Source organism: Pseudomonas sp. VMV1 (assembly GCF_056790235.1).
In genome coordinates, this window is record NZ_JBXGSE010000004.1 from 167,734 (window position 1) to 224,894 (window position 57,161).

General features: G+C 66.9%; 46 protein-coding genes and 1 pseudogene (2 of these 47 only partly in view). 27 read left to right on the forward strand and 20 right to left on the reverse strand.

The features are described from left to right. From ACUCV0_RS15115 to gshB, 3 genes are all read right to left on the reverse strand, one after another. Positions 1–285: the start of a YqgE/AlgH family protein gene (locus ACUCV0_RS15115; protein ID WP_323149085.1), read on the reverse strand. Its footprint begins 285 nt before the window's first position; only the first 285 of its 570 coding nucleotides appear in the window; the start codon lies at positions 283–285; the stop codon falls past the left edge of the window. Positions 286–340: 55 nt separating this feature from the next. Continuing rightward, a complete protein-coding gene (locus ACUCV0_RS15120; RefSeq protein ID WP_059313553.1) occupies positions 341–1,219 on the reverse strand; it encodes an energy transducer TonB in 879 nt (292 codons plus the stop codon). 103 nt (positions 1,220–1,322) lie between these two features. Then, a complete protein-coding gene (gene gshB / locus ACUCV0_RS15125) occupies positions 1,323–2,273 on the reverse strand; it encodes a glutathione synthase (protein WP_482213037.1) in 951 nt (316 codons plus the stop codon). A 220-nt stretch (positions 2,274–2,493) separates the two neighbouring features. Here gshB and pilG point away from each other — a divergent pair, with 220 nt between their 5' ends. The 8 genes from pilG to ACUCV0_RS15165 all read left to right on the forward strand — a co-directional run bounded on the left by pilG (position 2,494) and on the right by ACUCV0_RS15165 (position 15,571). After that, the gene (gene pilG, locus ACUCV0_RS15130; protein ID WP_007161679.1) at positions 2,494–2,901 is read left to right on the forward strand and encodes a twitching motility response regulator PilG; all 408 of its coding nucleotides are present in this window, start codon (positions 2,494–2,496) and stop codon (positions 2,899–2,901) included. 40 nt (positions 2,902–2,941) lie between these two features. After that, positions 2,942–3,307: a twitching motility response regulator PilH gene (gene pilH / locus ACUCV0_RS15135; RefSeq protein WP_007161680.1), complete on the forward strand. Its 366-nt coding sequence runs from the start codon at positions 2,942–2,944 to the stop codon at positions 3,305–3,307. A 49-nt stretch (positions 3,308–3,356) separates the two neighbouring features. Next, on the forward strand, positions 3,357–3,893 hold the full coding sequence (locus ACUCV0_RS15140; protein WP_059313555.1) for a chemotaxis protein CheW: 537 nt from the start codon (positions 3,357–3,359) through the stop codon (positions 3,891–3,893). A gap of 161 nt (positions 3,894–4,054) precedes the next feature. Continuing rightward, complete coding sequence (locus ACUCV0_RS15145; protein WP_059313556.1) at positions 4,055–6,085, forward strand: methyl-accepting chemotaxis protein; 2,031 nt, start codon at positions 4,055–4,057, stop codon at positions 6,083–6,085. 40 nt (positions 6,086–6,125) lie between these two features. Continuing rightward, complete coding sequence (locus ACUCV0_RS15150) at positions 6,126–6,995, forward strand: CheR family methyltransferase (RefSeq protein WP_059313557.1); 870 nt, start codon at positions 6,126–6,128, stop codon at positions 6,993–6,995. 11 nt (positions 6,996–7,006) lie between these two features. After that, entirely contained in the window at positions 7,007–14,077 is a 7,071-nt protein-coding gene (locus tag ACUCV0_RS15155) for an Hpt domain-containing protein (protein ID WP_482213038.1), read from the forward strand. Further along, complete coding sequence (locus tag ACUCV0_RS15160) at positions 14,070–15,089, forward strand: chemotaxis protein CheB (protein ID WP_059313559.1); 1,020 nt, start codon at positions 14,070–14,072, stop codon at positions 15,087–15,089. Before ACUCV0_RS15155 ends, ACUCV0_RS15160 begins: the two co-directional genes overlap by 8 nt. 11 nt (positions 15,090–15,100) lie before the next feature. Then, positions 15,101–15,571: a chemotaxis protein CheW gene (locus tag ACUCV0_RS15165; RefSeq protein WP_482213039.1), complete on the forward strand. Its 471-nt coding sequence runs from the start codon at positions 15,101–15,103 to the stop codon at positions 15,569–15,571. Here ACUCV0_RS15165 and ACUCV0_RS15170 read toward each other — a convergent pair. From ACUCV0_RS15170 to ACUCV0_RS15180, 3 genes are all read right to left on the reverse strand, one after another. After that, positions 15,568–16,227 carry an HAD-IA family hydrolase gene (locus tag ACUCV0_RS15170; protein WP_271653878.1) on the reverse strand — a complete coding sequence of 220 codons (660 nt, stop codon included), beginning with the start codon at positions 16,225–16,227 and terminating at the stop codon, positions 15,568–15,570. The genes ACUCV0_RS15165 and ACUCV0_RS15170 overlap by 4 nt on opposite strands. 63 nt (positions 16,228–16,290) lie before the next feature. Continuing rightward, positions 16,291–17,019 carry a 16S rRNA (uracil(1498)-N(3))-methyltransferase gene (locus ACUCV0_RS15175; protein ID WP_059313562.1) on the reverse strand — a complete coding sequence of 243 codons (729 nt, stop codon included), beginning with the start codon at positions 17,017–17,019 and terminating at the stop codon, positions 16,291–16,293. Between the two features lie 13 nt (positions 17,020–17,032). Further along, positions 17,033–18,433: an adenosylmethionine--8-amino-7-oxononanoate transaminase gene (locus ACUCV0_RS15180; protein ID WP_059313563.1), complete on the reverse strand. Its 1,401-nt coding sequence runs from the start codon at positions 18,431–18,433 to the stop codon at positions 17,033–17,035. 174 nt (positions 18,434–18,607) lie between these two features. Between ACUCV0_RS15180 and ACUCV0_RS15185 the strand changes: the two genes are divergently transcribed. From ACUCV0_RS15185 to ACUCV0_RS15215, 7 genes are all read left to right on the forward strand, one after another. Continuing rightward, complete coding sequence (locus ACUCV0_RS15185) at positions 18,608–20,185, forward strand: flavin monoamine oxidase family protein (RefSeq protein ID WP_482213040.1); 1,578 nt, start codon at positions 18,608–18,610, stop codon at positions 20,183–20,185. 173 nt (positions 20,186–20,358) lie between these two features. Then, positions 20,359–20,913, forward strand: a complete 555-nt coding sequence (locus ACUCV0_RS15190; RefSeq protein WP_482213041.1) for a cytochrome b — start codon at positions 20,359–20,361, stop codon at positions 20,911–20,913. Positions 20,914–20,947: 34 nt separating this feature from the next. After that, positions 20,948–21,526, forward strand: coding sequence for a YceI family protein (locus ACUCV0_RS15195; RefSeq protein WP_059313566.1), 579 nt, complete (start codon positions 20,948–20,950; stop codon positions 21,524–21,526). Between the two features lie 344 nt (positions 21,527–21,870). Beyond that, a complete protein-coding gene (locus ACUCV0_RS15200; RefSeq protein WP_271653883.1) occupies positions 21,871–23,064 on the forward strand; it encodes an efflux RND transporter periplasmic adaptor subunit in 1,194 nt (397 codons plus the stop codon). Positions 23,065–23,076: 12 nt separating this feature from the next. Beyond that, positions 23,077–26,214 (forward strand): efflux RND transporter permease subunit, encoded by a 3,138-nt coding sequence (locus ACUCV0_RS15205; protein ID WP_482213042.1) that lies wholly within the window; start codon positions 23,077–23,079, stop codon positions 26,212–26,214. Between the two features lies 1 nt (position 26,215). Beyond that, positions 26,216–27,718: an AdeC/AdeK/OprM family multidrug efflux complex outer membrane factor gene (adeC, locus tag ACUCV0_RS15210; RefSeq protein WP_454252422.1), complete on the forward strand. Its 1,503-nt coding sequence runs from the start codon at positions 26,216–26,218 to the stop codon at positions 27,716–27,718. Positions 27,719–27,837: 119 nt separating this feature from the next. Beyond that, positions 27,838–28,425, forward strand: a complete 588-nt coding sequence (locus ACUCV0_RS15215) for a YajG family lipoprotein (RefSeq protein WP_271653885.1) — start codon at positions 27,838–27,840, stop codon at positions 28,423–28,425. 60 nt (positions 28,426–28,485) lie between these two features. Here the strand turns inward: ACUCV0_RS15215 and ACUCV0_RS15220 are convergent, their stop codons facing one another. Beyond that, complete coding sequence (locus ACUCV0_RS15220) at positions 28,486–29,646, reverse strand: 1-acyl-sn-glycerol-3-phosphate acyltransferase (protein WP_482213043.1); 1,161 nt, start codon at positions 29,644–29,646, stop codon at positions 28,486–28,488. Positions 29,647–29,753: 107 nt separating this feature from the next. Between ACUCV0_RS15220 and ACUCV0_RS15225 the strand changes: the two genes are divergently transcribed. The 3 genes from ACUCV0_RS15225 to ACUCV0_RS15235 are packed head-to-tail and all read left to right on the forward strand — an operon-like array spanning position 29,754 to position 30,823. Further along, entirely contained in the window at positions 29,754–29,936 is a 183-nt protein-coding gene (locus ACUCV0_RS15225) for a CPXCG motif-containing cysteine-rich protein (protein ID WP_017639858.1), read from the forward strand. After that, a complete protein-coding gene (locus ACUCV0_RS15230; protein WP_017639857.1) occupies positions 29,936–30,196 on the forward strand; it encodes a putative signal transducing protein in 261 nt (86 codons plus the stop codon). The genes ACUCV0_RS15225 and ACUCV0_RS15230 overlap by 1 nt, the downstream gene beginning before the upstream one ends. Positions 30,197–30,205: 9 nt before the next feature. Beyond that, entirely contained in the window at positions 30,206–30,823 is a 618-nt protein-coding gene (locus ACUCV0_RS15235) for an SOS response-associated peptidase (protein WP_059313572.1), read from the forward strand. Here the strand turns inward: ACUCV0_RS15235 and ACUCV0_RS15240 are convergent, their stop codons facing one another. The 3 genes and pseudogenes from ACUCV0_RS15240 to ACUCV0_RS15250 all read right to left on the reverse strand — a co-directional run. Further along, positions 30,824–32,950: a methyl-accepting chemotaxis protein gene (locus ACUCV0_RS15240; protein WP_482213044.1), complete on the reverse strand. Its 2,127-nt coding sequence runs from the start codon at positions 32,948–32,950 to the stop codon at positions 30,824–30,826. Between the two features lie 175 nt (positions 32,951–33,125). Then, positions 33,126–34,010, reverse strand: coding sequence for a methyl-accepting chemotaxis protein (locus tag ACUCV0_RS15245; protein ID WP_420480503.1), 885 nt, complete (start codon positions 34,008–34,010; stop codon positions 33,126–33,128). After that, positions 33,984–35,255 (reverse strand): annotated as a pseudogene (locus ACUCV0_RS15250) (cache domain-containing protein); the annotation flags it as partial. The gene ACUCV0_RS15245 and the pseudogene ACUCV0_RS15250, both read right to left, overlap by 27 nt. A 141-nt stretch (positions 35,256–35,396) precedes the next feature. Between ACUCV0_RS15250 and ACUCV0_RS15255 the strand changes: the two are divergent. Beyond that, the gene (locus tag ACUCV0_RS15255; protein ID WP_271653890.1) at positions 35,397–36,218 is read left to right on the forward strand and encodes a M48 family metallopeptidase; all 822 of its coding nucleotides are present in this window, start codon (positions 35,397–35,399) and stop codon (positions 36,216–36,218) included. 189 nt (positions 36,219–36,407) lie between these two features. Here the strand turns inward: ACUCV0_RS15255 and ACUCV0_RS15260 are convergent, their stop codons facing one another. Together ACUCV0_RS15260 and ACUCV0_RS15265 are read right to left on the reverse strand one after the other, a co-directional pair. Beyond that, positions 36,408–37,409 (reverse strand): methyltransferase, encoded by a 1,002-nt coding sequence (locus tag ACUCV0_RS15260; protein WP_482213045.1) that lies wholly within the window; start codon positions 37,407–37,409, stop codon positions 36,408–36,410. A gap of 29 nt (positions 37,410–37,438) precedes the next feature. Beyond that, positions 37,439–38,398, reverse strand: a complete 960-nt coding sequence (locus ACUCV0_RS15265) for a 2-hydroxyacid dehydrogenase (RefSeq protein ID WP_482213046.1) — start codon at positions 38,396–38,398, stop codon at positions 37,439–37,441. A 94-nt stretch (positions 38,399–38,492) separates the two neighbouring features. Between ACUCV0_RS15265 and ACUCV0_RS15270 the strand changes: the two genes are divergently transcribed. Further along, complete coding sequence (locus ACUCV0_RS15270; protein WP_482213047.1) at positions 38,493–39,080, forward strand: acyl carrier protein phosphodiesterase; 588 nt, start codon at positions 38,493–38,495, stop codon at positions 39,078–39,080. On the opposite strand, the gene ACUCV0_RS15275 is transcribed toward ACUCV0_RS15270, so the two are convergent. After that, positions 39,023–39,820, reverse strand: coding sequence for a lysophospholipid acyltransferase family protein (locus ACUCV0_RS15275; RefSeq protein WP_482213048.1), 798 nt, complete (start codon positions 39,818–39,820; stop codon positions 39,023–39,025). The genes ACUCV0_RS15270 and ACUCV0_RS15275 overlap by 58 nt on opposite strands. Continuing rightward, positions 39,817–40,545 (reverse strand): GNAT family N-acetyltransferase, encoded by a 729-nt coding sequence (locus ACUCV0_RS15280; protein ID WP_059313580.1) that lies wholly within the window; start codon positions 40,543–40,545, stop codon positions 39,817–39,819. Before ACUCV0_RS15280 ends, ACUCV0_RS15275 begins: the two co-directional genes overlap by 4 nt. 225 nt (positions 40,546–40,770) lie before the next feature. Here ACUCV0_RS15280 and ACUCV0_RS15285 point away from each other — a divergent pair, with 225 nt between their 5' ends. Further along, a complete protein-coding gene (locus ACUCV0_RS15285; RefSeq protein ID WP_017639847.1) occupies positions 40,771–41,256 on the forward strand; it encodes an FKBP-type peptidyl-prolyl cis-trans isomerase in 486 nt (161 codons plus the stop codon). A gap of 508 nt (positions 41,257–41,764) precedes the next feature. Here ACUCV0_RS15285 and cysZ read toward each other — a convergent pair. Further along, positions 41,765–42,517: a sulfate transporter CysZ gene (cysZ, locus tag ACUCV0_RS15290; RefSeq protein ID WP_482213049.1), complete on the reverse strand. Its 753-nt coding sequence runs from the start codon at positions 42,515–42,517 to the stop codon at positions 41,765–41,767. Between the two features lie 298 nt (positions 42,518–42,815). On the opposite strand from cysZ, the gene trxB reads away from it, so the two are divergent. Then, the gene (gene trxB / locus ACUCV0_RS15295) at positions 42,816–43,790 is read left to right on the forward strand and encodes a thioredoxin-disulfide reductase (RefSeq protein ID WP_059313582.1); all 975 of its coding nucleotides are present in this window, start codon (positions 42,816–42,818) and stop codon (positions 43,788–43,790) included. 208 nt (positions 43,791–43,998) lie between these two features. Here trxB and glyA read toward each other — a convergent pair whose 3' ends face one another. Both glyA and ACUCV0_RS15305 read right to left on the reverse strand, forming a co-directional pair. Next, complete coding sequence (glyA, locus tag ACUCV0_RS15300; protein ID WP_017639070.1) at positions 43,999–45,252, reverse strand: serine hydroxymethyltransferase; 1,254 nt, start codon at positions 45,250–45,252, stop codon at positions 43,999–44,001. A 123-nt stretch (positions 45,253–45,375) separates the two neighbouring features. Continuing rightward, positions 45,376–49,563 (reverse strand): sensor domain-containing protein, encoded by a 4,188-nt coding sequence (locus ACUCV0_RS15305; RefSeq protein ID WP_482213050.1) that lies wholly within the window; start codon positions 49,561–49,563, stop codon positions 45,376–45,378. A 211-nt stretch (positions 49,564–49,774) separates the two neighbouring features. Here ACUCV0_RS15305 and ettA point away from each other — a divergent pair, with 211 nt between their 5' ends. The 4 genes from ettA to modC all read left to right on the forward strand — a co-directional run bounded on the left by ettA (position 49,775) and on the right by modC (position 54,075). Further along, on the forward strand, positions 49,775–51,439 hold the full coding sequence (gene ettA / locus ACUCV0_RS15310; protein WP_059313584.1) for an energy-dependent translational throttle protein EttA: 1,665 nt from the start codon (positions 49,775–49,777) through the stop codon (positions 51,437–51,439). A 125-nt stretch (positions 51,440–51,564) separates the two neighbouring features. Next, positions 51,565–52,320: a molybdate ABC transporter substrate-binding protein gene (modA, locus tag ACUCV0_RS15315; RefSeq protein ID WP_482213051.1), complete on the forward strand. Its 756-nt coding sequence runs from the start codon at positions 51,565–51,567 to the stop codon at positions 52,318–52,320. 4 nt (positions 52,321–52,324) lie between these two features. Further along, positions 52,325–53,002, forward strand: coding sequence for a molybdate ABC transporter permease subunit (gene modB / locus ACUCV0_RS15320; protein WP_313647363.1), 678 nt, complete (start codon positions 52,325–52,327; stop codon positions 53,000–53,002). Further along, complete coding sequence (modC, locus tag ACUCV0_RS15325; RefSeq protein WP_482213052.1) at positions 52,999–54,075, forward strand: molybdenum ABC transporter ATP-binding protein; 1,077 nt, start codon at positions 52,999–53,001, stop codon at positions 54,073–54,075. Before modB ends, modC begins: the two co-directional genes overlap by 4 nt. Here the strand turns inward: modC and ACUCV0_RS15330 are convergent. Continuing rightward, positions 54,067–54,993: a LysR family transcriptional regulator gene (locus tag ACUCV0_RS15330; protein WP_482213053.1), complete on the reverse strand. Its 927-nt coding sequence runs from the start codon at positions 54,991–54,993 to the stop codon at positions 54,067–54,069. The genes modC and ACUCV0_RS15330 overlap by 9 nt on opposite strands. 138 nt (positions 54,994–55,131) lie before the next feature. Between ACUCV0_RS15330 and ACUCV0_RS15335 the strand changes: the two genes are divergently transcribed. Then, entirely contained in the window at positions 55,132–56,049 is a 918-nt protein-coding gene (locus ACUCV0_RS15335) for a DMT family transporter (RefSeq protein ID WP_482213054.1), read from the forward strand. On the opposite strand, the gene ACUCV0_RS15340 is transcribed toward ACUCV0_RS15335, so the two are convergent. Both ACUCV0_RS15340 and ACUCV0_RS15345 read right to left on the reverse strand, forming a co-directional pair. Next, the gene (locus ACUCV0_RS15340) at positions 56,015–56,947 is read right to left on the reverse strand and encodes an acetamidase/formamidase family protein (RefSeq protein WP_482213055.1); all 933 of its coding nucleotides are present in this window, start codon (positions 56,945–56,947) and stop codon (positions 56,015–56,017) included. The two genes, ACUCV0_RS15335 and ACUCV0_RS15340, sit on opposite strands and share 35 nt — an antisense overlap. A gap of 26 nt (positions 56,948–56,973) precedes the next feature. Continuing rightward, a protein-coding gene (locus ACUCV0_RS15345) for an APC family permease (RefSeq protein WP_482213056.1) crosses the window boundary here: on the reverse strand, positions 56,974–57,161 show its 3' end. Its footprint extends 1,195 nt past the window's final position; only the last 188 of its 1,383 coding nucleotides appear in the window; the start codon falls outside the window, past its right edge; it ends in the stop codon at positions 56,974–56,976.

Consider the following 57,161-nt stretch of genomic DNA (forward strand, 5'->3'; position numbering starts at 1 on the left):
GGTGGGGCCGGCATCGTGCAGCACGAATCCGCGGTCGTTCTGCACAGGGCCGCCGGAATAGAGGGCGATGCTGGCGTCGTCCGGGGTGGCCGGTATGTCGGGGCGCAGCTGTTCGAGCAGGTCGTCCAGATGCAGGCCGTTGGGGCGGTTGATCACCAGGCCCATGGCGCCATCGGGGCCGTGGTCGACGAGGTAGATCACCGTTTCGGCGAAATTGGGATCGTCCATCTGCGGCATGGCGATCAGGAGTTGGTGCTGTAGGGTGGTGCTGGAGGTCGGCTTCATGACCGGCAAGTTTCCCGGTTGCGCGGTCCGGCTTCAAGTACAACGGCGCGTCGGGCTATTGGCTGGACAGGCGGTCGCCGCGCTCGAAGCGCCAGGTACGGATGATCTCCAGCCGGTCGATGTCGGTCAGATCGCCACTGAAGGGGGCAAAGGGCGCCGCCAGCCGGACGATGCGCAAGGCGGCCTGGTCCAGCACCGGACGCCCCGAGGACTCCAGCACCTGGACCTCGTAGAGCGAGCCGTCCTTGTTGATGGCCACCAGCAGCCGCAGGCTGCCATAGAGCCGGTCGCGCTTGGCCTGCTCGGGGTAGTTGAGGTTGCCGATACGCTCGATCTTGCGCCGCCATTCTTCCTTGTAGCGGGCGCCCTTGTCCTTTTGCGTCGAGGCGGCGTTGATCCGCCAGATTTTCGGGCGCTTGGCGTATTGCTGGCGCTCCTCGGCGAGCTGGGCTTCCAGGCTGGCGAGTTCGGCGGCCTGGCTGTCGGCCTCGGGACTGGGGGCGTCACGCTGTTCCCGCTCGGGCGTCTCGCGACTGGGCTCGGCCTTGGTCGGCCGAGAGGCGCGGGTGGTCACCGCGGCCTTGGGTGCCTGGGCTCGATCCGCCGCGGGCGGGCGGGCAGGCGGTGCGGCCTGGCGGATCTCGCTGTCATGGAAGGGCGCCTGCACCGGGGTACTCGGCGCGGCTGCCTTGTCCAGGGTGCCACTGCCCTGCTGGTTTTCCTGGGCGAGAAAATCGGCTTGCTTGGGCGCCTCGTCGCTCTTGAAGCTGGCCAGCGTCACCTCCAGGGTGCGGCTGATCTGGGTAGGTTCGGGCAGCGAGAAGCCGACGCCGAGGATCAGCACGACATGCAGCAGGGTCGCGATGAGCAGCGTGAAGCCCAGGCGGTCGGCGGGACGGACCTGGGGAGCGGGGGACGGGGCGGTGCTGGGCATTGACTGGGTCGGCAAGGGCAGAGGACGCGCGGCAGGGCTGGCGCCAGTCTGCGGATTGTGTCCGCGGTTGTCCATGCCGCCGCGGGCGGCATGGACGTTCGCCTCAGCTCGCGCGTTTCTGCGCGATGACATCCATGAGGCGTTCGGCGATACGGGTATCGTAGGCCGCATCGATCTCGCGGATGCAGGTCGGGCTGGTGACATTGATCTCGGTGAGGTGCTCGCCGATCACGTCCAGGCCGACGAAGAGCAGGCCGCGCTTGCACAGCTCCGGCCCTACCGTGGTGGCGATCTCGCGATCCCGCGCCGACAGTGGCTGGGCGACGCCGCGGCCGCCGGCAGCCAGGTTGCCGCGGGTTTCGCCCTGCGCCGGAATGCGCGCCAGGCAGTAGTCCACCGGTTCGCCGTCGATCATCAGGATGCGCTTATCACCGTCCTTGATGCCCGGCAGGTAGCGCTGGGCGATGATCTGCTGGGTGCCGTGGGCGGTGAGGGTCTCCAGGATCACCGAGAGATTGGGATCGCCCTCCCGGTGGCGGAACACCGAGCTGCCGCCCATGCCGTCGAGCGGCTTGAGAATGACGTCACCATGGGTACGCGCGAATTCGCGGATGATGTCGGCGCGGCGGCTGACCAGGGTCGGCGGGGCCAGTTCGGGAAACAGGGTGGCGAAGAACTTCTCGTTGCAGTCGCGCAGGCTGGCGGGACGGTTGACCACCAGGGTGCCGCTACGCTCGGCCTGCTCCAGCAGGTAGGTGGCATAGACAAATTCGTTGTCGAAGGGCGGATCCTTGCGCATCAGGATGACGTCCAGGTCGCGCAGGGGCAGATCGACGCCTTCGCCAAAGGCGAACCAGCGTTCCGGATCCTGGAACACGTCCAGCTGTCGACCGCGGCCGCGGGCTTCGCCATCGACCTGGTACAGGTCCTGCATCTCGAAGTAGTGCAGTGTCCAGCCGCGGGCCTTGGCCGCCCACAGCATGGCCATGGAGCTATCCTTTTTATAGGAGATGCGTTCGATGGGATCCATGACGATCCCCAGGCGGATACTCATTGACGCTAGACCTCGGTTTTACGTGGGCAAGGCGTCAGAATAGCCCTTCGATCCCCTCCAGTGCCAATGCTTGCGCGATCGTCGTGGCGGGCGGGCCGGTGGTCCGCCGCAAGGGGATCTGCGTGGTACGTCACGGTATTGTGTGCTACAAAGAGGCGCCGCCAAAGTGCCCGGATCGACATCATTCACGTTTCATCGACGATGAGCTGGTAGCTTGAACATGGAACAGTATTCGGAAGGGCTCAAGGTCATGGTGATCGACGATTCGAAGACGATTCGTCGCACCGCCGAGACCCTGCTCAAGAAGGTTGGCTGCGAGGTCATCACCGCCATCGATGGATTCGATGCGCTTGCCAAGATCGCCGATAGTCATCCCCACATTATTTTCGTGGACATCATGATGCCGCGACTGGATGGCTATCAGACCTGCGCACTGATCAAGAACAACAGCGCGTTCCGCGCGACCCCCGTCATCATGCTGTCCTCCCGTGACGGGCTCTTCGACAAGGCCAAGGGCCGCATCGTCGGCTCTGACCAGTACCTCACCAAACCTTTCAGCAAAGAAGAGCTGATCGGTGCGATCAAGACCCACGTCCCCAGCTTCACTCCGCTCGAACAAGCGTCCTGAGTGTCCTGAGGCGGGCGATTCAATCTAGTAGGAAATTTTCATGGCTCGAATTCTGATCGTCGACGACTCTCCCACCGAGATGTACAAGCTCACCGCCATGCTGGAAAAGCATGGGCATCAGGTGCTCAAGGCCGAGAACGGCGCCGATGGCGTCGCCCTGGCGCGCCAGGAGAAGCCGGATGCGGTCCTGATGGATATCGTCATGCCCGGTCTCAACGGCTTCCAGGCCACCCGACAGCTGACCAAGGATGCCGAGACCAGCCACATTCCAGTGGTCATCGTCACCACCAAGGACCAGGAAACCGACAAGGTCTGGGGCAAGCGTCAAGGCGCCAAGGACTACCTCACCAAGCCCATCGACGAAGACACCCTGCTGCGCACCCTGGCGGGTGTCCTGCAAGGCTGAGGCCTCACGTCCGTTTCTCGCGGCAGCGCCCCAATCGGCAGGGAATCCTATGAGCGACGCCACCACGCCCTACGAACTCTTGCGGCTGATCGATCTGCGCTGCCGCGAACGGGCTGCGGGCCTACCGGCGCAGCAGGAAAACCAGCGGAGCTGGAGCGGCATCGGCTTTCGCCTTGGGGAACTGCGCTTCGTGATTCCCATGGGCGAGGTCAGCGAGATCCTGCCCGAGCCACGCTTCACCGCACTACCCGGCGTCAAGCCATGGCTCAAGGGCGTGGCCAATGTGCGCGGTCGGCTGTTGCCGATTGCCGACCTGGGGCAATTTCTCGGCGTGAAGGTCCAGGCGCTGCGCAAACAGCGGCGCATCCTGATCGTCGACCATGGTGACCTCTTCGTCGGATTGGCGGTTGACGAAGTCCTGGGCATGCAGCATTTCGACATCGAGGCCTATCGCGAGCACGCCGACAGCGTGCCAGCGGGTCTGCACTTCTTTCTGGAAGGCGTCTTCCAACGCGACGTGCCGTGGCTGGTCTGCAGCCCGCGCGCCTTGGTCGAGCATCCCGAATTCAAGGACGTCGCGGCCTGAGCCACTAGGCGCAGCGGCGCGACGTACCGGGTCTGGGTCGGGATGGCAGGAGCTGTCGCCGACGGTTGGGGGTAGGGCGACGAACACCGACTTCAAGCGAAGCGATGCGTCGACCGACAAGGATAGAACTAAAGGAACCAAGGTCCAGGCGGGGGCCGCTGATGAACAAACTCAATACCGGGAAGCTCAACGCGTGGGTCGCGGGCATGTTCGTGGTGCTGATCGTCGCGATCGTGCTGCTGTTCGCCAACTTCGCGTACCTGGGCACCCAGACCAACTACGACAACCAGTACCAGGGCCAGGCCACCGAGCTGCGCATCCTCTCGCAGCAGCTGGCCAAGAGCGCCAGTGAGGCCGCCACCGGCAAGGCCGGGGCCTTCAAGGACCTGCGCCAGGCGCGTGCCGAGTTCGAGCGCCGCCTGAACATCCTGCGCAGTGGTGATCCGCAGACCGGTTTGCCGCCCTCGCCCGCGATCCTCGGTCCGCGGCTGGACACCTTGCAGGCGCAGTGGGACATCCAGCGCAAGCAGGTCGACAGCATGCTCGGCAGCGAACAGACCGTGCTGTCTCTGCACCAGCTGTCCGGCGCCCTGGCCGATACCATTCCCCAGCTGCAGGTCGAGAACGAGGAGATCGTCGATATCCTGATCGAGCGCGGCGCGCCCGCCAGTCAGGTGGTGGTGGCCCAGCGTCAGGCGCTGCTCGCCGAGCGGATCCTCAGTGCCATCAACAAGATCCTCACGGGTGACGAGGCCGCGGTACAGGCCGCCGACAGCTTTGGTCGCGACGCCAGCCTCTATGGACGGGTGCTCAAGGCCATGCGCGAGGGTAACGCTTCCATGGGCATCGCCAAGATCACCGATCCCGAAGCGGTCGGCCGGTTGAACGAAGCCAACAAGCTGTTCGAATTCGTCGCCGGCAACGTCGACGAGATCCTCGCCACCTCGCCCGAACTGTTGCAGGTCCGCTCCGCCGTGGGCCAGATCTACAGTGGTTCTCAGGCGCTGCTCGGTTCCGCTTCGGAGCTCGGCGCCGGTTACGCCGCGCTGGCCCAAAGTCGCAAGATCAACACCGTGGGCAGCTATCTGCTGGTGTTCATCGCCCTCGGCGCCATCCTCTGCATCGGCTACATCCTGGTCCGCGACACCCGCCGCCGGCTGGCCGAGACCGACGAGAAGAACCAACGCAACCAGACCGCCATTCTGCGTCTGCTGGACGAGATCGCCGACCTGGCCGATGGTGACCTGACCGTGCAGGCCACGGTGACCGAGGATTTCACCGGCGCCATCGCCGACTCCATCAACTACTCCATCGACCAGCTGCGCGAACTGGTGGAAACCATCAACCAGACCGCCGTGCAGGTGGCCGCCGCCGCCCAGGAATCCCAGGACACCGCCACCGTGCTGGCCGAGGCCTCGGAACACCAGGCCCAGGAAATCGCCGGGGCTTCCGCGGCCATCAACGAAATGGCCGTGTCCATCGACCAGGTATCCACCAACGCCTCGGAATCCACCGCGGTGGCGGAGCGCTCCGTGGCCATCGCCAACAAGGGCAACCAGGTGGTGCACAACACCATCATCGGCATGGACAACATCCGCGAGCAGATCCAGGACACCGCCAAGCGGATCAAGCGCCTGGGTGAATCCTCCCAGGAGATCGGCGACATCGTCGGCCTGATCAACGACATCGCCGACCAGACCAACATCCTGGCACTGAACGCCGCCATCCAGGCTTCCATGGCCGGTGACGCCGGCCGTGGTTTCGCCGTGGTCGCCGACGAGGTCCAGCGCCTCGCCGAACGCTCGTCCGGCGCCACCAAGCAGATCGAGGCGCTGGTCAAGGCGATCCAGACCGATACCAACGAGGCGGTCATCTCCATGGAGCAGACCACCTCGGAAGTGGTCCGCGGCGCCGCCCTGGCCCAGGACGCCGGGGTGGCCCTGGAAGAGATCGAAAAGGTCTCCCAGAGCCTGGCCGGCCTGATCCAGAACATCTCCAACGCCGCTCGCCAGCAGTCGTCGTCCGCCAGCCATATCTCCAGCACCATGAACGTGATTCAGGAGATCACCTCGCAGACCTCGACCGGTACTACCGCCACCGCGCGCAGCATCGGCGAACTCGCCAAGCTGGCCAGCGAGATGCGGCGTTCGGTATCGGGCTTCAATCTGCCGAACGAACAGCCGTTGAGCTGAGTACAACGGCCATATCGCGGTGTGGCGAGGGGGAGATGGCGTGAGGGAGTCGAGTTGGGCGTTGCGCCGTGCTCCCGAGCTGCCGGATGCGGACTTCGAACGCTGGCGCCAGTTGCTCGAAACGCGCGCCGGAATGGTGCTGGACGAACGCCAGCGCGGTTTTCTGCAGATCCAGCTGGCTGCACGCATGCGCGAGCTGGAGATCGCCGACTACGACGGCTACTACCGTACCGTCTGCGCAGGGGTCAGTGGCCGGATCGAATGGGTCCGACTGCTGGATCGGCTGACCATCCAGGCGACCCGCTTCTTTCGTCATCCACCGTCCTTCGCCCTGCTGGAAGCCTATGTGAATGAGTTCGCCCGGACCGGGGAGGGCAGGAGCCTGACCCTGTGGAGTCTGGGTTGCGCCAGTGGAGAGGAAGCGTTTTCGATGGCCATCAGCACCGCCGAGGTCTTGTCCCGGCAGGAGCAGCCCCTGACGTTCGCGCTGACCGGTACGGATATCAGCAGCGAGGCCCTGCGCCAGGCGCGGCAGGGCACCTATAGTTTGCAGCGGCTGGCCGGGGTGCCGGCCGCCCTGCGCGAGCGCTATTTTCACGCCCGCGAGGACGGCAGCTTCGAGATCTGCTCCCGCTTGGCGGAGCGGCTGTGCTTCGCCCGGCTCAATGTGCTGGAACTGGGCCAGGCCCCCTTGCAGGGACTCAATGTCATTTTTTGTCAGAACTTGCTGATTTATTTCCGCCGCTGGCTGCGTCGAGATCTGCTCAACCAGCTGGTCCAGCGGCTTGCACCGGGTGGTTTGTTGGTCCTGGGTGTCGGTGAGGTGAGCAATTGGAGCCATCCGCAACTGATACCCGTCGATCATCCCGAAGTCCTGGCGTTTACCCGCCAGGTGGAACGCCCGGTATGACAGGAGCCGAAATGATCGATCGACACGACTACGTAGCCCTCGAGTGGGTCAAGGGAGAGATCGCCGAAACCTTGCAGCAGGCCCGCAAGGCGCTCGAGGCGTTCGTCGACAACCCACACGACCGTAGCCGCCTGGGGTTTTGCCGGACCTATGTGCACCAGGTCTATGGCACCTTGCAGATGGTGGAGTTCTACGGTGCCGCGCTGCTTGCCGAAGAGATGGAGCTGCTCCTGCAGGCGCTCCACGAAGAGCGGGTAGGCAGTTCGGACGAGGCACTGGAAGTGCTGATGCAGGCCATCCTGCAGGTCCCGCCCTATCTGGATCGGGTCCTGGAGGCCCGTCGCGATCTGCCGCTGGCCATCCTGCCGTTGCTCAACGACCTGCGTTCGGCCCGTGGCGAAAAGCTGCTGTCGGAAACCAGCCTGTTCTCGCCGGATCTGTCGGCCACGCCGCTGTCGCTGAGCGACGACGAGCTGGCCGACCGCGCCTCGCCGGACTGGCTGCCGCGCCTGCGCAAGCTGCGCCAGGCCCTGCAGGGGGCCCAGGTCGGCCTGTTCCGCGACCGTGACGTCCAGTTGCACCTGGATTACTTGCTGCGCGTTTTCGAGCACCTGGATCAGCTCTGCGCCGGCTCACCCTTTGGCGCCCTCTGGCCGGTGGCGGCCGGGCTGACCGAATTGATGCAGGCCGGCGAGCTGGACAACAGCAGTTCGATCCGCGGGCTGTTGCGACAACTCGATCGGGAGCTGAAGCGGCTCATCAGCGATGGCGTGGCGACCCTCAACCAGCCAGCGCCGGCCGATCTGCTGAAGAACCTGCTGTTCTATCTGGCCAAGGCGCCGGTGCAGAGTCCGCGCATCGCCGCGCTCAAGGCCCGCTATCGCCTCGACGAAGCGCTGCCGGACGCCGAGTTGGTGGGCGTCGAACGTTCGCGCATCGTTGGCCCGGATCGCGAGGCCATGCGTTCGGTGGTGACCGCGCTCTGTGAAGAACTGGTGCAGATCAAGGACAGCCTGGATCTGTTCGTGCGCAGTGATCGCCAGCAGGCCGCCAGCCTGCGCAGCCAGCTGGCGCCGCTCAAGCAGATCGCCGATACCCTGGCGGTGCTGGGCTTCGGTCAGCCGCGCAAGGTGGTGCTGGAACAGCACGAAGCCGTCGCCGAACTGGCCGATGGCGCGCGTGAGGCCAGTGACGCCGCCCTGATGGACATCGCTGGCGCGCTGCTCTACGTCGAGGCGACCCTGGCCGGTATGGTCAGCGGCAACGAGGTGGGCGATGCCGAGGAAAGCCGGCTGCCGACCACCGATATCGACCAGTTGCACCGGGTGGTGGTGCGCGAGGCGCGCAATGGCCTGGAGCAGTCCAAGGATGCCATCATCGAATTCATCGCCTCCCAGTGGAACCATGACCACCTGGAGCCGGTACCCCTGCTGCTGACCCAGGTCCGTGGTGGCCTGGCGATGATTCCGCTGGAGCGGGCCGCCGCCCAGGTGCAGGCGGCCAACGACTACATCGGCCAGCAGCTGCTGGGCAAGCAGGCCGTACCCGACTGGCAGAGTCTGGATACCTTGGCCGACGCCATCACCAGCGTCGAGTACTACCTGGAGCGCCTGGCGGAAGATCCGTCCACGCCCCACGACATGATTCTCGACATCGCCGACGAGAGCCTCATCGCCCTCGGCTATCCGCCCAAGGCGGCTAGCGAAGGCGACGCGGTGGAGGTGCCCTTGGCGCCCAGCGCGGTCGAGCCGCCCTTTGAGTCCATGGACGAGGAGCCGGTGCCTGAGGAGTCGCTGGAGCTCACGGCCTTGCCGGTCGAGGAGCCCGACGACGCAGGGGAAAGTGCCCTGTACGGGACCGAACCCACCGTCGAGGACGAGTCCCCGACCTTCGATCTCCAGGCTGACGCCGAGACGACGGCAGATGCCAGCGATGACGCCTTACCCGCCGCGCTGGAGGCTGCCGACGAAGAACCCGAAGAGCGGCTGGCGGCTAGCGAGCTGGACAGCCGGACGCCCGTGACCACCGATGCGGAGGCGATCGCCGAGGTGCTGGCCGCACCGGTCGACCCCATCAATCCGCCCGCGGCGCAGGTGCCGAAGGCGCTGTTGCCCCCTGCGGACGATGCCGAACCGGTCGAGGAAGAACTGCGCGAGGTCTTTATCGAGGAGGCCGGCGAGGTCCAGGCGGAGCTCGAGCGCTGGTTGCCGACCTGGCTGGCCGATCCCGAGCAGCGCACCGCGCTGAGCGAATTGCGGCGCAATTTCCATACGCTCAAGGGCAGCGGCCGCATGGTCCAGGCGCTGGTCATCGGCGAACTGGCCTGGGCACTGGAGAATCTGCTCAATCGCCGGTTGGATCATAGCGTCGATCACGGTCCCGCCTTGCAGGCGGTGGTCGAGCAGACCTGTGCGCTGCTGCCGGAGCTGGTCGAGGAATACGCCGAAGATCGGCAGCGGCAGCGTGACGACGTCGACTGGCTGGCCCACGCCGCCCACGCCTTTGCACGCAACGAAGCCCTGCCCGAACGTATGCCGGCCCCTGTCGAGACCTTGGTCGAAGCGGAGCTGCCGCCGATGGAGGTCGTCGATCAGGCCCCTTCCTCCGGCGCGGGTGGCGAAGCCGATACCCAGTTGCTGGACATCTTTCGCACCGAGGCCCAGGCCCATCTGGAGACGGTGCGGCGTTTCCTGGAGCAGGCCGACGCGGGCCATCCCCAGCCGGTTTCCGACAATCTCCTGCGCGCCCTGCATACCCTCAAGGGCAGTGCCCATATGGCGGGCAGTTCGCCGCTGGCCGAGTTGGCCTCGGCGCTGGAAAGCCTGGCCAAGGAATACAAGCTCGTCCATGTCCCCTTCGCCGAGCCGGAATGCGCCTTGCTCGCCCAGGGTGCGGAATTGCTGGAACAGCGACTCGCCGAGCTCGACGAAGCGTCACTGGCCGCACCGCTGGCCGGTTCGGCGGCGCTGATCGAGCAATGCGAGACGCTGCTGGAGCAATTGAATCCCCAGTTACCGGTTCCGGAAGCACCCTTGCCGGAGCAGCGCGACGTGCTGCGCCTGGCCGATTTCCTGATGCCGGCGATGGAGCTGCTGCTGGAGGCCGACGAAAGTCTGGGCGCTTGGCGCACCCAGGGCGAGCGGGCGGCCTGCCCGGATCTGCTGGCCGAGCGCCTGAACACCTTCGCCGATGGCGCGGCCCGGGTCGGGCTGATCGATGTGGAGCAACTGGCCGAGGCGCTGCAGGTGGTCTATGCAGCGGTGGCGAGCGGTTCCTTGCCGGCCGACGAGGCCTTCTTCCGTGAGGCCGAAGAGGCGCAGGAAGCCCTGATCAGCATGCTCAACCAGCTGGCCGGCGGTATGCGCGCGACCCCGGCTGAAGAGCGTATCCAGGGCCTGCGTGCGCTGCTGGCGGGCATCCTGGCCGGACTACCCATGGCGGCGAGCACCCTGTTGGCCGAGCCGGAGCCCGAAGCCCTTTTCGATCCGGAAGTGGCCACTCCAGTGGCCCCCGACCTTGCGCTTGACGTCGATCTGCCAGTCGAAGCCGAAGCCGAAGCCGATCCCGAGACACTGAACGAGCCTCAGGAGGCGCTGCCACCTGCAGCGGACGGCTCCAGCGAAGCCCAGCCGGAGCTCGCAAGCGGGGCAGACGAGTCAGCGCCCGTCGATGCGGTCGATCCGGAAATGCAGCTGATCTTCCTCGAAGAGGCCCAGGACCTGCTGGACAGCGCCGATCGGGCGTTGGAGCGCTGGCTGGTCGAGCCTCAGCAGAGCTTCCACCTCGGCACCCTGCAGCGCGATCTGCATACCCTCAAGGGCGGCGCCCATCTTGCCGGGGTCGTGCCCGTCGCGTGCCTGGCCACGGAACTGGACGCCATCTACGAAGGCCTGCTCGACGGTCGTCTCGCTGGCGGTGCCGAACTGGCCGCGCCTCTGCGTGACGCCCATGGCTGCCTGGCCGCGCAACTGGAAGAGCTGGCGGCGGGTGAGCCGATCAGTGAGCATGCCGATCAAGTCGAACGCCTCCAGCGCATCCGCATGGGGCATCTCGATGACCTGGCAGAAACGACCGAAACCGAGTCGGAGCGCCTTCTGGGCGAGCCTGATCTCGCCGCCGAATTGGGCGAGCCGGCAGCGGATGCCACGCCAGACGACGAGTCCCAGGCCGCGGTGTCGATGCCCGAGGCCGTCGCGCCAGGCATGGACGAAGGTCCGGACGCCGAGTTGCTGGCCATCTATATCGAAGAAAGTCGCGACCTGCTCGACAGCATGGCGACCTCGTTACGTACCTGGGAATCCGAGCCGCGCAACAGCCTGGAACTGGAATCCCTGTTGCGCGACCTGCACACCTTGAAGGGTGGGGCTCGCCTGGCTGAGGTGGATGCCATCGGCGATCTCGCCCATGGCCTGGAAGCCTTCTATGAGGGATTGGCGCGAGGGCGAATCAAGCCAGGTGCCGAGCTGGGCGGTCTGCTGCACCGCTGCCACGACCGACTGCACCAGCAACTCGAAACCCTGGCCCAGGGGCAGTCCCCGGCGGCAGCCGAGGACCTTGTCGAGGCCCTGCGTGACTACCGCGGAGAGTCGCAGGCGGCAGGTGAAACCCCGACCGCTCTGGTGACGCCCGCGCCGATCTTCGATGAAGATACCGACGCGGAAATCCTCGAGATCTTCATCGAGGAAGCCCAGGACCTGTTGGCCAGCATGGATGAAGCGCTGGCCCGCTGGCCGGCCGCACCCGAGGCGGCGGTAGACGAATTGCTGCGCTGCCTGCACACCCTCAAGGGCGGCGCGCGCCTGGCCGGTCTCCATGGGCTGGGTGAGCAAGCCCACGCCCTGGAGCAGCAGCTGGCCGAATTGAGGTCGCTGGCGGTAGGACTGGGTGAGGGCGATCGCGAGCGCGTCCATGACCTGGCGACCCAGGGGGTCGACGAGCTGCAAGTCGCGGTGGCCCAGTTGTCGCTGCCCGCGCCGGCTCAACCAACCGCGCCAGAGACACAGGAAGCGGCCGTCCAGACCGAACAGGACATCCAGGGGCTTGAGGACCTCCCGCTGGAGACGGACAGCGCCACCCGTGCGGAATCCGCCAGCACCGGTGCCGAGGGCGAGGTAGAACTGCCGGCGGAAAACGCGGCGGTGGCGCCAGTCATGGTGGCGGACGCGGCGCCTGCGGCAGCCGTTGCCCCGCTGCCTTTCGTCCAGCGCCTGCAGCAGGTCCGCCAGCAGGCGGCGCAGCGGCGTTCCTCCCAGGAGCTGGTGCGGGTGCCGGCCGCGTTGCTGGAACAGCTGGTCAACCTGGCCGGCGAGACCTCGATCTTCCGCGGCCGCGTCGAGCAGCAGGTCAATGACATCGGCACCACCCTGGGTGAGATGGAAGCCACCATCGAGCGGGTGCGCGATCAGCTGCGCCGGCTGGATACCGAGACCCAGGCACAGATCATCAGCCGTCACCATGAGGACGTGGATCGCGCCGGCTACGAAGATTTCGATCCCCTGGAGCTGGACCGCTATTCCCAGCTGCAGCAGCTGTCCCGGGCGCTGTTCGAGTCGGCTTCCGACCTGCTGGACCTGAAGAACACCCTGGGCCAGCGCAACAGAGACGCCGAAACCCTGCTGCTGCAGCAGGCGCGGGTCAACACCGAGCTGCAGGAAAGCCTCATGCAGACGCGCATGGTGCCCTTCGAGCGCATGGTGCCGCGCCTGCACCGGGTGGTCCGCCAGGTCAGCGGCGAGCTGGACAAGCCGGTCGAACTCAGGGTCGACAACGCCGAAGGCGAGCTGGACCGCACGGTGCTGGAGCGGATCATTCCGCCGCTGGAGCACATGCTGCGCAACGCCATCGACCATGGCGTCGAGGACGCCGCCGGGCGCCAGCGCGCCGGCAAGCCGGCCGAGGGCGTCATCAGTCTGGATCTGCGTCGCGAAGGCGGCGACATCATCCTGACCCTGGCGGACGACGGTCGTGGCATCGACCTGGATGCGGTTCGTCGCAAGGCCATCGAACGCGGCCTGATGACGGAAGACGCGGAACTCTCCGAGACGGAAGTGCTGCAGTTCATCCTCGAATCCGGTTTCTCCACGGCGCCGACCGTGACCCAGATTTCCGGGCGCGGCGTGGGCATGGACGTGGTGCACCAGGAGGTGAAGCAGCTCGGCGGCAGCATGGACATCCATAGCGTGCCGGGGGCGGGAACGCGCTTCACCATTCGCCTGCCATTCACCGTGTCGGTGAACCGGGCGCTCATGGTGCACGCCGGCGACGACCTCTACGCCGTGCCACTCAACACCATCGAGGGCATCGTGCGGGTGACCGCGGCCGACCTCGAGCGCTATTACCGCCCGGGGGCAGGGACCTTCGAATACGGCGGCCAGCATTATGACCTGCGCTATCTCGGCCATCTGCTCGGCAATGGCCAGCAGCCCAAGCTGAGCGGCCAGAGCCTGCCGCTACCGGTGGTGCTGGTGCGTGCCGCGGAATACGCCGTGGCCGTGCAGGTGGATGCGGTGGCCGGCTCGCGCGAAATCGTGGTGAAGAGCCTCGGGCCGCAGTTCGCCGGGGTACCCGGCCTGTCCGGCGCCACCCTGCTGGGTGACGGCCGCGTGGTAGTGATTCTCGACCTGCTGGCCATGATCCGTAGTCGGCGCCTGTCCGGTGAAGACCTGCCGCGCCCGAGTCCGACCCCGGCGATCCTGCCGGAGAACGCCCGGCCGCCCCTGGTCATGGTGGTGGACGATTCGATCACCGTGCGCAAGGTCACCAGCCGCCTGCTGGAACGCCATGGCATGGAGGTCTTCACCGCCAAGGACGGGGTGGACGCCATCGCCCAGCTACAGGAGCGCCAGCCGGACATCCTCCTGCTGGACATCGAGATGCCTCGCATGGACGGCTTCGAGGTGGCGACCCTGGTCCGCCACGACGCGAACCTCAAGGATCTGCCCATCGTGATGATCACCTCCCGTACCGGGGAAAAGCACCGCGACCGGGCCCTGAGCCTGGGCGTGAACGAATACCTGGGCAAGCCCTATCAGGAAAGCGAACTCCTGGCCCATATCCATCGGTTGGTCGGGGATCATGACTGAAACACACAATGCCCGCGTCGCCATCCTGGCTGACAGTCCGCTGCAGCGCCATGTGCTGCAGCAGGTGCTGGCCGACAATGGTTATCACGTCGTCCTCAACAGCGATCCGGAGCGCTTCGACGAAGCGACCTGGGCCACGGTCGCGACCGATCTGTGGCTGATCGACCTCAGCCAGACGGAGGAGTCGTCACTGGTGGACGCGCTGCTGGATGGCGCCGAGGTGCCCATCCTGTTCGGCGAAGGCCAGGCGCCCGAGCGCTTCACCGATCCCTTCGCCCAATGGGAAAAGCGCCTGATCGGCAAGCTCAAGCGTCTGATCGGCGATCCGGTGGCCGCGGTCGGCCCGGCGTTGGAGACGCTGCTGCAGGATCAGCCGCGACCCCCGCGCCTGGCCCTGCCCGAGCCCCTGGCCAACTTGCCGCTGCCGGCGGGCGATCCCGCACCTGAGGTCTGGTTGCTGGCGGCGTCCCTGGGTGGTCCGGCGGCGGTGAAGGCCTTTCTCGATGCCCTGCCCGGCGGTCTGCCGGTTGGCTTCCTCTATGCCCAGCACATCGGCGACGGCTTTGCCGCCAACCTGCTGCGCGCGGTGGGCCGCCACAGTCAGTGGCACATCCAGAACGTGCGTCCGGGGGAGCCGGTGCGCTGCGGCGAGGTGGTGGTGGTGCCGACCCAGCAGGAGCTCACCTTCCGCGCCAACAGCGCCCTGGACATCGTCGAGCGTGCCTGGCCCGAGCCCTATACGCCGTCGATCAGCCAGATGATGCTCAACCTGGCGCAACACTTCGGTACGCGCTGCGGCGTCATCGTCTTCAGCGGCATGGGTAACGACGGTACCGCGTCCGCGCCCTATGTACGGCGTCGCGGTGGCACCCTCTGGACGCAATCGGCGAGCACCTGCATCGCCCCGAGCATGCCGGAAAGCCTGCGCGAATCGGGTCTTGCGACCTTTACCGCCGATCCCCGTGGCCTGGCCGAAGCCCTGGTGGCTCGCCTGGCCGAGCAGCGAAGCTAAAGGAATTCCCGATGTCGACCACCACACCCGGCGCCGAACACCTGACCGGTCTGCTGCTGACCCTGGCCGATCGCACCCTGCTGCTGCCCAATGCGGCGGTGGCCGAACTGGTGCCATGCCGCGAGATTCGCCCCTTGCCGGTGCAGCCGGAGTGGTGCCTGGGTCAGGTGGCCTGGCGTGATCTGCGTCTGCCGCTGATCAGCTTCGAGGCATTGTCCAGTGGCAGTGCTGCGCAATTCGATGGCGACCGCCACGCACGGGTAGCCATCCTCAACGCCCTGGGGGGGCGCGACCGGGTACGTTTCCTCGCCCTGCTGATTCGGAGCATTCCGCGCTCCCTGCGCATCACCCCGGAACTGGACGCCGCCAAGGTGCCCCTGGCAGCCCTGGAGTTGGGCGCCGTGGCCTACGAAGGCGGCACGGCGCGTATCCCCGATCTGATCGGGGTGGAAGAGCGGCTGGCCGCTGCTGGCGTGTTCTAGTCCTGCCGGGTAAGGCGCATCCCGCCGTTTTCATCCGGGCTGACAGTGACTCTGCGGTAATCCGCCAGGGTCGGCAGGCCCAGCTCCAGTGGCTCGCGATGGGTGGCGGTGATGGCCACCGCATCGGCGCCGGCCGCCTTGGCGGCGGCGAAGCCGGCATGGGCATCCTCGAACACCAGGCAATCACCGATTTCCACCCCCAGCTTGCGCGCCCCGGCCAGGAAACAGTCGGGCGCCGGTTTGCCCTGGGTGACGTCTTCGGAACAGATCATCACCGGCGGCAGGGCCATGCCCGCGGCGGCGAGCCGGACTTCGGCCAGGCGGCGTGATGCCGAGGTGACCAGGGCCCAGCTGCCGGCTGGCAGGCTGGCAAGAAAGGCCGCGGCACCAGGGATTTCCTGGATGTCGGCGACATCGGCGATCTCCAGTTCGGTGATGGCGCGGGTCTCGGCCTCGATGTCGGCGCCGGCGGGCGCGAAGCGCTTCACCGTCTCCACCGCGCGCACGCCGTGCATGACTGCCAGGACGTCCGCCGGGTCGAGGCCGTGGCCGCGTGCCCAGGTGCTCCAGGCACGTTCGGCGGAGGCCACGCTGGTGAGCAGGGTGCCGTCCATGTCGAACAGGAAGGCGGCGTAGGGGCGAGAGGGCAGGGTCATCCAGGGCTCCAAGAACTATCCGTAGGAAAGGGGGCAGGCCGCCGCAGCGGCCCGTCAGGCCGGTCAGGGGGTTTGGAAATCACCCCAGAGTTGCTGGGCGACGCTCAGGGCCACCACCGGGGCGGTCTCGGTGCGCAGCACCCGCGGGCCCAGGCGCGCCGGCTGGAAACCGGCAGCGCGGGCGGCCGTGACTTCGGCATCGCTCAGGCCGCCTTCGGGGCCGATCAATAGCGCCAGACGGGCGGGGCGGGCATGGCTCTCCAGCGGCTCGGCAACCGGGTGCAAGACCAGCTTGAGATCGGCGTCCAGCCCGGCCTGCCAGTCAGCCAGCAGTTGCGGCGGATGGATCAGGGGCACGCTGGAGCGACCACACTGTTCACAGGCGCTGATGGCCACCTGGCGCCAGTGCTGCAGGCGCTTGTCGGCGCGTTCGTCCTTGAGGCGCACCTCGCAGCGTTCGCTGACCAGCGGGGTGATCTCGGCCACGCCCAGTTCGGTGGCCTTCTGGATCGCCCAGTCCATGCGCTCGCCGCGGGACAGGCCCTGGCCGAGGTGGATCTGCAGGGGCGAATCCGGCTGGCCGGGCAGCGCTTCGGTGAGTTCGACGCTGAGGGTCTTCTTGCCCACCTCGACGACCTGGCCGAGGTACTCCTGGCCGCTGCCGTCGAACAGTTGCACGGCATCCCCCGGCGCCAGGCGCAGCACGCGGCCCAGGTAGTGGGCCTGGGCCTCGGGCAGGTCCAGGCGGCCGAGGGCCAGGGGCAGGTCGAGGTGGCAGCGGGTGAGACGCATGGCGGACTCCAGATCAGCCGGGATCGCGGTGGTTGGGGTGCAGGTCGCTCAGGGCGACACTGACCGAGGTACGGGTGGCGAGGTCGATGCCCTGGGTCGCTACCTCGGCGAGGAAATCGATCTGCTCGGGGGTGATGACATAGGGCGGCAGGAAGTAGACCACGTTGCCCAGCGGCCGTAACAGGGCGCCGCGGAAGAGGGCGTGCTGATAGACCGCAAGGCCGCGTCTTTCCTGCCAGGGGTAGGGCGTGCGGCGGGCCTTGTCGGCGGTCATCTCGATGGCCAGGGCCATGCCGGTCTGGCGCACTTCGCCAACGTGGGGATGATCGACCAGGTGGGCCGTGGCCTCGGCCATGCGCCGCGCCAGCGGCTTGTTGGCTTCGATGACGTCGTCCTGTTCGAAGATGTCCAGGGTCGCCAGGGCGGCGGCGCAGGCCAGCGGATTGCCAGTGTAGCTGTGCGAGTGCAGGAAGGCGCGCAGGGTGTCGTAGTCGTCGTAGAAGGCCTGGTAGACGGCGTCGGTGGTCAGGCAGGCGGCCAGCGGCAGGTAGCCGCCGGTGAGGGCCTTGGACAGGCAGAGGAAGTCCGGACGGATGCCAGCCTGTTCGCAGGCGAACATCGTACCGGTGCGGCCGAAGCCCACGGCGATCTCGTCATGGATCAGGTGCACGCCATAGCGGTCGCAGGCCTCGCGCAAGAGGCGCAGATAGACCGGGTGGTACATGCGCATGCCGGTGGCGCCCTGGATCAGCGGCTCGACGATGACCGCGGCGACACTGGCGTGGTGCTCGGCCAGGGTGCGCTCCATGTGCGCGAACATCTGCCGTGAATGCTCTTCCCAGCCCATGCCCTCGGGACGCAGGTAGCAGTCCGGGCTCGGCACCTTGAGGGTGTCGAGCAACAGGCCCTGGTAGGTCTCGGTGAACAGCGCCACGTCACCCACCGACATGGCTGCCACCGTCTCGCCGTGGTAGCTGTTGGTCAGGGTGACGAAGCGGCGCTTTTCCGGCTGCCCCACGTTGCGCCAGTAGTGATAGCTCATCTTCAGCGCCACCTCGATGCACGAGGAGCCGTTGTCGGCATAGAACACCCGGTCGAGACCGGCCGGGGTCAGGGCGACCAGGCGCTCGGACAGCTCGATCACCGGCTGATGGCTGAAGCCGGCGAGGATGACGTGCTCCAGCTGGTCGACCTGGGCCTTGATGCGTTCGTTGATGCGCGGGTTGGCGTGGCCGAAGACGTTGACCCACCAGGAGCTGACGGCATCCAGGTAGCGGTTGCCGTCGAAGTCCTCCAGCCAGACACCTTCGCCGCGGCGGATCGGGATCACCGGCAGCTGCTCGTGATCCTTCATCTGGGTGCAGGGGTGCCAGAGCACCTCCAGGTCACGGCGCATCCAGTCGTGATTGGTCATTGGCGGTCTCCTGGCGGCGGGCCCGGCGATAAAAAGGGGGCGCAAGCCTAAGCCAGGGCGCGCGACGGGAGCAAGGCGCGGGCCGATTGCCGGTCGTGGCGGCAGCTAGTGGCCCCGTGGCCGCTGGCGTATGCTGCGCCACCGCTGTTCCCCGGTCCCAGGAGTCTAGAAAAGATGTCGTCGCGTTGGACAGGTTTTACCGTCTGCTTGGCAGCCGGCGTATTCGCTACCAGCCTGAGCGCAGGCGCCGCCGAGAAGGCGCATAAGGAGACGCACAAGGCGCCGGAAAAGGCCGCCGCTGCGCCCGTCGCGCCCAGTGGTCCCTCGGTGATCGTGGTCGGCGCCGGCATGGCCGGGCTGGCCTCGGCCTATGAACTGCAGCAGGCGGGTTGGAACGTGACCCTGCTGGAAGCCGGCCCGCGGGTTGGTGGCCGCTCCGGTCTCGCCTCCAGCGAGTGGATCGGCGACACCAAGGCCCAGCCGCTGCTCAACCACTACCTGGATACCTTCAAGCTCAAGACCGTGGACGCGCCGTCCTTCGTGCGCACCCCGGGCTACCTGATCGAAGGCCAGTACTATTCCCAGGACGACCTGGCGCAGAAGATGCCGGCCGTGGCCGATGCCCTGAAGCGCGTCGACAAGTCCCTGGACGATCTGGCCGCCGCCATCAGCGATCCGCTGCAGCCGACCGCCACCCCGACCCTGCACGCCCTCGACCAGATCAACGCCGCCACCTGGCTGGACAAGCAGAACCTGCCGCCAGTGGCGCGCCAGCTGATCAACCAGCGCATCCGCGTCCGCTACGACGAGCCCTCGCGTCTGTCGCTGCTCTATCTGGCCCAGCAGACCCGCGTCTATCGCGGCGTCGACGACAAGGACCTCCGCGCCTCCCGTCTGCCCGGTGGCAGCGAGGTGCTGGCCCAGGCCTTCGTCAAGCAGATCAAGACGATCAAGACTGACAATAAGGTCTCCAGCATCGTCCAGGACAAGGACGGCGTCGTGGTCAAGGCCGGTACCACCGGCTACAAGGCCGACTATGTGGTGATGGCGGTGCCGCTGCGCGCCCTTGGCCAGGTGCAGATGACGCCGGCGCTGGATGCTACCCAGCAGGCGGCGATCAAGGGCACCACCTATGGCTGGCGCGACCAGATCCTGCTTAAGTTCAAGACCCCGGTGTGGGACAGCAAGTCGCGCATGAGCGGCGAAATCTACAGCGACCAGGGCCTGGGCATGCTGTGGGTGGAGCCGGACGTGAAGGGCGGCGCCAATGTGCTGGTCAACCTGGCCGGTGACAGCGCACGCCTGGTGCAGGCCTTTGGCGACAAGCAGATGGTCGACCAGGTGCTGATCCGCTTCCATGCCTTCTATCCCAAGGCGCGCGGGGCCTTCTCCGGCTACGAAGTCCGTCGCTACAGCCGCGATCCGGGCCTGGGCGGCGCCTATCTGGCCTATGGTCCGGGCCAGATCACTCGCTACTGGCGGCTGTGGGAAAAGCCGGCCGGCCGGGTGATCTTCGCTGGCGAGCACACCGACCCGCTGCATCCGGGCACCCTGGAAGGCGCCCTGGCCAGCGGTCAGCGCGCCGCCGGCCAGGTCCGCGACCTCAAGGCCGGCAAGGCCGTGGTGCCGGTCGTGGCCAGTGCCAAGACCGCCGCCCAACCGGCCGCCGCGCCCAAGGCCGGCGACGCCGCGCCGGCCAAGGCCAGTGGCGAGCACGGCTTCTTCTGGAAGCTGTTCCACTGGTCGTTCTGATCGCGACCTGAGCCCGGACGCTGCCGCTGCGCAGCGTCTGGGCCGGACCGGACGAGGCGCTCGCGCGCCCTCCGATCCATCGAATCCTTCGATATTGATTCGACACTTTTTCCGCTTTCCATCGATACGTTTGCGGCTAGGCTTAGGCAAAGCTTTTTCAGGAGAGAAAAGCGATGCACTGGCGCAACGACGGCCTTCGCTACGGTCTGGTAAGTCTGGTTCTGCATTGGGTCATGGCCCTGGCGATCATCGCCATGTTCGCCTCCGGTCTGTGGATGCGGACCCTGGACTACTACGACACCTGGTACCACACCGCCCCCGAGCTGCATAAGAGCGCCGGCATCCTCTTGCTGATCGCCCTGGTGCTGCGCCTGCTCTGGCGCCTGGTCAGCCCGCCGCCGCCGGTGGAAGGCAGCCCCCTGGTGCGCCGCGCCGCGGGTGCCGGGCACTTCCTGCTCTATGGACTGATGCTCACCGTGATGGTGGCCGGCTACCTGATTTCCACCGCCGATGGCGTGGCCATCGATGTCTTTGGCTGGTTCAAGGTCCCGGCGACTCTGAGTGGTCTGCCGGAGCAGGCCGACACCGCTGGCAAGATCCATCTCTGGTTCGCCTGGACGCTGATCGTCCTGGCCGGCCTGCACGTGGTGGCCGCCCTCAAGCACCACTTCGTCGACCGCGACGGCACCCTGGTCCGCATGCTCGGCCGGGTCCATACCCCGCACTGATCGCCTTTCCCACCACCACATGGAGCTCCATCCAATGCTGAAGAAAACCGTTGCCGCCCTGGCCCTGGGTACCGCTCTGCTGGGCGCTGGCCAGGCCATGGCCGCCGATTACAAGATCGACAAGCAGGGCCAGCACGCCTTCATCCAGTTCCGTATCCAGCACCTGGGCTACAGCTGGCTGTACGGCACCTTCAAGGACTTCGACGGCAACTTCAGCTTCGATGCCAAGGATCCCTCCGCCGACAAGGTCAAGGTGACCATCAACACCGACAGCGTCGACACCAACCACGCCGAGCGTGACAAGCACCTGCGCAGCGCCGACTTCCTCAACGTCGCCGCCCATCCCCAGGCCAGCTTCGAATCCACCAAGGTCACCCCCACCGGCGACGGCACCGCCGACGTCACCGGCAACCTGACCCTGAACGGCGTGACCAAGCCGGTCACCATCAAGGCCCACTTCATGGGCGAGGGCAAGGACCCGTGGGGTGGCTACCGCGCCGGCTTCGAGGGCACCACCACCCTCAAGCTCAAGGATTTCAACATCCAGAAGGACCTTGGTCCCAAGTCCCAGGAAGTGGAATTCATGCTGTCCTTCGAAGGCGTGCGCCAGTAACGGGACGCCCTCAGGTTGTAACCAAAAATGCCGGATTCGTCCGGCATTTTTGTGGCTGGTCGTTTTTGGCGATGGAGTGGACGCCAGGGAAATTTCCCGGCAGAACTCGGCTCCTGCCTCATGGTCTGCTACCGAGGTCGTCGCACGGGCCCGGTTTTGTCAGCATGGCCTTTTTCACGAGCGTCGGAGCATCCGGCGAGATACCCGAGCATGGCACTTGGGTTATTTACAAACAGTCGTGAACGTAAGTATATTTGTCTGATAATAATTCCTATGCTCGAGCCGGTGCGGATCCACAAGGCGCGCTGCGCATGCTCATTTCCCAGCTTTCAAGGACTTTTGATATGCAGATCAAGCCGGCGCATGCCTTTTTCGCTCCCGCCCTGCTGGCCGTAGCCTTGGCCCTGGGTGCCTGCGGCAAGCAGGACAACAAGGACCAGCAGCAACAGCAGCAGAAGCCCGCGGAAGTCGGGGTGGTGACGATGGAACCTCGCACCGTGACCCTGACCGATGAACTTCCCGGGCGTACCGCCGCCTTCCGCATCGCCGAGGTCCGTCCCCAGGTGAGCGGCATCCTGCTCAAGCGCTATTTCACCGAAGGCGCCGACGTGAAGGCCGGCACCCAGCTCTATCAGATCGATCCGCGCACCTACGAGGCCAATGTCAATTCCGCCAAGGCCTCCCTGGCCCAGGCGCAGGCCACGCTCGCCTCCAACCGGCTCAAGGCCCAGCGCTATGGCGCCCTGGTCAAGGAGCAGGCGATCAGCAAGCAGGAAGCCGACGATGCGCTGTCCATGCAGCGGCAGAACGAAGCCCAGGTGGAATCGGCCAGGGCCGCCCTGCGCAACGCTGAGATCAACCTGGCCTACACCAAGGTCGCCGCGCCCATCTCCGGCCGCATCGGTCGCTCGATGATGACCGAAGGCGCCCTGGTCACCGCCGACCAGACCACCGCCCTGACCAGCATCACCCAGCTGGACCCCATCTATGTCGACGTGACCCAGTCCGCCACCGACCTCTTGCGCCTGCGTCGCGAGCTGGACAGCGGTCAGCTGCAGAAGGTGCAGGGCGAGAACGCCGCCGAGGTCAAGCTGATGCTGGAGGACGGTAGCGCCTATAGCCGTCCCGGCAAGCTCAAGTTCGCCGAGGTGTCGGTGGATCAGGGCACCGGCTCGGTGACCATCCGCGCCGAATTCCCCAACCCCGACAAGCTGCTGCTGCCCGGCATGTTCGTGCGTGCCCAGCTGCAGTCCGGAGTGCGCCAGAACGCCCTGCTGGTACCGCAACAGGGCGTGACCCGCAACCTCAAGGGCCAGCCCACCGCCATGGTGGTCAACGGCGAGGGCAAGGTCGAGCAACGAGTACTCAAGACCGAGCGTACCGTCGGTTCCGACTGGCTGGTCACCGATGGCCTCAAGGCCGGTGACAAGGTCATCACCGAGGGCCTGCAAAAGATCAAACCGGGTGCCACCGTCACCGCCAAGCCGGCGAGCAACATCGCCTCCGCCGAGCAGAAGCCGGCGGGTCAGGGTCAGTAAGGGGAGCGCCCGATGTCCAAGTTCTTCATCGACCGGCCCATTTTCGCCTGGGTAATCGCCCTGGTGATCATGCTCGCCGGCATCCTGTCGATCCTCAATCTGCCGATCAACCAGTACCCGAACATCGCCGCACCGGCGGTCTCGATCCAGGTGTCCTATCCGGGCGCCTCGGCGCAGACGGTGCAGGACACCGTGGTCCAGGTCATCGAACAGCAGATGAACGGGATCGACAACCTCAGGTACATCTCCTCGGAGTCCAACTCCGACGGCAGCATGACCATCATCGTGACCTTCAACCAGGGCACCAACCCCGATATCGCGCAGGTCCAGGTGCAGAACAAGCTGCAGCTGGCGACGCCGCTCCTGCCGCAGGAAGTCCAGCAGCAGGGCATGCGCGTCGCCAAGTACCAGCGCAACTTCATGATGGTGGTGGGCCTGGTGTCCATGGATGGCTCCCTGACCAAGGAAGACCTGTCCAACTACATCGTCTCCAACATGCGTGATCCCATCGCCCGGACCACCGGTGTCGGTGACTTCCAGGTGTTTGGCGCCCAGTACGCCATGCGCATCTGGCTCGATCCGCAGAAGCTGGTGAAGTACCAGCTCACCCCGGTCGATGTCAGCGCCGCCATCCAGAGCCAGAACGTGCAGATCGCCTCCGGTCAGCTCGGTGGCCTGCCGGCGGTGCCGGGACAGCAGCTCAACGCCACTATCATCGGCAAGACCCGTCTGACCAGCGTCGAGGAATTCGGCAAGATCTTCCTCAAGGTGGACCAGAGCGGGGCCCAGGTCCGGCTGCGCGATGTGGCGCGGGTGGAACTGGGCGGCGAGAACTACTCCATCGATGCCCAGTTCGACGGCAAGCCGGCGTCCGGCATGGCCCTGCGTCTGGCCACCGGGGCCAACGCCCTGGACACCGCCAAGGCGGTCCACGCCACCATCGACCGTCTCAAGCCGTTCATGCCCCCGGGCATGGAAGTGGTCTATCCCTATGACACCACCCCAGTGGTGACCGCCTCCATCCACGAGGTGGTCAAGACCCTGGGCGAGGCGATCCTGCTGGTGTTCCTGGTGATGTTCCTGTTCCTGCAGAACTTCCGGGCCACCCTGATTCCCACCATCGCCGTGCCCGTGGTCCTGTTGGGCACCTTCGCGGTGCTGCTGGCCGCCGGTTTCACCATCAACATCCTGACCATGTTCGGCATGGTGCTCGCCATCGGCTTGCTGGTGGACGACGCCATCGTGGTGGTGGAAAACGTCGAGCGGGTGATGGCCGAGGAGGGCCTTTCGCCCAAGGAGGCGACGCGCAAGTCCATGGGCCAGATCCAAGGCGCCCTGGTGGGTATCGCCATGGTGCTGTCGGCGGTGTTCGTGCCCATGGCCTTCTTTGGTGGCTCCACCGGGGTGATCTATCGCCAGTTCTCCATCACCATCGTCTCCTCGATGGTGCTGTCGGTGCTGGTGGCCCTGATCCTGACGCCGGCGCTGTGCGCCACCCTGCTCAAGCCGGTCAAGCAGGGGCACCACGAGAAGCGCGGTTTCTTCGGCTGGTTCAACCGCAAGTTCGAAAACGGTCAGCACCGTTACGAGCGCAGCGTGGCCGCCGTGATCCGCCACAAGGTGCCCTTCCTGCTGCTCTATGTGCTGATCGTCGGCGTCATGGTGTTCCTGTTCACCCGTATCCAGTCGTCCTTCCTGCCGGAAGAGGACCAGGGCGTGATCTTCGCCCAGGTCACCACGCCGCCGGGCTCCACTGCCGAGCGGACGCAAAAGGTGCTCGACACCATGCGCGAGATGATGATGAAGAACGACTCGAGCGCGGTCAGCTCGATGTTCACCGTCAACGGCTTCAACTTCGCGGGTCGCGGCCAGAGTTCGGGTCTGGCCTTCATCCAGCTCAAGCCCTGGGAAGAGCGCCCGGATGCGCGCGACGGTGCCAGCGCCGTGGCCGGTCGGGCCATGGGCTACCTGTCGGGCATCAAGGACGCCATCGTCTACGCCATCGTGCCGCCGGCGGTACTGGAGCTGGGTAACGCCACCGGCTTCGACTTCTATCTGCAGGACCAGGGCGGCATCGGTCACGAGGCGCTCATGGCCGCCCGTAACCAGCTGCTCGGCATGGCCGCGCAGAATTCCAAGCTGATGCAGACCCGTCCCAACGGCCTCAACGACGAGCCGCAATTCAAGCTCATCGTCGACGACGAGAAGGTGCGGGCCCTGGGCCTGTCGCAGAGCGACGTCAACCAGACCCTGTCCATCGGCTGGGCCTCCAGCTACGTCAACGACTTCATCGACCGCGGTCGGGTGAAGAAGGTGTACCTGCAGGGCGAAGCCAGCGCGCGGATGAACCCCGAGGACTTCAACAAGTGGTACGTGCGCAACGGCTCAGGTGAGATGGTGCCGGTGTCGGCCTTCGCCCGCGGCGAATGGATCTACGGGTCGCCCAAGCTGGAGCGCTACAACGGCATCTCCTCGCTGGAGATCCTCGGTTCCGCCGCGCCTGGCTACAGCACCGGTGACGCCATGGCCGAGATCGAGCGCATGGCCAAGGACCTGCCGCAGGGCGTGGGCATCGCCTGGACCGGTCTGTCCTACGAGGAACGGCTGTCCGGCTCCCAGGCGCCGGCGCTCTATGCGCTGTCGCTGCTGGTGGTGTTCCTTTGCCTCGCGGCGCTGTACGAGAGCTGGTCGATCCCGATCGCGGTCATCCTGGTGGTGCCGCTGGGGGTGGTGGGGGCCTTGCTGGCTACCTACTTCCGTGGCCTGGCCAACGACGTCTTCTTCCAGGTCGGTCTGTTGACGACCATTGGCCTGGCGGCGAAGAACGCCATCCTGATCGTGGAATTCGCCAAGGAGCTGCACGAGGGCGGCAAGAACATCGTCGATGCGGCGGTGGAAGCCTCGCGCATGCGCCTGCGGCCCATCATCATGACCTCCATGGCCTTCATCCTGGGCGTGGTGCCCCTGGCGATCTCCTCGGGCGCCAGCTCCGGCAGCCAGCACGCAGTCGGTACCGGCGTGATCGGCGGCATGCTCACCGCCACGGTCCTGGCGATCTTCTGGATTCCCATGTTCTACGTGGTGGTCAGCAGCCTGTTCAAGGACAAGGCCAGCAAGGACCAGGAAGCCCATGGCAAGGAAGGACACTGATATGAAGAAGTCTGTCTTGGCAGTGGTGGTGGGCATGCTGGCCGTCTCCGGCTGCAGCCTGATCCCCGATTACCAGCGGCCCAATGCACCAGTGGAGAATGCCTGGCCCCACGGCCAGGCCTACGATGCCCTCACGGTCAATCGCGACCAGCAGGCGGCGGACATCGGCTGGCGCGATTTCTATCGCGACCCGGCGCTGCAGCGGCTGATCCAGCTGTCGCTGGACAACAACCGCGACCTGCGCCAGGCCGCCCTGAACGTGCGGCTGTACCAGGCGCAGTACCGCGTGCAGCGTGCCGAGCTGTTTCCCGATATCGGTGTCAGCGGCACCGGTACCCGTTCCCGTCAGCCGGAAGACCTAAGCCAGGTCTCCGCCATCCGCGAACTGCTCGCCGGCAACAGTGCCAACGGCGCGGGCGGCGGGGGGGGTGGCAGCATCAGCAGCCAGTACAGCGTGACCCTGGGCTTCACCTCCTATGAGCTGGACCTGTTCGGCCGCCTGCGCAGCCTCAGCGAGCAGGCGCTGCTCAACTACTTCGCCACCAGCGAAGGGCGCCGCAGCACCCAGATCTCGCTGGTGTCCGAAGTGGCCAATGCCTACTACGCCTGGCTCACCGACCAGCGCATGCTGCAGGTGACCCGCGAGACCCTCGCCGCCTACCAGCGCTCCTACGACCTGACCCGGCAGACCGTCGAGAACGGCGTGGCCAGCGGCCTGGACCTGCGTCAGGCGCGTACCGCCCTGGAAGGAGCGCGGGCGAATCTGGCGCAGTACACCCGCCAGGTGGCTCAGGATCGCAACGCCCTGACTCTGCTGCTGGGCACCTCGATCCCGGCGGACCTGCCACAAGGCAAGGGCCTGGATGGCAAGGACCTGCTCGCCGACCTGCCGGCCAACCTGCCGTCGGATCTCTTGCAGAAGCGTCCGGACATCCTCCAGTCCGAGCTGCAACTGCGCGCCGCCAATGCCAACATCGGCGCGGCCCGGGCGGCCTTCTTCCCGCGCATCAGCCTGACCGCCCAGGGCGGCACGGCCAGCCGGGATCTCAATGGCCTGTTCGACGCCGGCTCCGGCTACTGGACCTTCTCGCCGAGCATCAACATCCCGATCTTTACCGCCGGCAGCCTCAAGGCCAGCCTGGATGCGGCCAAGATCCAGAAGGACATCAACGTCGCCACCTACGAGAAGGCGATCCAGACCGCCTTCCGCGAAGTGGCCGATGCCCTGGCGGCGAAGGGCACCTACGACGACCAGCTGCAGGCCCAGCAGGACCTGGTGCAGGCCAGCCAGGAGTACTACGACCTGGCCAACCTGCGCTATCGCCAGGGCATCGACAACTACCTCACGGTACTCGACGCCCAGCGCTCGCTGTACAGCGCCCAGCAGCAGCTGATCACCGACCGACTCAACCAGCTCAACAGCGAGGTCACCCTGTACAAGGCCCTCGGCGGTGGCTGGCTGGAACGCAGCCAGACCCGGCCGCCGCTGGCCGCCAAGCCATAACCCCTGGTCTGAGCGACGCCGGCCCCGTGCCGGCGTTTCTTTGTCCGGAGGCCCGGTCTATCGACGCCGGTGAGGGGCTGGGTATACTGCCCCCTGTCCCTTTCTTCCGGAGTCTCTGCATGCGCTATCGCCTGTTGCTCGGCCTGCTCGCCGCCACTGGTCTGACCCTGGTCGGTTGTGCCAGCAGCCCCCAGCAATTGAGTCCGCAACCCCAGATCACCGCGCCCATCGCCCCGGTCGGCCAGGGCCAGCCGGTCTCGGTCCGGGTGGTCGACGGGCGTTCCTCCTTTACCCTGGGCACCCGCGGCGGTCTCTATCCCGACACCAGTGTGGTGGTAGTGCAGACCCAGGACGTGATTCCCAAGCTGCAGGCGGAAGCCGAGAAGGCCGTGCGCCAGATGGGCTTCACCCCGTCACCCAATGCCGGCCCGGGTGCGCCCCAGCTGACCCTGACCCTGGCCGAACTGAACTACCAGTCGCCCAAGGAGCTGTACGTCACCGCGTCCGACGTCGCCGCGGCCTTCCAGGTCGAGGTGCGCAACAGCCAGCGCGGCTACAAGGGCCGCTATGGTGCCAGCCTCAACCAGCGCTTTGGCATGGCCCCCAATGCCGAGGCCAACACCAAGCTGGTCAGCGATGTCCTGAGCGATGCCCTGACTCGGGTGTTCAAGGATCCGACGGTGGTGCAGGTGCTCAGCGGCCACTGAGCCGCGACCGTCCACAAAAAAGCCCGGCTCGTGCCGGGCTTTTTCATGAGCGCGCGTGGGCTATTCCAGACCGGCCAGGACGCGGTACTTGTTCAGCACCGGCTGGGCGTACTGGCGCACCAGCTGGGCGCGGTGGTCCGCCGGGCATTCGGCCAGGCGTCTTTCCCACTCGGCACGGGCGACCTCGATCTCCTCGGCCGGAAACAGGGCGTCCACGGCGGGTACGGCCAGCTCCGCATCGCGGCCATCCCAGGCGGCATAGGCCAGATAGCTGGCAGGAAACAGCCGGTAGTTGCCGAGGATCTGCCGATCCATCTCCTGGGCCAACGCCTTGGCATCCTCGAACTCGCCACTGACCGGCTCGCCGAAGGCCACGTGCACCCGCCCCTTGTAGCCGGTGATGCCCAGCGCGATGCTGACGTCATCCTCGCCCGGCGCCTTGGTATAGCCGCCGGTGGTGGCGCGGATGTGCAGTTCGCGAGCCTTGGCCTGGTCGCAGGGATCGAATTCGTAGCTGATGGATACCGGCACGATGTTGAGCGCCTTGACCAGTTCGGCGAAGGGCTCGTCCTTGCAGCTCATGTGGAACATCTTGAGGATGGCCGAATCGGTGCGGTCGTCGCCGTCCTTGGCTCGGCCCTCGGCCTGGGCGATCCAGATGGACTGGCCGTCCTGGCGGATCGAATGATTGATGTAGGCGGACAGGTTCTGGTACGCCGCCAGCTTTTCGCGCCGGCCGCTGATGGAGCGGTGCACGATGAAGCTCTTGTTCAGCCGCATCAGGTCGCTGACGAAGGGCTTCTGCAGGAGGTTGTCGCCGATGGCGATGCGCGGCGTTGGCAGACCGGCGTGGTAGACGGCATAGTTGACGAAGGCCGGGTCCATCACGATGTCGCGGTGGTTGGCCAGGAACAGGTAGGCGCGGCCGCTGCGCAGCTGGTCGATGCCCGAGTAGGTGACGCCGTCCGAGGCCTTCTCGATGGCGCGATCCACATAGGGTTCGAGCTTGTCCTGCAGCGCCGCGACGCTCTGGATACCACTCAGTTCCTGGCGCAGGCGCGTGCGCAGCAGGGGGCGCACTACCCAGCCGAGTCCCTTGGACAGGCGCGGGAACCGGTAGCCGGCAAGGATGCCGATGAAGTGGTCGTCGTCGATCAGGCGGGCCAGAACCCCGGGGACTTCCGCGTCGTTATAGGGTCGAATGGCTTCGAACTCGCCCATGGTGTTCTCTTGTAGAAATTCCGGCGGCCATAGTAGTGGGCGTGGCGCCAGATGCAAGCGCCAGGGGCCGGATGGGCGGCAGGTTGGCGGTCAAGGAGTACAGGCAGATGCTGGAAAGCCAGGAATACGATTGCCCTTATTGCGGCGAACCGGGCGAGGTGGTGCTCGACCTCAGCGGCGGTGATCAGGACTACTACGAAGACTGCGAAGTCTGCTGCCGACCGATCCGCTTCGGGCTGCACACCGACGGCGAGGACTGGAATCTCGAGGTTCGGCGGGAGGATGACTGATGCGCCGCATCTATGAGCCGGGGTCGCTGCACGAGGGCGAACTGCTCCTGGCCGTGCTCGCCAGCGAGGGCATCAGTGGTTTCCTCGCCGGTCGCCATCTGCTCGGAGGCATCGGTGACCTGCCGGCGGTGGGGCTGCTCGGTCTGCTGGTCGAGGACGAGGAAGCCCAGCGCGCGCAGGCACTGATCGCCGCGTACAATGCCGCCACGCCCCTGCCGGGAGAGGATCCCTCCCCCGAGCAGGGCATCCTCATCTGTTGAAAGGTTTTCATGTCCGGACGCTACGCCCTGTTCCGCTGGCCCACCGAATTCGCCGCGCTGCCGGGGTTGCCTGAACGGCATCCGCCGCGCTGGAACATCTCCCCCCATCAGCAGGTGCTGCTGCAGCGGCGCACGGAGGAGGGCGAGCGTCTCGACAGTGGCCGCTGGGGACTGACGCCCCCCTGGCTCACCGATCTTTCCCGCACCCCCACCCATGCCCGTGCTGAAAGCCTGGCTACCCAGCCGATGTTTCGCGAGGCCTTTCGCCTGCGGCGCTGCCTGCTGCCGGCCAATGGCTTCTATGAGTGGCGCGGCAACCACCGCAAGCGACCCTACTGGATGCTCAATGGCGAGCCGCTGGCCTGGTTCGCCGCGCTCTGGGAGGCCTATCCGGCCGGCGATCAGCTCTGGCTGTCGGTGGCCATGGTCACCCAGCCGGCCGGCCCGCTGCGCCGCCCCATTCTGCTCGACGAGGCGGGCCGTGCCCTCTGGCAGGATCCGGAAAGCTCTCCCGAGGCCCTGCAGGAAGTGCTGGCGACCGGCGGCATGCCGCTGCGCGAGCGGGTGCTGGCGGACATCGTCAACCGGCCCGAGGTGGATGGGCCGGAGTGTTTGACGCCGCTGTAGTCAGACCTTGAAGCGCGCCGCCAACTGGTGCTGTCGCTCGGCCAGTTCGCTCAGATGACCGCCGGCACGTGAAGCCTGATCCGCCTGGTCGTGTACGCCATTGGCCGCCTGGCCGATGTTGACCACGTTGCGGTTGATGTCCTCGGCCACGGCGCTCTGTTCCTCGGCCGCGCTGGCGATCTGCAGATTCATCTCGGTGATCTCGCCGACAGCCGCGAGAATGACCTCCAGAGCCCGGCTGGCGGCCTGGGTCTGTTCCACCTGATTGTCGGTCTGGGCATGACTGTCCTGCATCAGCGCCACGGCATCGCGGGTGCCGCTCTGCAAGCGCTGGATCATGCTCTGAATCTCTCCAGTGGCGATTTGGGTCTTTTGCGCCAGGGTACGTACCTCGTCGGCCACCACGGCGAAGCCGCGGCCCTGTTCGCCAGCCCGGGCCGCCTCGATGGCCGCGTTGAGCGCCAGCAGGTTGGTCTGTTCGGCGATACCGTTGATGGTGGTGAGGATGGAGCCGATATTCTCGCTGTCGTCCGCCACCAAGCGTACCTGAGTCACGGCACGCTCGATTTCCTCGGCCAGCCTGGTGCAGTCACGAACGTTCTGCTGGACCACGCGCTGGCCTTCGCCGACCGCCTTGTCGGCCTGGGTGGCGGCTTGAGCGGCGCGGCCGGCATTGCTGGCGACGTCCTGGGCGGTAGCCGTCATCTCCTGCATGGCGGTGGCCACCTGATCGATTTCCTGCAGCTGACGCTGGACGCCGTCGCGGGTGCGTTGGGCGATGTCGGTGGTCTGGCTGGCAGCCGCGTTCACGTCGCCAACCGAGTGCACCAGCTGACCGATAAGGTGCTGCAGGGAGCCGAGGAAGGCATTGAAGCCAGTCGCGATGGCGCCAAGTTCGTCCCGGCGATTGACCGTCAGCCGCTGGGTCAGGTCCCCATCGCCCTTGGCGATGTCGTCGAGCATGGCCACCATCTGCCGCAGGGGTCGGGCGATACGCAGGCTGATGAGCCAGAGCAGCAGCAGGCCGCCGCCGGCTACCAGCAGGCCCACCAGCAGCATGCCGATCATGTCGGTGCGGCGTTGCTCGCCGAGGGCCTGTTGCAGGAGCTGCAGGTCGCTGAGCACCGCGGCACGGGGCAGCTGCAGGATCAGTGTCCAGGTGGTGGCATCGCTGCCCAGGCGCAGGGGTAGATACACCTGGTAGAGGTCGTGCTGGCTGTCGAAGCGGCGGGTCACGCCGTCGCCGAGTTGCGCCAGGCCCTGGGCGGCGTCGCCGAGAATCTGTGTGGCCGGCTCGCCAAGTGCCTTGGGATCCCGGGTATAGGCCACCAGGGTGCCGCGGTTGGCGACCAGTGCCATGCTGCCGGCGCCGTCGTAGAGTCCGGCATTGGCCTGCTTGAGCTGTTCCTGGATGAAGGCCAGGGACAGATCGGCGCCGACCACGCCCTTGAAAGCGCCCTTGACCAGGATGGGCACATTGAAGGAGGACATCAGGATCTTCTGCCCATTCATCTCGTAGGGTGCCGGGTCGACGATGCAGGGTTTGAGACGCTGCCGCGGGCAGAGATAGTACTCACCCTCGCGGACCCCGGTAGGCAGGATGGTCTGGCTCTCCATGGTCGGTCCCAGCGGCTCCACCTTCAGCCCGCCCTCGGGCGTGCGATACCACCAGGGCATGAAGCGACCCGTGGCGTCATAGCCGGCTTCGCTGCGTCCGACGTACTGGGCATCTGCGCCGTCGAAGGCATTGGGCTCCCAGCCCGCATAGACATCGAGCAGTTCGGGATTGTCGAGCAGGGTTTCCTGAAGCAGGTTGGAGAGGCCGTCGCGGTCGATCTTCAGGTGTCGTTCGGCACTGCTGTCGGCCTGGGCATTGAGCTGGGCGATGCCGCGGGCGACGGTGAGCGGCAGATCCAGCTTCTGCATCAGGTTGCCGGCGATCGCCTGGGCCTGGGCGTCCAGTCGGGCCTGGACGGCACGTTCGGCAAGCTGGGCGGTATGGGTGTCGACCAGACTCTGGGTACGCATGCCGGCAAAGAGCACATAACCGACGAGCGCCATGACGACGGCCAGGATGCAGCTCCCCGAGAGCAGCGTGATGGTCGTACGAACTGAGCGGAAAGACATCGAGAGCACTCCAGTGCTTGGGTGGCGCCAGGCTATCGGCAGTGCACCGCTCCCCCTTTAGGGTTTTGGCCGGGTAGCCCTGCCGACGAACGCCAAGGTGTCGAGGGGGCCGGGTGGTGACCCGGCCTTGACCCCAGCCCTCGCCCAAGGGGAGAGGGGCACGAGGGTCGCGCTGCTAGACGCGGAAACGTCCCGCCAGCTGGCGTTGCTGCTCGGCCAGCTCGCGCAGCTGCTGGCCGGCACGCGAGGCGCTGTCGGCTTCGCCGTGAACCGCCTGGGCGCTCTGGCCGATGTTGACCACGTTGCGATTGATGTCTTCGGCCACCGCGCTTTGCTCTTCCGCCGCGCTGGCGATCTGCAGGTTCATGGTGGTGATCTCGCTCACGGCCGCCAGGATGGTGTCCAGGGCGCGACGGGTGGCCTCGGTCTGGGCGACCTGCGTGCTGGTCTGGGCACCGCTGCTTTGCATCACCGTCACCGCCTCGCGGGTGCCCTGCTGCAGGCGCTGGATCATCGCCTGGATCTCGCCAGTGGCGACCTGGGTCTTCTGTGCCAGGTTGCGCACCTCGTCGGCCACCACCGCGAAGCCACGGCCCTGTTCGCCGGCCCGGGCCGCCTCGATGGCGGCGTTGAGCGCCAGCAGATTGGTCTGCTCGGCGATGCCGTTGATGGTGGTGAGGATGGAGCCGATGTTCTCGCTGTCCTCGGCGACCCGGCGGACCTGGTCCACCGCGCGTTCGATCTCCTGGGCGAGAGCGGTACTGCTGGCGACGTTCTGCTGCACCAGCCGCTGACCTTCGTTGACCGCGCCATCCGCCTCGGTGGCGGCGCGCGCCGCGCGACCGGCATTGCCGGCCACGTCCTGCGCGGTAGCGGTCATCTCCTGCATGGCGGTCGCCAGCTGGTCGATCTCCTGCAACTGCCGCTCCACGCCGTCGCGGGTGCGCTGGGCGATATGGGAGGTGTGGTCGGCCGCCGTGGCCACCTCGCCCACCGAGCGGACCAGCTGGCCGATGAGGTTCTGCAGCGACGCCAGGAAGCTGTTGAAGCCGCCGGCCATGGCCCCAACCTCGTCACGGCGATCAGTGGCGAGGCGCTGCGTCAGGTCGCCATCGCCCTGGCCGATGGCGTCGAGCATGGCGACCATCTGCCGCAGCGGACGGGCAATGCGCAGGCTGATCAACCAGAGCACCAACAGGCCGGCGCCGGCGACCGCCAGGCCCACCAGCAGCATGCCGATCACGTCCTGGTGTCTCTGCGTGCCCAGGGTTTCCTTGAGGCTGTAGAGATCGGCCAGCACCGCTTCGCGGGGCAGCTCGATGATCAGTGTCCAGACCTGACGGTCGTCGCCGGTGAAGCGCAGCGGCAGATAGACCTGGTAGCGCTCGCTTTTGGCATCAAAACGGCGCGTGACGCCCTCGCCAAGGTCCTTGAGACCGGCCAGGGTTGCGCCCAGCACCGGTTCGGCCGGCTTGCCCAGCTGGGCGGCGTCGGCAGTGTAGGCGACCAGGGTGCCCTTGCCGGCCACCAGGGCCATGCGCCCCACGCCGCCATAGAGACGGCCATTGGCCTTGACCAGCTGGCGCTGGATGAAGTCCAGTGGCACGTCGGCGCCGACCACGCCCTTGAAGGCGCCACCGACCAGGATGGGTACGTTGAAGGAGGCGATCAGCACCTGTTGTTCGTTGACGGTATCGGGCATGGGGTCGAGCACGCAGGTGGTACGGGACTCCCGCGGGCAGAGGTAGTACTCGCCTTCGCGCACGCCCGACGGCAGCCGGGTCTGGCTTTCCACGGTCGGGCCGATCGGCTCCACCGTCACGTCGCCATCGAGGGTCTTGTGCCACCAGGGGGTGAAGCGGCCCTGCTCATCGTAACCGGCCGCGGCGTCGCCGCGATGGCGCTCGTCCTGGCCATCGATGGCATTAGGCTCCCAGACGGTATAGAGGCTGAGCAGGCCGGGCTGGCGCTTGAGGGTCTGGCCCAGCAGCCGGACCAGACTCTGGCGATCCAGGTCGACCTGTTGGTCGCCACCGCTGCCCATGGCCACGTTGAGCTGCGCCAGCTGGTTGGCGAGTTGCAGGGGGACGTCCAGCTGGCGCTGCAGCTGGTTGCCCACGGCTTCGGCTTCCGCGGTCAGCTGGGCCTCCGCGGCATTGGCGGCCAGGGCCTCGGTATGGGTATCGACCAGCGTGCGGGTCCGCTGACCGGCGAGCAGGGTATAGGCGATCAGGGCGATCACCACCACCAGGATGCAGGCGCCGGCCAGCAGGGTGATAGAGGTGCGGATGGATCTGGAACTCATCGGGGACTCCGGAGGGCATTCAATGCCGTGGCTATCGGCGGCGCTGACGATCCATTGAGGCCTCCGGTCGCCTGCGTACGAACGTTGCCGCGCGTGACGCCCCTCTCTATGCTGTATCCGCCTCGATACCTGGAGATTCCCATGCGCCGTGTTCTTCCCCTCGCGGGCCTGTCCTTGAGCCTGCTACTGGTCGCCTGCCAGACCGTCAACACCACCTCGGGTGGCGCGGTCGGGGTGCAGCGCAAGCAGTACATGTTCAGCATGCTGTCCGAGCAGCAGGTCAACCAGATGTACGCCCAGTCCTATGCCAAGACGGTCAGCGAAGCCAAGTCCGCCGGCAAGCTGGCCAATGACAGCGCCGACGGCAAGCGCGTCGCCGCCATCGCCAAGCGCCTGATCCCGCAGACCACGGCCTTCCGCCCGGACGCGGTGAACTGGGACTGGCAGGTCAACCTGGTGCAGAGCGACGAGCTCAACGCCAACTGCGGCCCGGGCGGCAAGATCTTCGTCTACAGCGGCCTCATCGATCAGCTCAAGCTGACCGACGACGAACTGGCGGCGGTGATGGGCCACGAGATCGCCCACGCCCTGCGCGAGCACAGCCGCGAGCAGATGTCGCGGGCCTATGCCATCCAGATGGGCGAGAACCTCGGCGGCGCCCTGCTGGGTGTCGGCCAGGGCGGCATGCAACTGGCCGACCAGGTGTCCCAGGTGGCCCTGACCCTGCCGTTCAGCCGTGGCAACGAGAACGAGGCCGACCTCATTGGCCTGGAGCTCTCGGCCCGCGCCGGCTACAACCCCAACGCCGCCATCACCCTCTGGCAGAAGATGGCCCAAGCCAGCCAGGGCAAGCAGCCGGCGGAATTCCTCAGCACCCACCCGTCCGACGCCAACCGCACCAAGGCGCTGCAGGCGGCGATTCCCAAGGTGATGCCGTTGTATGAGGCGGCGAAGAAGGGGTGAGGTTTTGGCTAGGGGTGGCGGTTTCCCTCACCCCAACCCTCTCCCAAGGGGAGAGGGTGCTGGTTGGGTACTACGGGGGTAAAATTGCCGCGGTTCGGCCGCGCCTGTTGGGCTTCGACGATGGAGCCGTCTCAACCCAACCTACGGATGCCGCGTAGGTTGGGGCGAGCACAGCGAAGCCCAACAGCGTTACCGCCGCCGCGCGCTATAGACCTTGAAGCCGTCCCGCTCGGCCAGGGTTCGGCAGTTGCCGAAGGCAGCCTCGATCAATGGGGGATAGCGCAGAAAGCTGTTGGCCACCAGGCGCAGCTCGCCGCCGGGGCGCAGATGGTGTACCGCATCGGCCAGCAGGGTCTCGGTGGTGCGATAGTCGGTCTTCACGCCACTGTGGAAGGGCGGATTGCTGACGATGGCGGCGAGCCCGGTGGGCGCCGCGGCGATGCCGTCACCCGCGATCACCGTTCCAGTCAGGCCGTTGGCCGCCAGGGTCTGACGACTGCTGGCGACGGCGAAGGCGTCCACGTCCAGCAGATGCAAGGTGCTGGCGGGATAGCGGCGGGCCAGGGTGGCGCCGACCACGCCCGCGCCGCAGCCGAAGTCGAGCACCGCACCTTCGGGCAAGCCATCCAGTTGCTCCAGCAGCAGCGCCGTGCCCACGTCCAGCCGCCCATGGCTGAACACCCCCGGCAGGCTGAAGATCTCAAGTTCCACCCCGGCCCGGGCCAGCTGCTGGCGTTGCAGCCAGGCGTCCGGACGCGGGTCGGCCTCGGTATGCGGGCCTTGCACCACCCACAGTTGGCAGTGACGAGCACTGTCGAGCTTGCTGGCCTTGCCGAAGGCACCCAGCTGGCGCGCGGCGCGTTCGATACCGGCCTTCTTTTCGCCGACCAGATAGAGGCTGCCGTCGGCCGGCAGGCAGCGAGCCAGGGCGGTGAGCAGGAAGTCGGTGGCCTCGCGGGACTTGGGCAGGAACAGCACGGCGCCAGCGAAGTCGCCCGGGGGCGGTTCGATGCCTAGAAGAGAGCGTTCCGGATAGCGCCGGGCCAGTTGCTCGGCCTCGCCGGCGTGCCAACTCCAGCCACTGGCCGCGGGCAGGGCGCCGAGCAGGTCGTCAGCCGGTAGCCCCGCCAGCAGCAGGGGGCCGCCGAAGCGCTCGGGATGACGGAGGAGGACTTCGCTGCGCGGATCCATGGGGCTACCTGGCGAAAAAAGCGCGAACTTTAGCAGACCACTCGCTGCGGTGTGCCGGTGAAATGGCCTTCGGCATTGGCGGCGAGCTGGCCGATGATCCGCTGGCGCGCCTCGCGACTGCCCCAGGCGTTGTGCGGGGTGACGATCAGTCGCGGAATGTCGCTGGCCAGCAGCGGATTGCCGTCGCGCGGGGGCTCCACGCTGAGCACGTCGCTGGCGGCGCCGGCCAGGTGGCCGCGTCTCAGGCAATCGGCCAGGGCCTGTTCGTCGACGATGCCGCCGCGTGCGGTGTTGACCAGGAAGGCCGTGGATTTCATCGCCGCCAGTTCCGCCGCACCAATCAGGCCGCGGGTCTGCTCGGTCAGCGGGCAGTGCATCGTCAGGGCGTCCACCTGGGGCAGCAGTTCGGCCAGCGGCAGGCTGCCAGGGCGCGCCGGACGGCCGGGCAACTGACCCACCAGGGTCTGCATGCCGAAGGCCTCGGCCAGGCGCTTCACCGCGCTGCCTAACTCGCCCAGGCCGAGCAGGCCAAGGGTCTTGCCCTCCAGCTCGACGATGGGGTGATCGAGCAGGCAGAACTGGCTGGCGGTCTGCCAGCGCCCAGCACGGATATCCGCTTGGTAGTCCGGCAAGCGGGTGGCCAGGGCCAGTAGCAGCGCCAGGGTGTGCTGGGCGACCGAGGCGGTGCCGTAGCCCTGGCAGTTGCAGACGCGCACGCCCTGGGCGCGCGCGGCTTCCAGGTCGATGTTGTTGGTACCGGTGGCGCTCACCAGCACCAGTTTCAATTCCGGGCAGGCGGCCAGGGTCTGGGCGTCCAGCACCACCTTGTTGACGATGGCGACCTGGGCGCCGGCCAGTCGCGCGGTGATCTCGTCCGAGGCGGTGGCGGGGTACAGCTCCAGCTCGTCGAACACCGCACGCAGCGGCGCCGGGTCCAGATCGCCCAGGTCAAGGGAGGCATAGTCGAGGAACACGGCGCGAGCGGGCATGACGACTCCAGCGGAGAAGGGAAGGAGGTCCGAGCCTAGCAGCCGCGGGTCGTCCAGGAAAACCGCCCGGTTGCGGCTGGAGTATGCTGGTGTGATGAATTATCTCGCTCACCTGCACCTGGGCGGCCCCAGCCGCGAAGACCGTCTTGGCAGTCTCTATGGCGATTTCGTCAAGGGTTCGGCGGACGCCTGGCCAACCGGGATCGCCGCCGGCATCCGGCTGCATCGGCGCATCGACGTCTACACCGATGACCACCCCCTGGTGATCCGGGCCAAGGCCCGGCTGCCCGCGGCGCGACGGCGAGTGTCCGGTCTGCTGGTGGACGTCTTCTTCGATCACTGTCTGGCGCGCCTCTGGCCCGACTACGCCGATCAGCCGCTGCCGAGCTTTGTCGCGGATTGCTACCAGACCCTGCTGGACGAGCCGGAACTGCCGCCGCGACTGGCCTCCATCGCCCCGCTGATGGCGCGCCAGGACTGGCTGGGCAGCTACACGGACTTCGCCGTGCTGGAACGGGTGGTAGAAGGCATGGCGCGGCGGCTGTCGCGTCCGGAGCTGCTGGCCGGAGCCTTCGCCGAGCTGGACGCCGCCTACGACGGACTGCTGGCAGACTTTCGCGACTTCTATCCGCAGCTGCAGGCCTTTGCCGCTGCCGAGCGCGCGGCGCGCGTTTCCAGTTGAATCCCGAGGCGGGCGGCGATGCCCGCCTGGCATTCACCTGCCAGTACCTGACGCGGCCGGCCCTGGGGTTGGATCGGCGGCAGCAGTTCGATCCTCAGGGTGGTACCGCCGTTGTCCAGCAGCCGCAGCAGGTGGCTGACCAGATCGTCCTCGCCGATGAAGGCGGCCGTCTGGTCGCGCGTGCCATGGCGCCAATAGCTCAGGGCGACGGGTTGCAGCGGCGTGCTGGTGGCGATGGCCGGACTCAACAGCCGGCCATGAAAGGTTCGGAGTCCGCTGCCATCGGTGGTGGTGCCCTCGGGAAAGAGCGCCAGCGACAAGCCCTGGGTCAGCCGCGTGGTCAGGGCCTCGCCGAGGGCATCACCGCGCTTGGCGCCACGGCGGATGAACAGGGTACCGGCCTGGCGTGTCAGCCAGCCGGCAAAGGGCCAGTCCGCCACCTCGGCCTTGGACAGGAAACTCAGTGGTCTTAGGCTGCCGAGGCCGACGATGTCCAGCCAGGACACATGATTGGCCAGCCAGAGATAGGTGCCGCGCGGCACCTGGCCACTCACCTCCAAGCGTAGCCGCAGCGCCTGGGCCAGCGCCTGGAAGAAACACCGCGTCAGCCGCTGGCGCAGCATCAGGCAGGGCCGGCCACTGAGGGCGGATGCCAGCGCCACCGTCAGGGCGAACAACGCCCCGAGCAGCAGCGCAGCCAGGACCGGCATGAGGCGCAGGGCGAGGCGCAGTCGCCTCATACCGCGGCCTTGAAGTGGCGGGCATAGCGCGGGCAGAGGTCTTCGCGCTTGAGCAGGATGAAGACGTCGGCCACGCCGAATTCCGGATCCCAGCAGGGTGCACCGCAGACCTGGGCGCCCAGGCGCAGATAGGCCTTGAGCAGGGGCGGCAGTTGCACCACCAGGTTGTCCGGCACGGCGACGAAGGGCAGTGGCCGCCGCGGCGTGGCGCGGATCGCCGGGGTGCGCTCGTCCCGCGCAGCCTGGCGCAGCAGGGCAGCGGCCTGCAGGCCACCGTCGGCCATGGGCACGCTGGCGCAGCCCATCAGGTAGCGGTAGTCGCCGCAGGCCATGATCTCGGCCAGTTCCGCCCACAGCAGGGCGATGGCCGCGCCGGTGCGATGCCCGGGCGCCACGCAGGTGCGGCCGATTTCCAGCAGCGGGCCCTGCAGGGTGTCCAGACCCTCCAGCTGGAATTCGCTTTCGCTGTAGAGGCTACCCAGGTGCTCGCGCCGACGGCCGTCGAGCAGGCGCGTGGTGGCGATCAGCTCGCCGTTGCGCAGGTCACGCACCCCCAGATGCAGGCAGTGGGCATCGAAGGCATCCTGGTCGAGATTGTCGGCGAAATGCACGCCGTAGGTACTGCCGAAGACCGAGGCCCGCAGGCGCTGGGCGGCGCGGATGTCCGCGGCGGTCGACAGGCGTTCGGCGCGCAGCGCGGGTGGAGCGGACACTGGAATCGGCATGGCAGGGCTCCGGCAGTGGGTATGCAGCAAACCCTAGGTAGCCGGGATGACAGCCCCGTGAAGCGGCCATGGCGATTGCGTGACGAGCGGTCGAACACCGTTGCAGGGGCGCCCTCCAGATGCCTCCGGGCGCCAGGGGACTGACCGAACGCATTCGCAATTGCTAAGTTGGACGCGTAGACTGATGCGTCATCCTAAATTTTTCCCAGCATGAAGGTTCTGGCCATGCAGATCGCGGCGAACACGGCAGTATCCATCGACTACACCCTGACCAACGACGCCGGCGAAGTCATCGACAGCTCCGCTGGTGGTGCTCCGCTGGTGTACCTGCAAGGCGCAGGCAACATCATTCCGGGTCTGGAGCGTGCTCTGTCCGGCAAGCAGGCCGGTGACGAGCTGAAAGTGGCCATCGAGCCGGAAGACGCCTATGGCGAATACACTCCGGAGCTGGTCGCCACCCTGGGCAAGGAAATGTTCGAAGGTGTGGACGAGCTGGAAGTGGGCATGCAGTTCCATGCCTCCGGCCCGGACGGCGCCATGCAGATCGTCACCGTGCGTGACATCGACGGCGACCAGGTCACCGTTGACGGCAACCATCCCCTGGCCGGCCAGCGCCTGAACTTCGATGTGAAGGTGGTCAACGTGCGTGCCGCCAGCGACGAAGAAATCGCCCATGGTCACATCCATGGCGAAGGTGGTCACCAGCACTAAGCCTGGCAACAGGCTCCTACAACGCCCGTGTCCGGCCTTGCCGGCACGGGCGTTGTCGTTTCTGGAGTCCGTGAAGGGCGGCCCTCACCCCAACCCTCTCCCAGGGGGCCGGTTTGTTGGTGTGGGCGGGACGTGTCGTAGGTTGGGTTGAGGCGGCTCCGTCGCCGAAGCCCAACAGCTGGAAACTGTAGTATCCGGCATGGTGGTCCGGAATTGTTGGGCTTCGCTGCGCTCAACCCAACCTACGCGGAGGATAGCCGTAGGTTGGGTTGAGGTGGCCTTATCGCCGAAGCCCAACGATCGGGAGTTAGGGGTGTTGGGCTTCGCTGCGCTCAACCCAACCTACGTGGAGGATAGCCGTAGGTTGGGTTGAGGCGGCTCCGTCGCCGAAGCCCAACGATCGGGAGTTGGGGTGTTGGGCTTCGCTGCGCTCAACCCAACCTCCGTGGAGGATAGCCGTAGGTTGGGTTGAGGTGGCCTTATCGCCGAAGCCCAACGATCCGGGCGATCAAGAGCGCACCACTAATGCCTTGTCGCCCCCTTCACGCACCCAGAACAGCGTCGCCCCGGCCACGGCGGCAGGCATGAACAGGGCGTTCAGGCCGGGCACCAGCAGCGCCAGGTAGGTCACGCCGCCAAAGCCCAGGCAGCGCAGGCGGCGGGTACGCAGCCAGGCGAGCATGCTGCGGAAATCCAGCTTGTGGTTGTCGGCGGGGAAGTCGATGTACTGCACCGCCATCATCCAGACGCCGAACAGGATCCACAGCGGCGCGGCGATCAGGTTGAGGCCGGGGATGAAGGTCAACACCAGCAGCCCCAGGGCGCGTGGCAGGTAGTAGCCCAGCTTGCGCACTTCACGCTGCAAGGTGCGCGGCACCATGGTGACCAACTCGGTGAGATTGAAGGATGGGAAATCATCCTGCCCGCGCACCAGCACCTCGACCTTTTCCGCGAGAAAGCCGTTGAAGGGCGCCGCCACCAGATTGGCCAGCATCGTGAAGGTGAAGAAGATGATCGCCAGCAGCAAGAGCACGAACAGCGGCCAGAGCAGCCATTCGACGAATCCGGCCCAGGCGGGCAGGCTCGGCATCAGTTGGTCCAGCCAGCCCTCGAAGCCCCGTACGGCGAAGGTGAGGATGGCGGCGTAGAGCAGCAGATTGATGGTGAGCGGGATGACCACGAAGCGGCGCATGCCGCGGCGGGTCACCAGGCGCAGGCCTTCGGCGAAGTAGGCGGAGCCGGACAGGGGAGCGACAGCCATGAACATTCCTGACGAGTGGCGGGAAGGCACAGCTTACCTTAGGGCGCCATTGGCGAAGCGGTCGACATAGGCGCGCCCTATGGTCTGGATTTAGAATGCTCGCTTCTATGGAAGGGCCATGCCCGTTAGGCTGAGCCCATCCTTGGACCCGGTGTCCGCCCGTCGACACCGGTCGCGCCCTCGCCAGGAGCGATGAGCGCTGCGGAACGGCTCCGCACGAACACCGGCCGGTGCGCCCCAGCGGCGCACGGGCCACTTTACTCTTTGGTCTGCCGGAGACCCCGGCAGGGAGAATGTCATGTCTGAAGCCAGCACCACGCGCCATTCGCGTCTCATCATCCTTGGTTCCGGTCCAGCCGGTTACACGGCCGCGGTCTATGCCGCTCGTGCCAACCTCAAGCCGCTGCTGATCACCGGCATGCAGATGGGCGGCCAGCTGACCACCACCACCGAGGTCGACAACTGGCCTGGCGATCCTCATGACCTGACCGGTCCGGCACTGATGGAGCGGATGCGCGAGCACGCCGAGCGCTTCGAGACCGAGATCGTCTTCGACCATATCAATGCCGTGGACTTCGGTGGCAAGCCCTATACCCTCAAGGGTGACAGTGCCACCTACACCTGCGATGCCCTGATCATCGCCACCGGCGCCAGCGCCCGCTACCTGGGTCTGGCCAGCGAAGAAGCCTTCATGGGCAAGGGCGTATCCGCCTGCGCCACCTGCGACGGCTTCTTCTATCGCAATCGCGAGGTGGCGGTGGTCGGCGGCGGCAACACCGCGGTCGAGGAGGCGCTGTACCTGGCCAACATCGCCAGCAAGGTCACCCTGATCCACCGCCGCGAGACCTTCCGCGCCGAGAAGATCCTGCAGGACAAGCTGCGCGCCCGGGTTGCCGAAGGCAAGATGGCGCTCAAGCTCAACGCCAGCGTCGACGAAGTGTTGGGTGACAACATGGGCGTCACCGGGGTGCGCCTGAAGAACAACGACGGCAGCACCGAGGAGTTGCAGGTGGCCGGTCTGTTCGTCGCCATCGGCCATACGCCCAATACCGCGCTGTTCGAAGGCCAGCTGGACAGCCACGACGGCTACCTGGTGGTGAAGGGCGGTCGCGAGGCCAATGCCACCGCCACCAACGTGCCGGGTGTGTTCGCCGCCGGTGACGTGGCCGACCACACCTACCGCCAGGCCATCACCTCGGCCGGTGCCGGCTGCATGGCCGCCCTGGACGCCGAGCGCTACCTGGATGGGCTGGGTGATCTGCAGGTCCTTTAAGGCCTGATTGTCGCCTGACAACGAAAAACCCCGGCATTGGCCGGGGTTTTTCGTTTCCGGGGTCTTCCGCCCTGCGGCAAGAACAGGCTTGGCTGCCTTGACGATCTTTCTGGAAGTGCAACGAGCCCCGGCCGATTGGTCGGGGCTCGTTGTTTGGGGCTTTCCCTCACCCCGACCCTCTCCCCGGGGGAGAGAGGAGGCGTGCATCTTACTTGCCGTACACCGGCAGGCGGGCGCAGACGGCCTTGACCTTCTCGCGCACGGCGTCGATCACCGACTCGTCGCCCATGTTGCCGAGGATGTCGCAGATCCAGCCGGCCAGTTCACGGCACTCGGCTTCCTGGAAACCACGGGTGGTGACGGCCGGGGTGCCGATACGCAGACCGGAGGTGACGAAGGGCGAGCGCGGATCGTTGGGCACCGAGTTCTTGTTCACGGTGATGAAGGCGCGACCCAGGGCGGCGTCCGCGTCCTTGCCGGTGATTTCCTGCTTGATCAGGCTGAGCAGGAACAGGTGGTTGTCGGTGCCACCGGAGACCACGTCGAAGCCGCGCTCGATGAAGACACTGGCCATGGCCTGGGCGTTCTTGATCACCTGCTGCTGGTAGGTCTTGAACTCGGGCTGCAGGGCTTCCTTGAAGCACACCGCCTTGCCGGCGATGACGTGCATCAGCGGACCGCCCTGGGCGCCGGGGAAGACCGCCGAGTTGAGCTTCTTCTCGATGGCTTCGTTGGCCTTGGCCAGGATCAGGCCGCCGCGCGGGCCGCGCAGGGTCTTGTGGGTGGTGCTGGTGACCACGTCGGCGAAGGGCACCGGGTTGGGGTAGACACCGGCGGCGACCAGGCCGGCGAAGTGGGCCATGTCGACGAACAGGTAGGCACCCACGGCATCGGCGATGGCGCGGAAGCGGGCGAAGTCCAGCACCTGGGAGTAGGCGGAGTAGCCGGCGACGATGACCTTGGGCTTGTGCTCCTGGGCCAGGCGCTCGACCTCGGCATAGTCGATCAGGCCTTGCTCGTCGATGCCGTACTGGACGGCGTTGTACAGCTTGCCGGAGGAGGACACGGTGGCGCCGTGGGTCAGGTGGCCGCCGTGAGCCAGGCTCATGCCCAGGATGGTGTCACCGGCTTCGATCAGCGCCAGGTACACGGCCGAGTTGGCCTGGGAACCGGAGTGCGGCTGGACGTTGGCGTAGTCGGCGCCGAACAGCTGCTTGGCGCGATCGATGGCCAGTTGCTCGACCACGTCGACGTATTCGCAACCGCCGTAGTAGCGCTTGTGGGGATAGCCTTCGGCGTACTTGTTGGTAAGCACCGAACCCTGGGCTTCCATGACCGCCGGGCTGGTGTAGTTTTCCGAAGCGATCAGCTCGATGTGATCTTCCTGACGCTGGGCTTCCTGCTGCATGGCGGCATACAGGTCGGCGTCGAAGCGGGCGAGGGTGGTTTCACGGCTGAACATGGCGGCAGGGTCCCCTGAGGCATGGCGAAGAGCGAGCCCGGTCGGGCTCGCGAGGGGCAACATTCTACCCCATCGCGGGAACTCAGAGGTATGAGCGCCGGTCATGCAGCGCCGCTATCGGTCTCATGTCAGGACGGGGAACAGACCCTGGTGCTCCAGGCGCTGGCGCAACTGCTCCGGCGGCAGCGGGCGATCGAACAGGTAGCCCTGGACCTCGTCGCAACCATGGGTGCAGAGGAAATCCAGCTGCGCGGTTTCCTCTACCCCCTCGGCGATCACCGAGAGATTGAGGCTGTGGGCCATGGCGATGATGGCCCGGGCGATCTGGGCGTCCTGCTCGCCATGGGGCAGGCCGTCGACGAAGCTGCGATCGATCTTGAGGATGTCGATGGGGAACTGCTTGAGGTAGTTGAGCGACGAGTAGCCGGTACCGAAGTCGTCCACCGCGATGCACAGCCCCAGCCCCTTGAGTTCGCCGAGCAGCTGTAGGGCCTCGCCGACGTCGCGCATCAGGATGCTTTCGGTCAGCTCCAGCTCCAGGCAGGCCGGCGCCAGGCCGGTCTCGGCGAGGATCTGGGCGATGCGCTGGCCGAGCTGGCCGTCGCCGAACTGGCGGGCGGACAGGTTCACCGAGACCTTGGGGATACGCACCTTGGCCGCGTGCCACTCGCGCATCTGCCGGCAGGCCTCGCGGATCACCCAGTCACCTACCTGGACCACCAGGCCGATCTCTTCCAGCACCGGAATGAATTCCGTTGGCGGAACGTTGCCGCGCACCGGGTGCTCCCAGCGCAGCAGGGCCTCGACCCCGGTCAGGCGGCGGGTATCGCAGCGATACTGCGGCTGGTAGTGCAGGCGGAATTCGCCCTGCAACAGGGCGTGGCGCAGGTCGGCCTCCAGTTCCAGGCGCTCCAGGGCGCGGGCGTTCATCTCGGCTTGGTAGAACTGGAAGTTGTTCTTGCCCATCTCCTTGGCGTGGTACATGGCGGTGTCGGCGTTCTTCATCAGCTGGCTGAGTTCCTGGCCATCCTGGGGCGACAGGGCGATGCCGATGCTGGCGGAAACGAAGAATTCGCGGCCTTCGAGAATGAAGGCCTCGGACAGCTGGGCGAGGATCTGCTCGCCGACACGGATCGCCTGGGCGAGGGCCGTTTCGCGGGTCTCCAGGCCCGACAGCAGCAGGGTGAATTCGTCGCCGCCCATGCGCGCCACGCTGTCCTCGGTGCCGACGCAGGCGGTCAGGCGCATGGCCACCTCCTTGAGCAGGCGGTCGCCGGCGGCGTGGCCGAGGCTGTCGTTGATCGGCTTGAAGCGATCCAGGTCGAGGAACATCAGCACCACCCAACTCTCGTTGTGGCGGCTTTGCTGCAGGGCGTTGTGCAGGCGGTCCTGAAACAGGGTGCGGTTGGGCAGCAGGGTCAGGGCGTCGTAGTAGGCCAGGCGGTGGATACGCCTTTCGCTGGCCTTGCGTTCGCTGATGTCGACGAAGAAGCAGACGTAGCTCATCAGGTCACCGTCGTCGTCGCGGATGGCGGTGATGCCGACCCAGGAGGGATAGGGCTCGTTGTCCTGGCGGCGCTGCCAGAGTTCGCCTTCCCAGCTTTCCTCGGTGCGCAGTTGCTGCATCACGTGCTGCAGCTGGTTGGCCTCCTGCTTGTCGGCGCAGAGCATCATTGGCTGCTGGTCGAACACCTCTTCGGGGCTGAAGCCGGTGATGCGGGTGAAGGTGCGGTTGACCCGCACGATGTAGCCGGCCGGGTCGGTGACCAGGATGGCGCCGGCCGAGTGATCGAACACCGTGGCCGCCATGCGCATGTCCTTGTCCGTACGACGCTGGGCGGAGATGTCGCGGCAGATGCCGAGCAGGCCGGCGAAGCGCTCGTGGTCGTCCCACAGCGGCTTGAGGCGCAGCTCGATCTGCAGGGTATGACCCTGGGCGTGCAGGCAGTCGAGCGCCAGCGGCGCGAAGCGCTCGCGGCGCAGTTCGGCCAGGGCGCGGGGGTCGTCCAGGCTGCGCAGCAGCCGCTGCAGGGTCCGGCGGACCTCCTGCAGCTGACGCGAGTGGACCACCAGCTCGGCCAGGGTGCGCTGTTGCAACTCGGCGAGCGGATAGCCGAGCAGCTCCTCGACCGAGGGGCTGAGGTAGTTAAGCACCAGCTGGGCATCGGTGGTGAAGATGACGTCGCTGATGCTTTCCGCCAGCTGGCGGTAGCGATTCTCGCTGTCGCGCAGGCGATCGCTGGCGCGCACCATGTCGGTGACGTCCAGGGCCAGCCCGACCACGCTGGCGGCGGTGCCGTCCGGGCGGCTGGCAAGACGCTGCTCGCGCACGTCGAACCAGCGCCAGCCACCGTTGCGGTGCTGCCAGCGCAAGAGGCTGCTGCAGGGGCGATCGGAGAGCGTGGGCCGCATGCTCACTACCCGGGCATGCAGTTCGACGTCGTCCGGGTGCAGGCGCGCAGGGCCGAGGCTGACGAAGGCTTCCGGCGGATAGCCGAGCTTGCGTGCCAGCGAATGGCTCTCGTAGGTGAGTTCGCCGCTGGTCACGTCATAGGTATAGAGGGTGTCGGGAATGGCGCTGATCAGGTTGGACCAGAAGGCGTCGCGTTCGAGCAGGCGCAATTCGCCAAGCTTGCGCTGGGTGATGTCGTTGAGGCTGAGCAGGGTGGCGTCGAGGTGCTGGGGATCGGCCGGCAGGTGCATGCTCAGCCAGAGATGACGCTCGCCCTCGGTGGTGCTGATGCGGGTCTCCAGTTCCAGCACCTGCTGGCCGGAGAGCAGGCCGGCCAGCAGGCGGTAGCGCTTGCCGCCGACCTGGACACGGGACTCGCCCACCAGCCGGTCCCAGGCCTGGTCGAGGTGGTCGATGCCGAGCATTTCCAGGGCGCGCTGGTTGATCTCGGTGATGCGCACCTGACGGCCCAGGGCATCCAGCGCCTCGGGCTGGCGGGCGAACAGCTCCGCCAGTTGTTCGGGCCGCTCCAGGCCCAGGGCGGTCATGCAGGGCTGCACGGCGCTCAGGTCCACTACGCAGATGCCGGTGTGCACCCCGTTGAAGATGTTCTCGTAGCGCTGGCGGGTGGTCTGGATGGTTTCCAGGTTGCGCTGCTGTTCGGTGACGTCGCGCAGCACCCAGACGAAGCTGTCCTGGGTCTGGGTGCGGTCGCGCAGCACGCGCACGCTGGACTGGCTGTCCGCCAGGGCATGGCAGCTGACCGCGAAGCGGCGCGGCTGGGTCGCCACCCGGAGGGTGATGAGGGCGCCGCCGTCCCGCTCGGCCGGCGTCAGGGCAACCAGCTGGGGTAGCAGACTGGCGAGGAAATATTGCTGGGCGTCGTCCGCGGCGATGCCCAGCAGGCGGGCGGCGGTGGCGTTGACATAGACCAGGCGACCGTCGGCCTGGGTCATGCAGACGAATTCCTCGATACCGTTCAGTGCCGTGCTCGCCAGGCGCAGGCTGCGTCGCGAGGCCAGGGTCAGGGCCCGCAGACCCTGCTCTTCGCGCAGGAGCAGATAGATCAGGATGGCGGTCACCAGGCCGGACAGGCTGAACAGCAGCAGCCGGCCCGAGGAGGCCTCCAGCAGCGACTCCGACGGCGTCTCGGCGGGATAGGCGCCCACCACCTGCCAATCGCTGTAGGCCAGCGGCTGGATCACCTCGCCGGCGGTGGCGGCGGTCGCGCCACTGTGGAACAGCAGGGTGCCACGGGTGCGATCCTCCAGGCGCCAGTCGAGGCCCGTGGGCACGCGGGTCGAACGCCAGAGCGGTTCGAGGCGCGGGGCGCTGGTCAGCACCCACCAGCCCTGCTGCAACTCCGGATCGCCGGCCAGCAGGACATAGAGGGGCGCGGTGGTAGCCGCGGCGTTGTAGCCATAGCTGAAGTCAGCCTGGCCGCTGCGTGCGATCAACTGCTGGATGAAGGCGGCATCCGCGGAGTCGTCCAGCCGCGCGGTGCGCAAGGCGGCATTGGCCGGCAACCAGCGCACCTGCTGCAGACCGGGAAAGAAATCCTTGAGGCTGAGCAGCAGATTGGGTGCCAGCGGCAGGGTGGGGTCCAGCGACCAGCGCAGGGTGCTGCGCACCGCCTGGGCCTTGAGCGCCAGGCCGAATTCGAGGGTGTTGGCCAGTTGCCGGGTCAGGCCTTCCAGCTGTTGGCGGCGCAGGGCTTCACGCTCGGCCATGCTGGCGAAGGCCTGCCAGAACATCAGCGCGAGCATGGCCACCAGCGACAGGATCAGCAGGCCGCGGGTCAGGCGTCGCGAGGAGGGGGCGACCGGCTCTTCCGGCAGCGTGGAGGGCGGGCTGTTCACGACGGACTGCGTTCCTGCAGAGGCGATGGCCATTCGACTGCGCCCGGTTCCGCGGGGCAGGGATGGCCTATGATAAGGGGCCGGACGGTCTCTCCGCCGGTTTTTTCCAGGTGTCTACCGCGTGCGCTTTCGTCGCCCGGGGTTTCGACAGCGTTCGCCGCTGACGCCATACTGTGTCCCCTGTTTTTCATTCCGGTCCCAAGGTTCCCTCATGGCTCAATACGTCTACACCATGCATCGGGTCGGCAAGGTCGTGCCGCCCAAGCGTGAAATCCTCAAGAACATCTCCCTGTCGTTCTTTCCCGGCGCCAAGATCGGCGTGCTCGGTCTGAACGGTGCGGGCAAGTCGACGCTGCTGCGCATCATGGCCGGCGTCGATACCGAGATCGAAGGTGAAGCGCGTCCGATGGCCGGTATCAATGTGGGTTATCTGCCGCAGGAGCCGAAACTTGATCCCGAGCAGACGGTTCGTGACGTAGTCGAGGAAGCGGTCGGCCAGATCAAGCAGGCCCAGGCCCGTCTGGACGAGGTCTATGCCGCCTACGCCGAGCCGGACGCCGACTTCGACGCCCTGGCCGCCGAGCAGGCCAAGCTGGAGGCCATCCTCCAGGCCGCCGATGGCCATAACCTGGATCGTCAGCTGGAAGTCGCCGCCGATGCCCTGCGCCTGCCGGCGTGGGACGCCAAGGTTGGCGTGCTCTCCGGTGGCGAGAAGCGCCGCGTGGCGCTGTGCCGCCTGCTGCTGTCGGCCCCCGACATGCTGCTGCTGGACGAACCCACCAACCACCTGGACGCCGACTCGGTGGCCTGGCTGGAGCACTTCCTGCACGACTTCCCCGGCACCGTGGTGGCCATCACCCACGACCGCTACTTCCTCGACAATGTCGCCGGCTGGATCCTGGAGCTGGACCGTGGCCAGGGCATCCCCTTCGAGGGCAATTACTCTGGCTGGCTGGAATCCAAGGCCGCGCGCCTGACCCAGGAAGCCAAGCAGGAGGCGGCCCACGCCAAGGCCATGAAGGCTGAACTGGAATGGGTGCGCTCCGGCGCCAAGGCCCGCCAGTCCAAGTCCAAGGCCCGTCTGCAGCGCTTCGAGGAAATGCAGTCCCAGGAATTCCAGAAGCGCAGCGAGACCAACGAGATCTACATCCCTGCCGGCCAGCGGCTGGGCGACAAGGTCATCGAGTTCAAGAACGTCAGCAAGGGCTATGGCGATCGCCTGCTGATCGACGACCTGAGCTTCGTGGTGCCCAAGGGCGCCATCGTCGGCGTGATCGGCGGCAACGGTGCCGGCAAGTCGACCCTGTTCCGCATGATCATGGGCAAGGAGCAGCCGGACTCGGGCACCATCGAGATCGGCGACACCGTGCAACTGGCCAGCGTCGACCAGAGCCGCGAGAACCTGTCCGACACCAAGACCGTGTGGGAGCAGGTCTCCGACGGCTCCGACGTGATCAAGATCGGCAACTACGAGGTGCCTTCGCGCAGCTACGTCGGCCGCTTCAACTTCAAGGGCGCCGACCAGCAGAAGTTCGTCAAGGACCTCTCCGGCGGTGAGCGCGGGCGCCTGCACCTGGCGCTGACCCTCAAGCAGGGCGGCAACGTGCTGCTGCTGGACGAACCCTCCAACGACCTGGACGTGGAAACCCTGCGCGCCCTGGAAGACGCCCTGCTGGACTTCCCCGGCGCGGCCATCGTGATCTCCCACGACCGCTGGTTCCTCGACCGCATCGCCACCCACATCCTCTCCTACGAGGACGACTCCAACGTGGTGTTCTTCGAAGGCAACTACACCGAGTACGAAGCCGATCGTAAGAAGCGCCTGGGTGAGGCCGCGGCCCAGCCCAAGCGGGTCAAGTACAAGAAGCTGGCGTAAGCGTCCGCCGAAACGCCGCTGGGGAAACCCAGCGGCGTTTTCTTTTGTCTCGTTGCTGCGGGAGGCCGGAGCGCGGTTTTCAGCGCCGCCAGCCTCCCGCCGACCCCCTGATGGAGAGAAGCCCGATGATCGCTACTCGCTCCCGCCTGCTGCTGGCCCTGGTCGCCGGCGCCCTGGCTACCCCCGTCCTGGCCGACGAGGTCCAGGTGGCCGTGGCCGCCAATTTCAGCGCGCCGCTCAAGGCCATCGGCGAAAGATTCACCCAGGACACCGGCCACCATCTGCTGATCTCCAGCGGTGCCACTGGCCAGCTCTATACCCAGATCAAAAACGGCGCGCCCTTCGCGGTCTTCCTGTCCGCCGACGACAGCACCCCGGCCAAGCTGGAGGCCGAAGGTGCGGCGGTCAAGGGGTCACGCTTCACCTATGCCATCGGCACCCTGGCGCTCTGGTCGCCCAAGGCGGGCTATGTGGACGGGGAGGGCGCGGTACTCAAGCAGAACACGTTCCGCCACCTGGCCGTGGCCAATCCCAAGACCGCGCCCTATGGCCTGGCTGCCACCCAGACCCTGGCCAAGCTGGGGCTGACCGAGGCGGTCGCGGCCAAGCGGGTCGAAGGCCAGAACATCACCCAGGCCTACCAGTTCGTCGCCACCGGCAATGCCGAGCTCGGCTTCGTCGCCCTGTCGCAGATCTATCAGGACGGCCAGGTGAAGGAGGGCTCGGCCTGGATCGTGCCGGCCGCGCTCTACGAGCCGATTCGCCAGGACGCGGTGCTGCTGGAAAGGGGTAAGGACCAGGCAGCGGCCAAGGCACTGCTGGCCTATCTCAAGGGGCCCCAGGCGGCCGCGGTGCTCAAGGCCTACGGCTACCGGCAGTGATCCCATGACCCTGACCGCGGCGGACTGGGCGGCGATCCGCCTGACCCTGGAGCTGGCCAGTGTGACCACGCTGCTGCTGCTGGTGCTGGGCACGCCCCTCGCCTGGTGGCTGGCGCGTACTCGGTCCTGGCTCAAGGGCCCCCTCGGCGCCCTGGTGGCCTTGCCGCTGGTGTTGCCCCCCACGGTGATCGGCTTCTATCTGCTGCTGGCCATGGGGCCGGAAGGCTGGGTCGGGCAGCTCACCGAAGCGCTGGGCCTGGGCCGGCTGCCCTTCACCTTCGCCGGACTGGTGGTGGGCTCGCTGTTCTATTCGCTGCCCTTCGTGGTGCAGCCGCTGCAGAACGCCTTCGAGGCCATCGGTCCGCGCCCCCTGGAGGCGGCGGCCACCTTGAGAGCCAGTCCCCTGGACACCTTCTTCCATGTCGTCCTGCCGTTGGCGCGGCCGGGCTTCATCACCGCCGCCATCCTCGGCTTCGCCCATACCGTGGGCGAATTCGGCGTGGTGCTGATGATCGGCGGCAACGTGCCCGGGCGCACCCAGGTCGTCTCCACCCAGATCTTCAATCATGTGGAAGCCATGGAATATCCCCAGGCGCATCTCCTGGCCGGCGGCATGCTGGTCTTCTCCTTCGTGATCCTCCTGTTGCTCTATGGGCGCCGCGGGCGGTCGGCCTGGACATGAGTCTGGCGGCGAGATTCGAACTCTCGCACCCTGGCTTCGCCCTGGATGTGGACCTCGCGCTGCCTGGCAGCGGTGTCACCGCGCTGTTCGGGCCTTCGGGCTCGGGCAAGACCTCCTGCCTGAGGTGCGTGGCCGGCCTGGAACGTGGCGCCCGCGGGCGCCTGGTGGTGGCCGGCGAGACCTGGCAGGACAGCGAGCATGGGCTGTTCCTGCCGCCGCACCGGCGTGCCCTGGGTTATGTCTTCCAGGATGCCAATCTGTTCGAACACCTGGACGTGCGCCGCAACCTGCTGTTCGGCTGGCAGCGGGTCGCGCCGGGCGAGCGGCGTCTGGCACTGGAACAGGTCGTCGAGCTGCTGGGCATCGCGGGGCTCCTGACCCGAATGCCGGCACGCCTTTCCGGTGGCGAGCGCCAGCGGGTCGGTATCGCCCGGGCGCTGCTGACCAGTCCGCGTCTCCTGCTCATGGACGAACCCCTGGCGGCGCTGGACGCCGAGCGCAAGGCCGAGATCCTGCCCTATCTGGAGCGCCTGACCCGGGAGCTGGCGCTGCCGATCCTTTACGTCAGCCATGCCCCCGACGAGGTGGCGCGGCTGGCCGATCACCTGGTGCTGCTGGAGCAGGGACGGGTGCTGGCCAGCGGGCCGACCAGCGCGGTGCTGGCGCGCCTCGACCTGCCCATCGCCCTGGCCGAGGACGCAGGGGTGGTGCTGGAGGGGCGGGTACTGGGCCATGATCCGGACTACGGCCTGCTTAGTCTGGGCCTGCCGGGCGAGCAGCGCGTGCTGCTCGCCCATGCGCCGCTGCCGCCTGGCCAGGCGCTGCGCATCAAGGTGCTGGCGCGAGATGTCAGCCTGAGCCTGGAACGCCAGCACAGCAGCATCCTCAATGTGCTGCCCGCGACCGTCGCGGAGATCGCCCCGACCCGCTCGCCCGCCCAGGTGCTCTTGCGCCTGGACCTGGGTGGTACGGCGCTGCTGGCGCGGATCACCCGCTACTCGCTGGAACGCCTGTCGCTGCAGCCAGGCAGCCAGGTCTGGGCGCAGTTGAAGTCGGTGGCCGTATTAGCCTGAAGCTGCCGCAGGCCTGAGCCGCTCCAGCAGAAAATCCACCAATACCCGTACCGCTGCCGGCAGCTGCCGATCCGGCGGGTAGAGCAGCCAGGCGGTGCCCTGGTAGGGACCAAGGTATTGCCAGTCGGGCAGTACCCGCAGCAGCCGGCCTTCGGTCAGGGCGGCCTCAGCCGCGAAGGCCGGCAGGCAGGCGATGCCGAGGTCGGCAAGGGTGGCCTCCAGGCGCACGCCGCTGTGGTTGCAGGCCAGGCGGCCGCGAACCGTCACGCTTTCCACCCGGTCGCCACGGCGCAGTTGCCAACGCTGGTCGCCGGGGGTTTCGCCCAGGTAGAGACACTCGTGTTCGGCCAGCGCCTGGGGCTGCTGCGGCAGGCCGTGGCGCCGGAGATAGGTGGGGCTGGCGCAGAGCGCGAAGTCCATCTCGCGCAGCGGTCGGGCGACAAAGCCGGCGGGGGGCTGTTCGGTGATGCGCACCAGCAGATCCTGGTCGTCGGCGATGGGGTCCAGCGGGCGGTCGTCCAGGCGCAGTTGCAGATCCACGTCCGGATAGCGCTGGAAGAACTCCGGCAGCAGTGGGGCGATCAGCCGGTAGCCGACCGCCTTGGGCATCGCCAGGCGGACCTGGCCGCGGGGCTCCTCGCGGTGCTGCAGGCCACTGTCCAGCGCCGCGCCGGCGGCGGTCAGCAGCTGGCGGCAGTGGCCAAGCACCTCGCGCCCGGCCTCGCTTAGCCGCAGCTGGCGGGTGGTGCGCTGCAGCAGGCGTACCCCCAGTTCCCGCTCCAGCCGCGCGACCTGGCGACTGACCGCCGAAGGCGTAGCGTCCAGCAGCCGGGCGGCGGCGGTGAAGCTGCCGGTCTCCACCACCTTGGCGAAGGCGACCATGCAGGGCAACAGGGGAAGAGCGCGCAGGAGATCCATGCCGATATCCGCAGGAAGCAATGGGGTTGGAAATGCTGGCATTGCTTCCCTGGGGGAACAAGAGCTATGCGTGGCGACTGGCTTATGGTGATCACTGCCAGCGTGCACACTGGCAGCCGAATGTACGGAGACGCTGTCATGACGCAACGCCCCACCTTCGGCCTCGCCGAAGGCCTGCTGCTCGCCACCGCCCTGGTCTGGGGCACCAGCTACGCCGTGGTCAAGGACGCCGTGATGCTTTATCCGGTGCTTGGCTACCTGGCGCTGCGCTTCTGTCTCACCGCACTACTGCTGGCGCCCACCCTGAGGGGCGCGGGCCGGCGGGCCTGGCGACCGGGGGTGCCGACCGGCCTGCTGCTGCTGACGATCTTTCTCAGCGAGACCTTTGGCGTGGCCCTGACCAGCGCCAGCAACGCCGCCTTTCTCATCAGCCTCTGCGTGGCCCTGACGCCCTTTGCCGAGTGGTGGCTGCTCGGCCAGCGACCCGAGGCCCGCGCCCTGGGCGCTGCGGGTCTGGCAGTGGTGGGCGCCGGCCTGCTGACCCGCGGGGTGACCCTGAGCTTCAACCTGGGCGACGGTCTGATCCTGCTGGCAGCCGTGTTGCGGGCGATCAACGTCTGCGTGGTGCGTCGCCGGTTGAGTCGTGCCACCGCTCCGGTGCCGGCCCTGGCCCTGACCGCCGTGCAGACCGGCGTGGTGGGCCTGGCCTGCCTGCTGCTGTTCGCCCTGGGGCCGGGGCTGGCGCCGCTGCCCCTGCAGCCGGGCTTCTGGTTCGCCACCGGCTATCTGGTGCTGTTCTGCACCCTGGGCGCCTTTCTCGCCCAGAACTACGCCTTGGGCCGCGCCAGCGCCACCCGCGTCGCCCTGCTGATGGGTGCCGAACCCTTGTTCGGCGCGCTGTTCGCCAGCTTCTGGCTGGATGAGCGCCTGGGCCTCTGGGGTTGGCTGGGCGGCCTGCTGATCGTCATCGCCTCGCTATGGGGGACGTTGCCGCGGCGGACGCCAGACCGTTCGGCGCCGGCTATTCGAACACGATCCGCGGAAAATAGAAGCTGACCACCCAGTTGGGCACGTCGACGATCTCGCTGATGCGTAGGTCGCCACACACTGAACAGAGCAGATAGGCCTGCTCCGCCGGCAGGTTGCGGCTGCGCCCGAGCCACTCGATGGCGCCGCTCACGGCCTGGCGGGCGGCCGCCATGAGGTCGGGTCCGATCCCGGTGAACACCTCGTAACCGGCGCCGTCGAGGTGGCGGGTCACCGGGCCGGGAGTACTGAAGCGCGGCATGGCCAGCGGTTGCTGCTTGATCAGTTCGAAGGTGGCGGTGGCCGCCATGGCCGTCTCGATGGCGGTGCCGCAGACCTCGCCATCGCCCTGGGCGGCATGGGTGTCGCCAATGGAAAACAGCGCCCCCGCCACTTCCACTGGCAGGTAGAGAGTGGTGCCGGCGGCCAGGTCGCGGATGTCCAGGTTGCCGCCCACCCGTCGCGGCGGTACTACTGAATGCAGCCCCGGCTCAGCCGGGGCCACCCCCAGGGTGCCGGCGAAGGGCTTGAGCGGGACCCGCGCCAGCTCGCCGAAGGCGGCGGGCGCCTGGCCTGAGCTGTCGTAGTGCCAGAGCTGCAGCACCGGCGCGGGAAACTGATCGGCGAGCAGGCCGAAGCCGGGGATGTTGGCCGTCCAGCCAAAGCCGCTGGGGGTGAAGCTGTCCAGCGTCACCTTGAGGACGTCGCCCGGTTCGGCACCCTCGATCCATAGCGGTCCGCAGACCGGGTTGACCCGCTCGAAGGGCAGGGTAGCGATGTCGGCGGCGCTGGAGTGGGCATGGAAGTGGCCATCCGCCGCATCGCGGCAGGCGAAGCTTACCGTCTCGCCCGGCGCGACCTCCAGCGCCGGAGTGAGGCTGTGATCCCAGCCGCAGTGGCAGTGCTGACTGTGCAGGGTCTTGATCATCTGAAGCCTCCGCGGGCAGGTGATGCTTAGTGGACGGCGTCGTTGGCCTTGAATTCCGTGGTCCGGCCGCTGAGCGTGAGGAAGGCCAGCACGGCCAGTCCCAGCAGCATCCAGCAGCTGCCGCCGACCTTGGCGTAGACGTCGGCGTTGAACAGCACATAGGCCAGCACGATGAAGCCGAGCAGCGGGACCAGCCCATGCAGCAGCGGGCGCC

Bases quoted from the DNA above. Each gene is read 5' to 3' on its own strand.
- ACUCV0_RS15245 (WP_420480503.1), bottom strand. From the start codon at position 34,010: ATGGCCGGCGGCTTCAACAGCTTCCTGGCGTCGCTGCAGAACCTCATC.
- ACUCV0_RS15255 (WP_271653890.1), top strand. From the start codon at position 35,397: ATGCGCCGTGTTCTTCCCCTCGCGGGCCTGTCCTTGAGCCTGCTACTG.
- ACUCV0_RS15280 (WP_059313580.1), bottom strand. From the start codon at position 40,545: ATGCCGATTCCAGTGTCCGCTCCACCCGCGCTGCGCGCCGAACGCCTG.
- ACUCV0_RS15180 (WP_059313563.1), bottom strand. From the start codon at position 18,433: ATGACCAATCACGACTGGATGCGCCGTGACCTGGAGGTGCTCTGGCAC.
- ACUCV0_RS15270 (WP_482213047.1), top strand. From the start codon at position 38,493: ATGAATTATCTCGCTCACCTGCACCTGGGCGGCCCCAGCCGCGAAGAC.
- ACUCV0_RS15160 (WP_059313559.1), top strand. From the start codon at position 14,070: ATGACTGAAACACACAATGCCCGCGTCGCCATCCTGGCTGACAGTCCG.
- ACUCV0_RS15240 (WP_482213044.1), bottom strand. From the start codon at position 32,950: ATGTCTTTCCGCTCAGTTCGTACGACCATCACGCTGCTCTCGGGGAGC.
- ACUCV0_RS15275 (WP_482213048.1), bottom strand. From the start codon at position 39,820: ATGAGGCGACTGCGCCTCGCCCTGCGCCTCATGCCGGTCCTGGCTGCG.
- ACUCV0_RS15265 (WP_482213046.1), bottom strand. From the start codon at position 38,398: ATGCCCGCTCGCGCCGTGTTCCTCGACTATGCCTCCCTTGACCTGGGC.
- glyA (WP_017639070.1), bottom strand. From the start codon at position 45,252: ATGTTCAGCCGTGAAACCACCCTCGCCCGCTTCGACGCCGACCTGTAT.
- ACUCV0_RS15200 (WP_271653883.1), top strand. From the start codon at position 21,871: ATGCAGATCAAGCCGGCGCATGCCTTTTTCGCTCCCGCCCTGCTGGCC.
- adeC (WP_454252422.1), top strand. From the start codon at position 26,216: ATGAAGAAGTCTGTCTTGGCAGTGGTGGTGGGCATGCTGGCCGTCTCC.
- gshB (WP_482213037.1), bottom strand. From the start codon at position 2,273: ATGAGTATCCGCCTGGGGATCGTCATGGATCCCATCGAACGCATCTCC.
- ACUCV0_RS15155 (WP_482213038.1), top strand. From the start codon at position 7,007: ATGATCGATCGACACGACTACGTAGCCCTCGAGTGGGTCAAGGGAGAG.
- ACUCV0_RS15340 (WP_482213055.1), bottom strand. From the start codon at position 56,947: ATGATCAAGACCCTGCACAGTCAGCACTGCCACTGCGGCTGGGATCAC.
- pilG (WP_007161679.1), top strand. From the start codon at position 2,494: ATGGAACAGTATTCGGAAGGGCTCAAGGTCATGGTGATCGACGATTCG.
- ACUCV0_RS15230 (WP_017639857.1), top strand. From the start codon at position 29,936: ATGCGCCGCATCTATGAGCCGGGGTCGCTGCACGAGGGCGAACTGCTC.
- ACUCV0_RS15140 (WP_059313555.1), top strand. From the start codon at position 3,357: ATGAGCGACGCCACCACGCCCTACGAACTCTTGCGGCTGATCGATCTG.
- ACUCV0_RS15190 (WP_482213041.1), top strand. From the start codon at position 20,359: ATGCACTGGCGCAACGACGGCCTTCGCTACGGTCTGGTAAGTCTGGTT.
- ACUCV0_RS15205 (WP_482213042.1), top strand. From the start codon at position 23,077: ATGTCCAAGTTCTTCATCGACCGGCCCATTTTCGCCTGGGTAATCGCC.
- ACUCV0_RS15220 (WP_482213043.1), bottom strand. From the start codon at position 29,646: ATGGGCGAGTTCGAAGCCATTCGACCCTATAACGACGCGGAAGTCCCC.
- cysZ (WP_482213049.1), bottom strand. From the start codon at position 42,517: ATGGCTGTCGCTCCCCTGTCCGGCTCCGCCTACTTCGCCGAAGGCCTG.
- ACUCV0_RS15120 (WP_059313553.1), bottom strand. From the start codon at position 1,219: ATGCCCAGCACCGCCCCGTCCCCCGCTCCCCAGGTCCGTCCCGCCGAC.
- ACUCV0_RS15235 (WP_059313572.1), top strand. From the start codon at position 30,206: ATGTCCGGACGCTACGCCCTGTTCCGCTGGCCCACCGAATTCGCCGCG.
- modC (WP_482213052.1), top strand. From the start codon at position 52,999: ATGAGTCTGGCGGCGAGATTCGAACTCTCGCACCCTGGCTTCGCCCTG.
- ACUCV0_RS15170 (WP_271653878.1), bottom strand. From the start codon at position 16,227: ATGACCCTGCCCTCTCGCCCCTACGCCGCCTTCCTGTTCGACATGGAC.
- ACUCV0_RS15330 (WP_482213053.1), bottom strand. From the start codon at position 54,993: ATGGATCTCCTGCGCGCTCTTCCCCTGTTGCCCTGCATGGTCGCCTTC.
- ACUCV0_RS15225 (WP_017639858.1), top strand. From the start codon at position 29,754: ATGCTGGAAAGCCAGGAATACGATTGCCCTTATTGCGGCGAACCGGGC.
- ACUCV0_RS15260 (WP_482213045.1), bottom strand. From the start codon at position 37,409: ATGGATCCGCGCAGCGAAGTCCTCCTCCGTCATCCCGAGCGCTTCGGC.
- pilH (WP_007161680.1), top strand. From the start codon at position 2,942: ATGGCTCGAATTCTGATCGTCGACGACTCTCCCACCGAGATGTACAAG.
- modA (WP_482213051.1), top strand. From the start codon at position 51,565: ATGATCGCTACTCGCTCCCGCCTGCTGCTGGCCCTGGTCGCCGGCGCC.
- ACUCV0_RS15175 (WP_059313562.1), bottom strand. From the start codon at position 17,019: ATGCGTCTCACCCGCTGCCACCTCGACCTGCCCCTGGCCCTCGGCCGC.
- ACUCV0_RS15165 (WP_482213039.1), top strand. From the start codon at position 15,101: ATGTCGACCACCACACCCGGCGCCGAACACCTGACCGGTCTGCTGCTG.
- ACUCV0_RS15335 (WP_482213054.1), top strand. From the start codon at position 55,132: ATGACGCAACGCCCCACCTTCGGCCTCGCCGAAGGCCTGCTGCTCGCC.
- ACUCV0_RS15285 (WP_017639847.1), top strand. From the start codon at position 40,771: ATGCAGATCGCGGCGAACACGGCAGTATCCATCGACTACACCCTGACC.
- ettA (WP_059313584.1), top strand. From the start codon at position 49,775: ATGGCTCAATACGTCTACACCATGCATCGGGTCGGCAAGGTCGTGCCG.
- ACUCV0_RS15195 (WP_059313566.1), top strand. From the start codon at position 20,948: ATGCTGAAGAAAACCGTTGCCGCCCTGGCCCTGGGTACCGCTCTGCTG.
- modB (WP_313647363.1), top strand. From the start codon at position 52,325: ATGACCCTGACCGCGGCGGACTGGGCGGCGATCCGCCTGACCCTGGAG.
- ACUCV0_RS15185 (WP_482213040.1), top strand. From the start codon at position 18,608: ATGTCGTCGCGTTGGACAGGTTTTACCGTCTGCTTGGCAGCCGGCGTA.
- trxB (WP_059313582.1), top strand. From the start codon at position 42,816: ATGTCTGAAGCCAGCACCACGCGCCATTCGCGTCTCATCATCCTTGGT.
- ACUCV0_RS15215 (WP_271653885.1), top strand. From the start codon at position 27,838: ATGCGCTATCGCCTGTTGCTCGGCCTGCTCGCCGCCACTGGTCTGACC.
- ACUCV0_RS15145 (WP_059313556.1), top strand. From the start codon at position 4,055: ATGAACAAACTCAATACCGGGAAGCTCAACGCGTGGGTCGCGGGCATG.